General features: G+C 57.2%; 51 protein-coding genes (2 of these 51 only partly in view). 23 read left to right on the top strand and 28 right to left on the bottom strand.

Annotated features, from left to right (window positions below; translation table 11 throughout):
- Positions 1-88: the end of an ATP-dependent DNA helicase DinG gene (dinG, locus tag A3466_RS02715; protein ID WP_063449288.1), read on the top strand. It extends 2,090 nt beyond the left edge of the window; only the last 88 of its 2,178 coding nucleotides appear in the window; its start codon lies beyond the left edge, outside the window; it ends in the stop codon at positions 86-88.
- Here dinG and A3466_RS02710 read toward each other — a convergent pair.
- The 5 genes from A3466_RS02710 to A3466_RS02690 all read right to left on the bottom strand — a co-directional run bounded on the left by A3466_RS02710 (position 75) and on the right by A3466_RS02690 (position 5,444).
- A complete protein-coding gene (locus tag A3466_RS02710) occupies positions 75-578 on the bottom strand; it encodes a fimbrial protein (RefSeq protein WP_047368144.1) in 504 nt (167 codons plus the stop codon). The two genes, dinG and A3466_RS02710, sit on opposite strands and share 14 nt — an antisense overlap.
- A 5-nt stretch (positions 579-583) precedes the next feature.
- Positions 584-1,573, bottom strand: a complete 990-nt coding sequence (locus tag A3466_RS02705) for a fimbrial protein (RefSeq protein ID WP_063449287.1) — start codon at positions 1,571-1,573, stop codon at positions 584-586.
- 22 nt (positions 1,574-1,595) lie between these two features.
- On the bottom strand, positions 1,596-4,139 hold the full coding sequence (locus A3466_RS02700) for a fimbria/pilus outer membrane usher protein (protein WP_165602740.1): 2,544 nt from the start codon (positions 4,137-4,139) through the stop codon (positions 1,596-1,598).
- 24 nt (positions 4,140-4,163) lie between these two features.
- Positions 4,164-4,838 carry a fimbrial biogenesis chaperone gene (locus A3466_RS02695; protein ID WP_063449286.1) on the bottom strand — a complete coding sequence of 225 codons (675 nt, stop codon included), beginning with the start codon at positions 4,836-4,838 and terminating at the stop codon, positions 4,164-4,166.
- A 69-nt stretch (positions 4,839-4,907) separates the two neighbouring features.
- Positions 4,908-5,444, bottom strand: a complete 537-nt coding sequence (locus A3466_RS02690; protein ID WP_063449285.1) for a fimbrial protein — start codon at positions 5,442-5,444, stop codon at positions 4,908-4,910.
- A gap of 255 nt (positions 5,445-5,699) precedes the next feature.
- On the opposite strand from A3466_RS02690, the gene ybiB reads away from it, so the two are divergent.
- Complete coding sequence (gene ybiB, locus A3466_RS02685) at positions 5,700-6,662, top strand: DNA-binding protein YbiB (RefSeq protein WP_063449284.1); 963 nt, start codon at positions 5,700-5,702, stop codon at positions 6,660-6,662.
- 117 nt (positions 6,663-6,779) lie between these two features.
- Here ybiB and ybiJ read toward each other — a convergent pair whose 3' ends face one another.
- From ybiJ to mcbA, 3 genes are all read right to left on the bottom strand, one after another.
- Positions 6,780-7,040 carry a DUF1471 family protein YbiJ gene (gene ybiJ, locus A3466_RS02680; protein ID WP_063449283.1) on the bottom strand — a complete coding sequence of 87 codons (261 nt, stop codon included), beginning with the start codon at positions 7,038-7,040 and terminating at the stop codon, positions 6,780-6,782.
- Between the two features lie 285 nt (positions 7,041-7,325).
- Positions 7,326-7,592, bottom strand: coding sequence for a DksA/TraR family C4-type zinc finger protein (locus A3466_RS02675; protein ID WP_063449282.1), 267 nt, complete (start codon positions 7,590-7,592; stop codon positions 7,326-7,328).
- A gap of 117 nt (positions 7,593-7,709) precedes the next feature.
- Positions 7,710-7,973 carry a DUF1471 family periplasmic protein McbA gene (mcbA, locus tag A3466_RS02670; protein WP_063449281.1) on the bottom strand — a complete coding sequence of 88 codons (264 nt, stop codon included), beginning with the start codon at positions 7,971-7,973 and terminating at the stop codon, positions 7,710-7,712.
- Between the two features lie 241 nt (positions 7,974-8,214).
- On the opposite strand from mcbA, the gene rlmF reads away from it, so the two are divergent.
- On the top strand, positions 8,215-9,126 hold the full coding sequence (rlmF, locus tag A3466_RS02660) for a 23S rRNA (adenine(1618)-N(6))-methyltransferase RlmF (protein ID WP_063449279.1): 912 nt from the start codon (positions 8,215-8,217) through the stop codon (positions 9,124-9,126).
- Positions 9,127-9,171: 45 nt separating this feature from the next.
- Here the strand turns inward: rlmF and ybiO are convergent, their stop codons facing one another.
- From ybiO to rhtA, 6 genes are all read right to left on the bottom strand, one after another.
- A complete protein-coding gene (gene ybiO, locus A3466_RS02655) occupies positions 9,172-11,382 on the bottom strand; it encodes a mechanosensitive channel protein (protein WP_063449463.1) in 2,211 nt (736 codons plus the stop codon).
- A gap of 120 nt (positions 11,383-11,502) precedes the next feature.
- Positions 11,503-12,225 (bottom strand): glutamine ABC transporter ATP-binding protein GlnQ, encoded by a 723-nt coding sequence (gene glnQ, locus A3466_RS02650; RefSeq protein ID WP_022647522.1) that lies wholly within the window; start codon positions 12,223-12,225, stop codon positions 11,503-11,505.
- Positions 12,222-12,881, bottom strand: a complete 660-nt coding sequence (gene glnP, locus A3466_RS02645) for a glutamine ABC transporter permease GlnP (protein WP_003858462.1) — start codon at positions 12,879-12,881, stop codon at positions 12,222-12,224. The genes glnQ and glnP overlap by 4 nt, the downstream gene beginning before the upstream one ends.
- A 93-nt stretch (positions 12,882-12,974) precedes the next feature.
- On the bottom strand, positions 12,975-13,718 hold the full coding sequence (glnH, locus tag A3466_RS02640) for a glutamine ABC transporter substrate-binding protein GlnH (protein WP_003858455.1): 744 nt from the start codon (positions 13,716-13,718) through the stop codon (positions 12,975-12,977).
- A 362-nt stretch (positions 13,719-14,080) separates the two neighbouring features.
- A complete protein-coding gene (gene dps / locus A3466_RS02635; protein WP_000100801.1) occupies positions 14,081-14,584 on the bottom strand; it encodes a DNA starvation/stationary phase protection protein Dps in 504 nt (167 codons plus the stop codon).
- A 298-nt stretch (positions 14,585-14,882) separates the two neighbouring features.
- A complete protein-coding gene (gene rhtA, locus A3466_RS02630) occupies positions 14,883-15,770 on the bottom strand; it encodes a threonine/homoserine exporter RhtA (protein ID WP_063449278.1) in 888 nt (295 codons plus the stop codon).
- A gap of 354 nt (positions 15,771-16,124) precedes the next feature.
- Between rhtA and ompX the strand changes: the two genes are divergently transcribed.
- Positions 16,125-16,643 (top strand): outer membrane protein OmpX, encoded by a 519-nt coding sequence (ompX, locus tag A3466_RS02625; RefSeq protein WP_003858450.1) that lies wholly within the window; start codon positions 16,125-16,127, stop codon positions 16,641-16,643.
- Positions 16,644-16,802: 159 nt separating this feature from the next.
- Here the strand turns inward: ompX and A3466_RS02620 are convergent, their stop codons facing one another.
- Both A3466_RS02620 and mntS read right to left on the bottom strand, forming a co-directional pair.
- The gene (locus A3466_RS02620) at positions 16,803-18,386 is read right to left on the bottom strand and encodes a phosphoethanolamine transferase (RefSeq protein WP_063449277.1); all 1,584 of its coding nucleotides are present in this window, start codon (positions 18,384-18,386) and stop codon (positions 16,803-16,805) included.
- 269 nt (positions 18,387-18,655) lie between these two features.
- Complete coding sequence (gene mntS / locus A3466_RS02615; RefSeq protein WP_063449276.1) at positions 18,656-18,784, bottom strand: manganase accumulation protein MntS; 129 nt, start codon at positions 18,782-18,784, stop codon at positions 18,656-18,658.
- 183 nt (positions 18,785-18,967) lie between these two features.
- Between mntS and mntR the strand changes: the two genes are divergently transcribed.
- The 6 genes from mntR (at position 18,968) to A3466_RS02585 (ending at position 25,977) form a co-directional block, all read left to right on the top strand.
- A complete protein-coding gene (mntR, locus tag A3466_RS02610; protein ID WP_063449275.1) occupies positions 18,968-19,441 on the top strand; it encodes a manganese-binding transcriptional regulator MntR in 474 nt (157 codons plus the stop codon).
- A complete protein-coding gene (locus tag A3466_RS02605) occupies positions 19,438-20,547 on the top strand; it encodes an anion transporter (RefSeq protein WP_063449274.1) in 1,110 nt (369 codons plus the stop codon). Before mntR ends, A3466_RS02605 begins: the two co-directional genes overlap by 4 nt.
- Before the next feature lie 101 nt (positions 20,548-20,648).
- On the top strand, positions 20,649-21,743 hold the full coding sequence (locus A3466_RS02600; protein WP_063449273.1) for an HlyD family secretion protein: 1,095 nt from the start codon (positions 20,649-20,651) through the stop codon (positions 21,741-21,743).
- Complete coding sequence (locus A3466_RS02595) at positions 21,740-23,311, top strand: DHA2 family efflux MFS transporter permease subunit (RefSeq protein ID WP_063449272.1); 1,572 nt, start codon at positions 21,740-21,742, stop codon at positions 23,309-23,311. Before A3466_RS02600 ends, A3466_RS02595 begins: the two co-directional genes overlap by 4 nt.
- Entirely contained in the window at positions 23,311-24,834 is a 1,524-nt protein-coding gene (locus A3466_RS02590; protein WP_063449271.1) for an efflux transporter outer membrane subunit, read from the top strand. The genes A3466_RS02595 and A3466_RS02590 overlap by 1 nt, the downstream gene beginning before the upstream one ends.
- A 102-nt stretch (positions 24,835-24,936) precedes the next feature.
- Positions 24,937-25,977, top strand: a complete 1,041-nt coding sequence (locus tag A3466_RS02585; protein WP_063449270.1) for an aldo/keto reductase — start codon at positions 24,937-24,939, stop codon at positions 25,975-25,977.
- Between the two features lie 99 nt (positions 25,978-26,076).
- Here A3466_RS02585 and A3466_RS02580 read toward each other — a convergent pair whose 3' ends face one another.
- On the bottom strand, positions 26,077-27,180 hold the full coding sequence (locus tag A3466_RS02580; RefSeq protein ID WP_082830906.1) for a succinylglutamate desuccinylase/aspartoacylase family protein: 1,104 nt from the start codon (positions 27,178-27,180) through the stop codon (positions 26,077-26,079).
- Between the two features lie 298 nt (positions 27,181-27,478).
- On the opposite strand from A3466_RS02580, the gene A3466_RS02575 reads away from it, so the two are divergent.
- From A3466_RS02575 to A3466_RS02565, 3 genes are read left to right on the top strand one after another with little or no spacing between them, the layout of a single operon-like run.
- Positions 27,479-28,855 (top strand): glycoside hydrolase family 1 protein, encoded by a 1,377-nt coding sequence (locus A3466_RS02575; protein ID WP_063449269.1) that lies wholly within the window; start codon positions 27,479-27,481, stop codon positions 28,853-28,855.
- 51 nt (positions 28,856-28,906) lie between these two features.
- Positions 28,907-30,229 (top strand): PTS sugar transporter subunit IIC, encoded by a 1,323-nt coding sequence (locus A3466_RS02570; RefSeq protein WP_063449268.1) that lies wholly within the window; start codon positions 28,907-28,909, stop codon positions 30,227-30,229.
- Between the two features lie 15 nt (positions 30,230-30,244).
- The gene (locus tag A3466_RS02565; RefSeq protein WP_063449267.1) at positions 30,245-30,961 is read left to right on the top strand and encodes a GntR family transcriptional regulator; all 717 of its coding nucleotides are present in this window, start codon (positions 30,245-30,247) and stop codon (positions 30,959-30,961) included.
- Positions 30,962-31,003: 42 nt separating this feature from the next.
- Here A3466_RS02565 and ldtB read toward each other — a convergent pair whose 3' ends face one another.
- Positions 31,004-31,924 (bottom strand): L,D-transpeptidase, encoded by a 921-nt coding sequence (gene ldtB, locus A3466_RS02560; protein ID WP_063449266.1) that lies wholly within the window; start codon positions 31,922-31,924, stop codon positions 31,004-31,006.
- Positions 31,925-32,146: 222 nt separating this feature from the next.
- Here ldtB and A3466_RS02555 point away from each other — a divergent pair, with 222 nt between their 5' ends.
- A complete protein-coding gene (locus A3466_RS02555; protein ID WP_041910703.1) occupies positions 32,147-33,742 on the top strand; it encodes an ABC-F family ATPase in 1,596 nt (531 codons plus the stop codon).
- Positions 33,743-33,833: 91 nt separating this feature from the next.
- Here the strand turns inward: A3466_RS02555 and A3466_RS02550 are convergent, their stop codons facing one another.
- Both A3466_RS02550 and A3466_RS02545 read right to left on the bottom strand, forming a co-directional pair.
- The gene (locus A3466_RS02550; RefSeq protein ID WP_063449265.1) at positions 33,834-36,197 is read right to left on the bottom strand and encodes a glycoside hydrolase family 31 protein; all 2,364 of its coding nucleotides are present in this window, start codon (positions 36,195-36,197) and stop codon (positions 33,834-33,836) included.
- A gap of 17 nt (positions 36,198-36,214) precedes the next feature.
- Positions 36,215-37,516: an MFS transporter gene (locus tag A3466_RS02545; RefSeq protein ID WP_063449264.1), complete on the bottom strand. Its 1,302-nt coding sequence runs from the start codon at positions 37,514-37,516 to the stop codon at positions 36,215-36,217.
- 285 nt (positions 37,517-37,801) lie between these two features.
- Between A3466_RS02545 and A3466_RS02540 the strand changes: the two genes are divergently transcribed.
- The gene (locus A3466_RS02540; RefSeq protein ID WP_063449263.1) at positions 37,802-38,875 is read left to right on the top strand and encodes a LacI family DNA-binding transcriptional regulator; all 1,074 of its coding nucleotides are present in this window, start codon (positions 37,802-37,804) and stop codon (positions 38,873-38,875) included.
- On the opposite strand, the gene A3466_RS02535 is transcribed toward A3466_RS02540, so the two are convergent.
- The 4 genes from A3466_RS02535 to A3466_RS02520 form a co-directional block, all read right to left on the bottom strand.
- Positions 38,872-40,128, bottom strand: coding sequence for a DUF1479 domain-containing protein (locus A3466_RS02535; protein ID WP_063449262.1), 1,257 nt, complete (start codon positions 40,126-40,128; stop codon positions 38,872-38,874). The two genes, A3466_RS02540 and A3466_RS02535, sit on opposite strands and share 4 nt — an antisense overlap.
- A gap of 149 nt (positions 40,129-40,277) precedes the next feature.
- Complete coding sequence (locus A3466_RS02530; protein ID WP_063449261.1) at positions 40,278-41,093, bottom strand: Cof-type HAD-IIB family hydrolase; 816 nt, start codon at positions 41,091-41,093, stop codon at positions 40,278-40,280.
- Between the two features lie 166 nt (positions 41,094-41,259).
- Positions 41,260-43,692: a formate C-acetyltransferase/glycerol dehydratase family glycyl radical enzyme gene (locus A3466_RS02525; RefSeq protein ID WP_063449260.1), complete on the bottom strand. Its 2,433-nt coding sequence runs from the start codon at positions 43,690-43,692 to the stop codon at positions 41,260-41,262.
- Positions 43,693-43,696: 4 nt separating this feature from the next.
- Complete coding sequence (locus tag A3466_RS02520) at positions 43,697-44,596, bottom strand: glycyl-radical enzyme activating protein (protein ID WP_063449259.1); 900 nt, start codon at positions 44,594-44,596, stop codon at positions 43,697-43,699.
- Positions 44,597-44,723: 127 nt separating this feature from the next.
- On the opposite strand from A3466_RS02520, the gene fsa reads away from it, so the two are divergent.
- On the top strand, positions 44,724-45,386 hold the full coding sequence (gene fsa, locus A3466_RS02515) for a fructose-6-phosphate aldolase (RefSeq protein ID WP_063449258.1): 663 nt from the start codon (positions 44,724-44,726) through the stop codon (positions 45,384-45,386).
- A 67-nt stretch (positions 45,387-45,453) separates the two neighbouring features.
- On the opposite strand, the gene moeB is transcribed toward fsa, so the two are convergent.
- A complete protein-coding gene (moeB, locus tag A3466_RS02510; protein ID WP_063449257.1) occupies positions 45,454-46,206 on the bottom strand; it encodes a molybdopterin-synthase adenylyltransferase MoeB in 753 nt (250 codons plus the stop codon).
- A gap of 1 nt (position 46,207) precedes the next feature.
- On the bottom strand, positions 46,208-47,440 hold the full coding sequence (gene moeA / locus A3466_RS02505; protein WP_063449256.1) for a molybdopterin molybdotransferase MoeA: 1,233 nt from the start codon (positions 47,438-47,440) through the stop codon (positions 46,208-46,210).
- Between the two features lie 189 nt (positions 47,441-47,629).
- Here moeA and iaaA point away from each other — a divergent pair, with 189 nt between their 5' ends.
- From iaaA to gsiD, 5 genes are read left to right on the top strand one after another with little or no spacing between them, the layout of a single operon-like run.
- A complete protein-coding gene (gene iaaA / locus A3466_RS02500; protein WP_063449255.1) occupies positions 47,630-48,568 on the top strand; it encodes a beta-aspartyl-peptidase in 939 nt (312 codons plus the stop codon).
- A gap of 11 nt (positions 48,569-48,579) precedes the next feature.
- Complete coding sequence (gene gsiA / locus A3466_RS02495; RefSeq protein WP_063449254.1) at positions 48,580-50,451, top strand: glutathione ABC transporter ATP-binding protein GsiA; 1,872 nt, start codon at positions 48,580-48,582, stop codon at positions 50,449-50,451.
- A 23-nt stretch (positions 50,452-50,474) separates the two neighbouring features.
- On the top strand, positions 50,475-52,013 hold the full coding sequence (gene gsiB / locus A3466_RS02490; RefSeq protein ID WP_063449253.1) for a glutathione ABC transporter substrate-binding protein GsiB: 1,539 nt from the start codon (positions 50,475-50,477) through the stop codon (positions 52,011-52,013).
- A 5-nt stretch (positions 52,014-52,018) separates the two neighbouring features.
- Positions 52,019-52,939 (top strand): glutathione ABC transporter permease GsiC, encoded by a 921-nt coding sequence (gene gsiC, locus A3466_RS02485; RefSeq protein WP_063449252.1) that lies wholly within the window; start codon positions 52,019-52,021, stop codon positions 52,937-52,939.
- A 1-nt stretch (position 52,940) separates the two neighbouring features.
- Positions 52,941-53,852 carry a glutathione ABC transporter permease GsiD gene (gene gsiD, locus A3466_RS02480; RefSeq protein ID WP_063449251.1) on the top strand — a complete coding sequence of 304 codons (912 nt, stop codon included), beginning with the start codon at positions 52,941-52,943 and terminating at the stop codon, positions 53,850-53,852.
- Between the two features lie 63 nt (positions 53,853-53,915).
- Here the strand turns inward: gsiD and rimO are convergent, their stop codons facing one another.
- Positions 53,916-55,241: a 30S ribosomal protein S12 methylthiotransferase RimO gene (gene rimO / locus A3466_RS02475; RefSeq protein WP_063449250.1), complete on the bottom strand. Its 1,326-nt coding sequence runs from the start codon at positions 55,239-55,241 to the stop codon at positions 53,916-53,918.
- 217 nt (positions 55,242-55,458) lie between these two features.
- Here rimO and bssR point away from each other — a divergent pair, with 217 nt between their 5' ends.
- A complete protein-coding gene (gene bssR / locus A3466_RS02470) occupies positions 55,459-55,842 on the top strand; it encodes a biofilm formation regulator BssR (protein ID WP_063449249.1) in 384 nt (127 codons plus the stop codon).
- Positions 55,843-55,948: 106 nt separating this feature from the next.
- Positions 55,949-57,067, top strand: coding sequence for a PQQ-dependent sugar dehydrogenase (locus A3466_RS02465; RefSeq protein WP_063449248.1), 1,119 nt, complete (start codon positions 55,949-55,951; stop codon positions 57,065-57,067).
- Here the strand turns inward: A3466_RS02465 and A3466_RS02460 are convergent, their stop codons facing one another.
- Positions 57,068-57,296 carry the final stretch of a glutathione S-transferase family protein gene (locus tag A3466_RS02460; RefSeq protein ID WP_063449247.1) on the bottom strand. It continues 398 nt past the right edge of the window, so the window shows 229 of its 627 coding nt (coding positions 399-627); its start codon lies off the right edge, out of view; its stop codon occupies positions 57,068-57,070.

Here is a 57,296-nt window from a genome sequence, read left to right as displayed (position 1 = left end):
GCCTGAAGTAAAAAAACGCCCGGCAAAACTGGCCGCCGGGCGCAGGAAAAGCATCCGTGCTAAGGGGCGCGGTCCTACTGGTAAGTAAAGGTCACCTGAATCACGCTGCTGAACGTGCCTGCGGAGACGGGCATAGACGTGGCGTAGTAGCGGGCGGAGAGCGGAAACGTGGCCGTGTGGTCAGCCGGGTTAATCGGCACGTTAAACGCCGCCTGCGGGGCGATCAGGATCTTGTCCTGTCGGTCGGCCAGCTCCAGCGCCAGCCCCTTCGCGCTGCCGGTGTTGGCGAATTTGGTCGGGTGCACGCTGTCTGCCTGGCCGTAGAAATAGGCCGTGGCAAGCGCCAGCGTGGCGGGACAGTGCGACACCGAGAGCGAAAAATCTTTCCACTCGCCGGTATCCCCTACATCTTTAAAATTACCTGATACCGCCTGACCTAAATCCACCGTCAGGTTGCGGCTGGCGCTGTCAATGACGCAGGTGTTGGCGTAAATATTCCCCGTCATCTGGATCTGAATATCATCGGCGTGGGCCTGGGCTATCAGGCCCAGCGCCAGCATCAGAGCTGTCTTTTTCATGAGCGTCACTTATAAGCGAGGGTAACGGTGGCGACGGTATTGGCGGGGCCTGGCGTCACGACATCACTGGTTTGTTCGTAGCGAACCTCGAACGGGATCGCCAGCGTCTGGTTGGCGATGGCCTGGCTTTGGGTGTTCACGTAGGTATCAAAGGTGGCAGGATGGTTGTCAAACAGCATTCTGACCCCGACGCCAGTTGCCATGCCGGGCTGCCGGGTGAGTTTGATCACCCCATCTGACCCCGGTTCATAACCATTTGAACTGGTGATCTTCACTTCAGGCTGCACGTTGCTGTTGCAGTTCACCGTCACGTCAAAGTTTTGCGCCGGGCTGGATAGCATCCCCACGCTGACAAAATCGCTGACCGGGAAGTTGCCCAGATTAATGGTCAGGTTTTTTGGGGAGACGGAGCAGGTGACGTTCTGGAAGTTAACGTTTCCTGCGTAGGCGATAACATTGGGTGAACCAATGCCGTCGTAGCCATATACGCCAATACCGAACTCTGTTTGCGCCTGAAGCAGCGTGCCGGACTGTACCACATCACTGGTTTTAACCAGCTCAAGCGTGACGTTAAAATCAAACGACAGGTATCCATCGGTCGAGACATAGCCGATGGGCGTACTGCGGGAATCGCAGGCGACTTTTCCCCCACCTGAAATGCGCTGGCCCTGGTCGTTCTTTAAGGCAATGCCGACTCCAGGCACGCCTGTGTCATAAACGCCGGTCAACCCGGGGAGCTCCGAACCACTTCCGTAATAGCAGGAGATGATTTCCAGCCCGCTCTCGTAAGGAGAGTTGCAGTTACCCGCGACGTGTACAGTCTGCTCCGTCCCGGGAATGGTAGCGCCTACTGCCAGCGTCGTCGGGACCGAAATGGTGGCAACGTTGATCATTTTCGGCATATCGGGCGTAGTGCAGCCAGCCTTCGCATGCGGCATAAATAACGCCGCGGTGCCCAGAATCAGTAAGAAAAAGCACTGTTTTATCATTTGCATAGTCGTTAGCCTGAAGGGTGAATCAATGACACTGCGCGGCAGCGTTAATGATGCTGGTTTTCTCTTTCTCATCCGTTAGCGCATAGTCAGCGATGCAGTGCTCGCTCGCGTCCTGTCCCCAGGAAACGGCGAGATGCCCCTGCTGCGGCAGACCCGAGAGATAGGTCTGGCCGTCATTACCCACAATAAACTCGCTGTCCTTATCCTCGGTGGTGACCGTCGCGCCGAACGGCAGCGGTTTGCCGTTGTGCGTCAGCGTCATCAGCACGCGGTTGCCCACGCGGGTGTTAAAGCTGGCGCGCACCACGGCCCCGCGAGTTGGGGTGACGACCTGCGCGGCGTGGGTGACGTCGGCATTGTCCGGCAGCGTTTCGGTATCCAGCGCAATGGTGTTGTGGCGATACGCGGTCACAAACGGGACGACGGTGTAGCCGCGGAAGTCGGTTTCAACCCCGGTCTGGTTAGTGATGTGCGTCCCGTGCGTGCCCGGGGCCTTCACCAGCGCGATAGTTTCACCGAGCGGCTGGCTCAGGGTTATCCCGTTAGCATGGGCCACCATGCCGCCCTGTAGTCCGATGTTCACGCTCTGCTGATATTTATCCTGACTGACGCCGCCGCTCAGTTCGCCGTAAGTTGCTTTATAATCGGCGTTGAGGCTGGTGGAGTTGCCGCTGCCGGTACTGCTCAGCCCCTCCTGAATATTCCAGTTCAGGTTGTCCTCTTTCAGGGCCGTACCGTTCAGACCGATGTTCTGCGTGGTGCCCTCTTTGGTATTGTTCAGGTTGTAGGTGGCCCAGGTGTTATGCATCCAGCGGTCGAGCGGAACCGAGATGCTTAGCGCGAACTGGTTATCGTTCGCCACCTCATTGCCGTCTTCGTCACTGTCGTTGGTGTTTTTGTTCATGCTGTAGCTGAGGCTGTAGCTCACGCCGTGCCAGCTGTTGTTGTAGCTGACGCTCACGGAGGTCATGTCCTGGCTCTGGGTCCAGTAGGTCTCTTTCACCAGGCTCAGGGTTACGGAACCCCAGCCTTCCGGCAGCGTCTGGTCGACGGTGGCTTCGGTACGGGCGCGGCGCTGCTGCGGTGCAGACCAGTCGTCAGAACGGGTATACGACTCCATGGTATCTTCCAGGGTGTAAAATCCTTTGCTGTTATAGCGGTAGCCGGCCAGTGAGAAGTTAGTGCCTGACTGGGCGATATCTTTGCTGTAGCGCACGCGCCACGACTGGCCTTTGCTGGCCTGCTGTTTTTTCAGCAGGGCTTTGGCGCGGGTGACGTCAATGGAGAAGGCGCCTAAATCGCCCATGTTTTTCCCAATGCCCATCGCCTCAGACTGATAATGGCTGCTCTGCTGAACGCCACCGTAGGCGGTGATGCCGTAGGGTAAACCGTAGATAGCACTCCCCTGGGCAAACGGGGTCTTTTCGACATCGTGGTCATAGGAACGATAACGCCCGGCGGTGACGCTGTAGCGCAGGTTTTTTTCACGCTGCAATACCGGTACGGAGGCAAACGGCACCACGAAATGGCTTTCGCTGCCGTCGGTCTCTTTCACGGTCACCTGGAGATCGCCGCTGCTTCCGGTGGGGTAAAGATCGTTAATTTCGAACGCGCCCGGCGCGACCGTATTTTGATAAATGACGTAGCCGTTCTGGCGAACCACCACCAGCGCGTTGCTGTGGGCGGTGCCGCGAATAATGGGCGCATAGCCTTTCTCGCTGTCCGGCAGCATGTCGTTGTCGGATTTCAGCTCCACGCCGGTGTAGGGGACGCTATCAAATACGTCGGCAGGCGATGAGCTCTGGCCGACGGTGACGTCGCTTTTCATGGCCACAATATCGCGTTGCGCATAGGTATAAACGGAGGTGAATTTCTGCTCCTCCTCATGGCCCGTGATGCTGCGATTCCAGGTGGAATAGTTGCGAATGCGCCATGCGCCAACGTTCAGGCCCGGGCGCAGGTTCACGTACTGGCTGCTGTTATCCTGCTCACCGTGCTGGCGTGCACGGCTGTGGCTGGCATTTGCGCTGTAGTTAAGCAGGCCCGCAGTGATGCCTTCGTCAAACGCTTTCGGGTCAATGTAACCGCGAGGCACCTGGCCCAGCGCCGTCTGGGGAATACTCAGCAATAGCTGTTGGTTACGAACGCGAAAGGTGGCGGATGCGGCAGGAATGACATGTAAATCGGCACACTGGCCTTTGGCCATCAGCTGCGGAAATTTTTTGGTCTTGATGCCGAGGCTTTTTAAATCGTCCAGGCTAAAACAAGGTTGCAGGGTGCCGTTGCCCTGCGGACCTTTCTCGAGCGTAAAGGTCACGTTGCGGGTATCAATTTTATTATTATTGATAAATACGGCGACCTGATATTTACCCGGCGCCTGACCTGGCCCTTTTTCATAGAAGGACAGATCGGTTTTACCCTGCTGGGGATTATCAATATCCAGCAGGGCAGGGTTAAAATAATCATCAGCCATAACCTGCTGGGCAAAGATCGCCATTGCCAGGCCACAAAGAATTACCAGCAATGATGAAATTCGGCAGGTGAACGGCTTTTTATCGCTGTACATGATTATTTTATTACCGGGGAAGTATTAATGAACGGATTTAGAGAACGTATGGCTGATGCTGCCGTAATCAGTAATAATGGAATACGTTACGTTCGCGCCCCCGACATTACCCGGTAAGGCAAAATGCGTTTCCGTTTTCGGAACGGCCCAGGTCGCTTTCGTGACTTTCTGACCGTTCAGCGTGACGGTCTGGAAATTCATATAGAAAGGCGTGGGGTTATTCACCACCAGGTCGTTGCCTTCGCGATGCCATTCAAGTTTATCCGCCACCTCTTCCGGTCGGCCTTTTACCGCAGACGGGCGATACAGCAATTTAATGCGGGTGTTGATTGCAATTTGCAGCGTATTCACGCCTTCAACGTGCTTTGAGGAAGGGATCGCTTTAATGTTCAACCAGTACAGGGATTCCCTGTCTTCCGGTAAATTTCCGCCCGTACGCACCACGCGCAGAACGTTATCTTCTTTTGCATCCAGACGGAAAAGCGGCGGGGTGATCAGGAACGGGGCTTTGGCCTGGTTTTTACCGCCGGAATCGACCCAGGACTGCACCAGATAATCCGTCGCATCTGGATTTGAAAGACCAAGAGAAGATTCCTTCTTATCTCCCTGATAGACCAGCCGGGTGCCATTAATAATGACGCCTGCATGTGCAGTGGCGGCTACCAGTAAAAGCGTGCTCAGTAAATAACCGTGGCGCATAAAGATTTCTCAATTAATAGAGGAGAGAGTCATGCTCGCAAAAGCATTACTCTCTCCGGATTGATAAGATCAGTTATAAATAACGGTGAAGGTCGATACAGAGTTAGCGGGGCCTGCGGTAATTGCCGCGCCGGTTTGAATATAACGCGCGCCGAACTCCAGATCGTTAACCGCCGTACCGGAGGTTAATTGATATTGCTGCGACGGCGTATACAGGCTGACCGGCTGCTCTGACGCATCCACCAGCTGAATCGCCACGCCCGTCGCCGCATCGGTATCTGGCGTTAAGGCAAGCGTTGAATTGTTATTCGCATCCGGCTTACCGCCGAAATTAATCGCAGCGGAGGTGACCGTGTCAGGGCAATTCGTTAACTTAATATCAAACCGCGTTAAGGTGCTGGTAGAGCCTGCACCGGTAAATACCGTTTTAGACACTTTACCCAACTGCACATTTAGTGGATTACTTAATCCATTAACGACCTGACAAGCAGAATCGATAATTTCACCGGTGAAGTTTATTTGCCCTTCACCGTTTGTTGCCGCAAACGTGGATGCAGAACATCCCACCGCTGCGGCGATGATTAAACCTAAAGCAACCTTGTTCATAGCAAATCCTGATATGTTTCTGGCGAGAACGTTGCCTGGACGTTTCACCGTTGACCCTTAATGACTTTCCGTGGGTTATTTAATCAAAAAATGTATGGTTATGAATTAGCCAAAGAAATCACAAATAATTGAAAAAAAGGTTGTGTTTATTTTTTATAATCAAAACAGAAGGTTGCCTTGACTGATAAAAAACTAACGGCCAGCCAGTCATCAGGGCTATATTGTTAACAAGATGATGCAGTCAGGAGAAATGTCGTGGATTACCGCAAAATTATCAAAGAGGTAGGGCGTGGAAAAAACCACGCTCGCGATCTGGACCAGGAAACAGCCCGTGCGTTATACACGCACATGCTGAATGGCGACGTGCCGGAACTGGAAATGGGCGGCATACTGATTGCGCTGCGTATTAAAGGGGAAGGTGAAGCGGAGATGCGCGGCTTTTATGAGGCTATGCAGTCGCAGACAATGCGCTTAACCCCGCCCGTCACTAAGCCGATGCCGATTGTGATCCCGACCTATAACGGCGCGCGTAAACAGGCAAACCTCACGCCGCTGCTGGCTATTCTGTTGCAGAAGCTCGGTTTCCCGGTGGTGGTCCATGGCGTGAGCGAAGATCCGACGCGCGTGCTGACAGAAACCATCCTTGAGCTGTTAGGTATCGAACCGACCTTCCATGCCGGTCAGGCGCAGGCAAAGCTGGAAGGGAACCAGCCGGTCTATATCCCCGTGAGTGCGCTCTGCCCGCCGCTGGAAAAGCAGCTGGACATGCGCTGGCGCATGGGCGTACGTAACAGCGCTCACACGCTGGCAAAGCTGGTGACGCCGTTTGCCGAAGACGCCGCGCTGCGTCTTTCCAGCGTCTCCCATCCGGAGTACGTGACGCGCGTCGGGCAATTCTTTGCCGAAATCGGTGGGCGCGCGCTGCTGATGCATGGAACAGAAGGTGAGGTTTACGCCAATCCCCAGCGTTGTCCGCAGATGATGCTCATTGAGCCTGCCGGGACCCGCGTTGTGCTTGAACGAGGGGAAGATAGCAGCGATGTCATTCTGCCTGAATCGAAGGATCCGCAGGTTACCGCGCACTGGATCGTGCAGTGTCTGGCCGGAAAGGTGCCGGTTCCGCAGTCGATCCGGCTGCAAATGGCCTGCTGCCTGCTGGCTACGGGAGAAGTGGAAACGGTGGAGGCCGGGATGCAGCGGGTGGCGCAGTCGTTTTAAATAAAAAAAAAGCCCGTCCAGTGGCGGACGGGCAAACAAAGGGTAACAACAACAGGGTCAATGAGGGTTGGAGCATCTCACCAGAGGGAGGGTGAGGGTGGAGCAAAATTCGTTCGATTATTTGTAGATAACCGCAGTACCGCTCAGTTTGTTATTACCGTTAGCGGAGGTAATGGTGTATCCACTTGCGCCGGCAGCCGCTGCTTTCTCAGCCAGTTTTGCTTCCAGACCGTCCAGCGTAGTTGCGCCTTCTGCACTCACTACACCGATTTTATTCAGATTCTGTGCCTGAGCAGAAGATACAGGCTCTACAGCGAAAGCGCCGAAAGAGAGGGCGGACAGGGCAACAGCAGCAACAGCATATTTGATCGTTTTCATGGCTAAATTCTCGCAGGTTATTCTGTTAAGGGGACGATGTTCCGTCGATGTGATAAGTATCACGCTTTTTTGCGAGAGATAAAATCGAAGAGAATTGACGTGGTTGCTCAAAAAATTTGAATGACAAATAACTTATTGATTATTAATAAATTCAGACACACGATTTACACTTCTTGCTGAAGCGCTTTACAGAACGGATGACAAGGGCACGTTTTGCTACGCGCTTCGCTAAAAGTCGTGAGCGTAAAGGAAGCGGCAAGTGGGGTTAGCTTCGGTAAAGGAAAGTCAACGTAACTGGCTGTCTTTCGATCCTCTGCGATTATATCCTGAATGTGAAGCGTTTTTTGAATCTTTCTCCTGCTGGCAGGCGATGCAAAGCCGTACGCCGGGAATGGCTTTACGCCGTGCCTCGGGAATGGGTTCCCCGCACTCTTCGCATTCCGTCAAACTTTCGCCGCGCGGAATTTCGCCGCGAGCACGCGCGACCGCATCTTCAATGGTACTGTTGATCTGTTCGTTAACGGCGTCGTCATTCGCCCAACCGGAAGCCATATCGTTCCCCTGAGTGGTTAAAGCCATATTATCAATATGGGGTTAAAAAACGCACAATCAAGGCGCGGAGAAAGAGAACTGCATCCGCAGGGCGGATGCAGTCCGGAAGGAGGTGGGTTATTTATAGATAGTCGCGGTGCCGTACATATGGTTATCGCCACCGGCCGCATTTACCACGAAGCCTTTAGCCCCTTCCTGACGGGCTTTTTCTGCCAGCTTGTCCTGAAGGTCATCAAGGTTGCTTGCCCGGCTGACGGAGACAGTCCCGGCAGCGCGTAGCTGGCCGATGTCGGTGTTGTCGGTCAAAGGCTGAACGGACCAGGCAGAGAACGATGCGCCTGCCAGCGCACCCGCAATAATAAAGGTCAGATACGTTTTCATCTTCACATCCTCAGGGAAACAACAGGTGATTCCTTTTTAGTTTAGAAGCCTGACGAGTGTGATTTAACGCAAAAATTTGATGATGATCTGCGTGTTTTTTGAACGATAAATACTGACAATTTGCTGACAGATCATAGACATACAGGTGGCTGATTTTTGTTGTTTTTTTGTGCGACTCAGAGAGATATTTACCCTCGCGCCGTCACAGGGTATCTTACGCGGCTGTTTAAAGGAGAATGCCATGACTTCCCAAAAGCCGGGATTGCACCCGCGTAACCGCCACCGTAGCCGCTACGACATGAAAGCCCTGTGCCAGAGCTGCCCTGAGTTGCAGGATTTTATCGTTCAGACCCCAGCCGGTGAACCGTCGGTCAACTTCGCCGATCCGCTGGCGGTTAAAACGCTGAACAAAGCGCTGCTGGCCCATTTTTATGGCGTTACGCACTGGGACATCCCTGAAGGCTTTCTCTGCCCGCCGGTGCCGGGGCGTGCGGATTACGTCCACCACCTTGCCGATCTGCTGGCGGAGGACCACGATGGCGTAGTGCCGAAACAGGCTACCGTTCTTGATATCGGTACCGGCGCGAACCTGATTTATCCACTCATAGGCGCGCATGAGTACCAGTGGCGATTTACCGGCAGCGAGATCGGTAACGAAGCGTTCGCCAGCGCGCAGGCCATTATTAACGCTAACCCGGGGTTAAGCCGAGCCGTTCGCCTGCGTCGTCAGAAGGATGCGTCTGCTATTTTCAACGGCATTATTCACAAGAACGAAAATTATGATGCCACCCTGTGCAACCCGCCGTTCCACGACTCCGCCGCCTCTGCACGGGCGGGGAGCGAACGCAAGCGGCGTAACCTGGGTCAGGCTGAAGATGGCGCGCTGAACTTTGGCGGCCAGCAGCAGGAGCTGTGGTGCGAGGGCGGGGAAGTGGCATTCATTCTGCGTATGATTGCCGAGAGTAAAGGCTTCGGTCGCCAGGTGAAATGGTTTACCACGCTGGTCTCCCGTGGCGATAACCTGCCGCCGCTGTACCGTGCGCTCACCGACGTCGGTGCGGTGAAGGTCGTCAAAAAAGAGATGGCGCAGGGCCAGAAGCAGAGCCGCTTTATCGCCTGGACCTTTATGGACGATAACAAACGCCGCAAATAGCACCCCATCGTAGGCCGGGTAAGGCGAAGCCGCCACCCGGCTCGGTTACAGCGTCGGCTCCTGCGGAGGGAGCGGCGAAGCGGGCGGCGGCAATACCTGATACGTCTGCACCGGCGCTCTCACGTTCGCCAGATCGAAGTGTTTTTTCACCATGCTGTCGAGGGCAAAGCGCACCGTCCACTGTTTTAGCGGCTGGGTGGTAAACGACACGCGCAGGGTAAAGGCGGTGTTCGTCAGCCCGACGATGCCCGCGAACGACGGCTCGCCAATCACCAGTCCGCGAATATCTTCCATCTCCATCAGCTCGCTTACCGCATCCCGCAGCGCCTGCTTCGCCTTATCGGCATCTTCGTGACGATCAACGTCGTAATTTGCCACCACCGAACCAATGCCGCGCACAAAGTTGGCAAAAGTGGTGATCGATGACCACGGAATAATGTGGTACGCCCCGGTATCCTGACGCACGCCTACCGAACGAATGGACATCCGCTCCACCGTGCCGGTGAGCGGTCCGATGGTCACCAGATCACCGGTGTTCATCCCGTTCTCAAACTGGATGAAAACGCCGGTGATAATATCTTTAACCAGCGTCTGTGAACCGAAGGAGATCGCCAGCCCCAGCGCACCGGCACCTGCCAGCAGCGGGGCGATATTGACCCCGATTTCTGACAGCACAATCATGATGGTGATGGTACTGATGATCACCGCCAGCGCGTTGCGGCACAGGGTCAGCAGCGTGCGGGCGCGGGCGCTCGGCAGCGGCCTGCCGTGAACATCCGACACCAGCCTGTTCTCAATAAGGCTTGCCAGCAGCGTCCAGCCCACGGCGGAGAAGAACAGGATCAGCGAGATACGAATAAGAATATCGACGGTTTTTTCCCCCGCGCCGTTATGCAGCCAGTTCCAGAAGTCAAACAGGCCCCACGCGTTCAGCAGCAGCATGATGGCCACGCAGACGGTCAGAATGCGCGCCACCTTCAGCGACACCGACGTCCAGCCATTAACCCGTTTTTGCAGCTCCGGGTAATTCCGCTGAACCTGCGGCGACAGGGTGATGGTTTTCGACAGCCAGCGGGAAAGCAGGCCAGAAACAAACGCCGCTATGCCGATAATCGCCAGGCTTTTGAACGTCGCCCCCATCATAAATTTCAGGCTGTTGCCCGGATCGAACAGGGAGAAGAAGCACAGCACGATAAAATAGGCGCTGGCTAGCCAGTGCCACACCAGCGCAAAGGCACGAATAAACAGGCTGAAAAAGGAGAGGGAGCGATCGGCCAGGTTCAGCAGGCTGTCGGTGATGGCCTTTTTATTGTGGAAGATGAGGTACAGCGCCCAGACGGTAATGCAGAGCATGATCAACACGTTCGCCAGCGCGCCGAACTGCACGTTCACCTGGTTGGAGATAATCGGCACGGCGACCAGCAGGCCGTAGCCGATCAATCCGCTCAGCACGCTCAGCCGCACCGCCCAGTATTTGGCGCTCCGATCCTGAATGGCGAAGGGGCGAAGGTCCGGCACGTTCGGGCAGAATATTAGCCGCAGCAGCGCCTTAAAGAACTCGATCAGGGCAAAGGCGTTCAGGAACAGCCCCTGCTGGAAGGCGATGGTTTTATTTCCGGTATTAAGACGGTCGGCCAGCAGCTGACCGACAAACAGCGTCAGCGCCAGCAGCAGCAAATCGATGATAAAGGCCCCGGTAATCATGGCCGGGAGATGCAGCCAGCTGCTTTTATGCTGATTCTTTTTACGCCCCCACTGGCCCATCTTCCGGTAGAGCGGCCAGACGCACAGGCGCAGCAGCCAGTAAAAGATAAATACCGCACCCGCCAGAATAGAAAACTGCGTGGCGGCTGCGGAGAAGGTGTGGGGGTTAAAAGGCTTATGCGAGGTGCCAATTAGGTTGCGATAGAGCTGGGCAAAACGCGACGACAGGGCCTCCCCGTAGCGGCGGCTGATGTCGGTGACGTTTTCCAGCACCGTCTTTTCTTCTTCGGCTTCCGGCGGCGCAATGGTCGGAACCGGATCCTGAGGCGGCGTGGCGGCCACCTTCCTCAACTGATCGATCAGCTCCTGCCGGGACGTGTCGTTCTCAAGCACGTCGGCAAGCGCGCTGTAGGCGGCTTTTTTCTTTTCAGCGTCCGGTTCTGGGGCCGCATTTTGCTGGGTGGCGGTGGCTCCGGTGGTGACGCCGGGAATGGTTACAGCGAGCGATGGCGCGCTAAACAGGCTAAACAGGAGTAACAGGATCCACGGCACGGCGTCCTCCGACAAAAATATCGTGCAAAATGATAAGTATAGAGGGCGAGACGCGGAGGGGAGTTTTTGGGAACAATCCGGCGTAAAAAAGCCGGGCATGCCCGGCTCAGTGTGTGGCTATCAGGAGACGTGTTGCAGGAATTCCTGGAGACGCTGGCTCGGTGGGTTCGCAATCAGCGCCTGCGGATTGCCGTCCTCCGCGATGCGGCCCTTATCAATGAAGATCAGACGAGACGCCACTTTTTCGGCAAAGCCGATTTCGTGGGTCACAATCACCATCGTCATGCCTTCTTCCGCCAGATCCTGCATCACTTTCAGCACCTCGTGACGCAGCTCCGGGTCGAGCGCGGACGTGGGCTCATCAAACAGCATCATCTTTGGCTTCACCGCCAGCGCACGGGCAATGGCCACGCGCTGCTGCTGGCCGCCGGACAGCTCTGACGGGTAGTGGTGGGCACGCTCTGCCAGACCCACTTTCGCCAGCAGATCTTTGGCCAGCGTTTCCGCCGCCGCTTTGCTGGCCCCGCGCACGCGCAGGGGGCCAAACATGACGTTTTCCAGCGCCGTCAGGTGCGGGAACAGGTAAAACTGCTGGAACACCATGCCCGCTTCCTGGCGGATCAGGCGCTCGTCCACTTTCGGATCGTTAACCTTCAGGCCATCGACGATCAGATCGCCGCTGGTGATCTCCTCGAGCTTGTTAATGCAGCGCAGCAGGGTGGATTTACCGGAACCGGACGGCCCGATGATCACCACCACTTCGCCCTGCCTGATGTTCAAATCGATATTGTGCAGCACCTGGGTTGGGCCGAAGTGCTTGGAAACGTTTTTAAATTCAATCACAGGATTTTCATCCTTCTTTCAAGACGACGCAGAACAAAGCTCAGGACAAGCGTGATAATCAGGTAGACAACGGCGACCGCACTCCAGATTTCCAGGGCGCGGAAGTTACCCGCGATGATCTCCTGGCCCTGACGGGTCAGCTCGGCCACGCCGATAACAATAAACAGCGAGGTGTCTTTAATGCTGATGATCCACTGGTTACCCAGCGGCGGCAGCATGCGGCGCAGCGCCAGCGGCAGTATCACGTGACGGATGGTTTCGCGACGGGAAAGGCCTAACGCCAGACCGGCTTCGCTGAAGCCTTTATGAATCGACAGCACCGCGCCGCGGGTGATTTCCGCAATGTAAGCGCCGGAGTTGATCATGATGGTGACAACGGCTGCGCTGAACGGGTCAATGCGCAGGTCGGTGAAGGCCATCGGCAGGGCGAAGTAGATGAACATGACCTGCACCACAATGGGGGTGCCGCGGATCACTTCGATGAAAACCAGTGCGATGTGGTTTGCAATCCAGCCGCCGTAGGTACGAGCGAAACCGGCCACCAGACCGATAATCAACCCGCCAACCAGACCGAGGACCGAAATCCACAGGGTCATTTTAGCGCCTTCAAGCAAGAGAGGAATGGCAGGCCAGATGGCGCTCCAGTCAAACTGCATGATGTATTCCTGTATACCGTGGTGAAAAACGAAAAACGTAGGCCCGGCGCGCGTGAGCGCCACCGGGCGTTACAAACCTGAGTTCAGGTGAAGTTATTTAGGCTCGGTACCGAACCATTTTTTGTAGATTTCGTTATAGGTGCCGTTCTCTTTCAGGGTTTTCAGCGCGCCGTTCACTTTATTACGCAGGTCGTCGCTGCCTTTCGGGAACGCAATACCGTACTGCTGTGCTTCCAGAGAATCGCCTACCGCTTTGAACTTGCCGTTCCCTGCGGTTTTGATGAAGTACAGGATGTTAGGCGTGTCGTGCAGCACCGCGTCAGCGCGGTTGGTGCCCAGTTCCATATACGCGTTGTCGATGTTCGGGAACTGACGCAGGTCTTTGGTTTTGATGTTGGCTTTCGCGTAATCCACGGAACCGGTGCCGCTCTTCACGGCGACCACTTTACCGTCGAGATCTTTCACGCTTTTAACGTCGTTGTTATCCGCTTTTACCATCACCAGCAGGCCGCTTTTGTAGTAGCCGTCAGAGAAGTCGATCGCTTTTTTACGTTCTTCGGTGATGGTGATGCCCGCCAGCGCCAGGTCAACGTTTTTGGTTTGCAGCGCCGGGATGATACCGCTGAAGTCCATTGGCTTCAGGGTGTAATCCAGCTTAAGTTCTTTTGCGACAGCGGCCCACAGATCGACGTCAAAACCAACGTATTTATCACCCTGTTTGAATTCAAACGGTACAAACGCCGTGTCAGTCGCCACAACCAGTTTGTCGGCGGCCTGCGAGGACACCGCAAACGCCAGGGTAAGTGCAGCCAGTGAAACTTTTAATACAGACTTCATAGCATTTCCTTTTATATCCACGGGGCGATCCCCTGCGAGAACCTCTGGCACAATGAAAAAATCATGCCAGTTTTACAAGCTGTTGTTTTGCAAAGGGGATGATGTCACGCATTGCACAAAAAGCGTGGCAATCCTGTCATATTGCACCATCATAGAGCACCGTTTTGGTGCGCTTCGTTAAGGTCGTCTGACAGGGGGATATTTAGCGCAGAATTTGACGAAAAAACAATCTTCTGTTAACGGTTGTGTGAGGTGATTATTACATTTTATTCACTTTTGCGGCCGTTGCGGGCAAAAGTGCGCACCATAAATGTGCAAAACCCCCGCCGGGGGGCGAGGGTTATTCAGACAATTCGCAGGAATTATTCGATGTTGGACTCGATAAACCACAGGAACTGGTCCAGGTCGCGAGAGGCAGCGGTGAAGATATCCGCAGTGTCTTCGTCTTTCGCTTCGCCAATTGCTTTACGCACGTCGTTCGCGACGATCGCGTAACGGTCCGCCAGCTCTTTCAGGTGATCCTGAACGGTATGGATATCCAGCGGATAGCTTTTCAGTGGCGTTTTGCTGTTGATCACCTGTGTGGTACCCAGTGCCACACCGCCCAGCTGTACGGCGCGTTCGGCCATGGTGTCCAGGTGAGTTACCAGTGCTGTGCGGAAGCCATCCAGCATTTCATGAACGGCAATAAAGTTTGCACCGCGCATATTCCAGTGGGCCTGCTTGGTGATCAGCGAAAGATCGATGAACTGGACCACCTGGCGATTCAGCAACTCAATGGTCGCTTTTTTATCGCTATCCGATACATCGTTACGGGTATAAAGCAGATTAGACGCTTTCGTTTTCACCAGTTTAGCGGTACTCATAATCTCATATCCTCTTGATGTTTGTGTCCCAGGTAATTACGGGGTTAAGTATAGCACCGGATTTTTTCCCTGCGGTTTGGCTCTGCCTATTGGTTTAATAGCGAAAGGTTGGTTGAAGTTTTAAATTGCTGAATTTTATGTGTTTTATTTAAATTGATGCAGATCAAACTTAATTCTTTCCCAGACAAGGCGGGCAGCTGAAATATTTTGGCAATATAAGGAAGTTTGTAAGAAATTATTTGAAGCGCGGACGAGACCTCTATTCTGCATGGCCGGTAAGCCATGCAGAATTTAAGGGCTAGTTGAGGTCAATTTTTTCAACTTTTGGTTCCGGGCGCATGGTCAGCGTGGAGCCCATTGACGCCGCGATAATCGAACAGAGCGCCAGCGTCTGTACCAGCGTCAGGGTTTCGCCGAGGAAAATCATGCCAGAGATAGCGGCCAGCGCGGGCTCCATGCTCATGAGCGTACCAAAAATGCGCGTAGGCAGCCGCGTCAGGGCGATCATCTCCAGAGAGTAGGGAAGCGCCGTGGAGAGAATGGCGACCGCCAGCCCAACCGGCAGGATGGACCATTGCCAGATCGAATCCGTGGCCTGCGCCATGCCGATCGGGACAAAGATGATGGCGGCAATCAGCGAGCCCAGGGCGACCGTCGCAGGGCCATGCTCTTCCCCCGCACGCTGGCCAGTGAGAATATACACCGCCCAGCAAGCCCCCGCGCCCAGCGCCAGAGCAGCCCCCGTCAGATCGATCTGTGAAACGCTTTGACCGAGCGGCAGCAGGAACCAGAGCCCCAGCACGGCCAGTATGACCCAGATAAAGTCCACCGGACGACGAGAAGAGAAAAGGGCAACCGCCAGCGGGCCGGTAAATTCAAGCGCAACCGCGATCCCCAGCGGGATAGTCTGAATAGAGAGGTAGAACATGTAGTTCATCCCTCCCAGCGCCAGCCCATAGAAGAGCAGGGGAAGTCGCTGCTCCTTTTTAAAACGTAGCCGCCAGGGCTTAAAGATCACCACGAGGATAAGGGTGCCTAACGCGATACGCAGCGCCGTAACGCCCGGCGCACCAACCAGCGGAAAGAGCGATTTTGCCAGCGACGCGCCGCTTTGAATGGACATCATCGCGATAAGTATAACGACTACCGGCATCCAGACCGACGATTTACGGGGTAAACCAGGCATCCTTTCTCCTGTCAATTTTTGTCAAAAGAGGTAAAAGTGGCAGTGTAATGGAAATAAGCTGCGACGGTTGAGCTACTGTTGAAAAAAATCCAGGGAAAATCCGTAAAATGAGGAAAGGTTGATGCTTTTATCGCCTTAAAGATTAGGAATAATCTGGATGAACTTTCTGGCGATGACGCGCACTATTAGCGTTTGAAGGTGAAAATCTGGAGTTATTTGAACAAGATAGCTGGTGCTGGAAATGTTCTGTTACAGGAAAGGTCGCATTAGACATCGTGAATGACAAAGAGTTTCACAGATTTTTTTGATATATTTAAAACTTACGGACTTACTTGAAGCACATTTGAGGTGGTTATGAAAAAAATTGCATGTCTTTCAGCACTGGCAGCTGTTCTGGCTGTTTCCGCAGGTACCGCTGTAGCGGCAACTTCTACTGTAACTGGTGGTTACGCTCAGAGCGATATGCAGGGCGTGATGAACAAAACCAACGGTTTCAACCTGAAGTACCGTTACGAGCAAGACAACAACCCGCTGGGTGTGATCGGTTCTTTCACTTACACCGAGAAAGATCGTACTGAAAATGGCTCTTACAATAAAGGTCAGTACTACGGCATTACCGCGGGTCCTGCTTACCGTCTGAATGACTGGGCAAGCATCTACGGTGTTGTAGGTGTTGGCTACGGTAAATTCCAGCAGACCGAAAACCAGGGTCTGAACCGTACTGCTAGCAACAGCGACTACGGTTTCTCCTATGGCGCAGGTATGCAGTTCAACCCAATCGAAAACGTTGCTCTGGACTTCTCCTATGAGCAGAGCCGTATCCGCAACGTTGACGTTGGCACCTGGATTGCGGGCGTAGGTTACCGCTTCTAATCACTTCGGTGAGCCAGTAAAAAATCCGCCCTTTGAGGCGGATTTTTTTTATGGAAGATAAAGCAAAACGGCAACCAGAGGTTGCCGTTTTTAGTGTTTGTGCCTCTTCCGGTGGGAGAGGCCAGCGTAAAGGCATCAGTCCGCACGAGACGGCAGAGATCACTTACTCTTAATATCGAAAATATCCGTTCCCAGATGGTTATAGTCAACTTTCTGTAACTTAAAGTTGGTAATGTACACTGGCGGGCCCTTCTTCCCGGAGATAAACGGGTAATCATTTTTTATCTCTTTCGCCTTAATCCCCGTCCACTGGGAGAAGAATTTCAGGAAATCGTTCGCGGAACGACGCGCTTTGATGATGCGATGCGTTTTGTCATCACTCGACAGCACCATAAACGGTACCTGGAAGTTCTGCTGGAATTTGTCATCGTGGGCCAGATACTGCACCTCTTTTCCGCGCTCCTTAAACGCCAGACCGTGGTCAGAGAAATAGACCATCGAGAAGCTGTCGCCGCTGTTGCGCAGCTGTGCATACAGCTTGCTGAGCAGATCGTCGGTTTGCGTCATGGTGTAGAGGTAGCAGGAGGTCTCTTTCGACTGCACGAAATCAGCGTATTTTCCCTTCGTGCGGTCGCAGGCCTGCGGATGGGAACCCATCAGGTGCAGAACAATCAGCTGCGGCTGGGTGCGCTGGGTGGCAAAAACCTGCGCGGTCATTTTCAACAGCGCTTCATCTTGCGTATTTTTGTCCGCTTCAAAGTCACCGCTTTTCAGGAACTGTACCTCGTCGGCACGCTTCGCGATGCTGGCAATGGCGGTATCATATTCGCCAATCTGCCCCTGGTTGGAGAACCACCACGTCTGAAAACCGGCCCGGTTGGCCAGGGTGACAAAATTATCCTGAAACTGCGGTTTTCCATCCACGACGCGGTTGAGCGTCAGACCGAGAGATTTTTGCGTTGAGCCGCTGGCCGCCACGTAGTCGGTAAACAGCGTACCGTTGACGGCGCTCGCAAACGGCGTGTTATCCCAGTGACCGCCAAACGCGCCGAGCGCATCGCGACGCGCGCTTTCACCGATCACCACCACGTAGGTGTGATACTTCGGTTTTACCGCCAGCACGTTCCAGGTGTCTTTCATTGTGGAAAGCTCGGCCATACGCGCCTGCTCGTCGAGCACTTCCTTGTTATTCTCCACCACGTCTTTAACGAAGCGAAACACCGGATAACCGGTATCTTTCAGCTTAAATACGCCGCCCCAGGCCAGGTTTTGTACCGGCGCGACAAAAAACGTCACCACGCTAAAGGCCAGGCACAGGCTTTCAATTTTACCCCACCGCTTTTTCTCAACGGGCTTACGACGAACCGCCATCACGCCCAGGGCAAAAATGAAAAGGCCAACCACGTAGTTGTACCACGGGAAGATCGTCAGGATCTCCGTGGACTCTTCCATATTGGTGGAGTGTAAAGCCAGCAGGGTATTAAAGTTCGGCGCGCCATAGGCCTGGCCAAACGGGAAATAGGCGGCAGCAACCAGAGAACAGATCCCGATAAGCACTTTTTGCACGCGCGGTGCGCTTTGCCACAGCAGGTGAAGGATGCAGGTGAATCCGACGGCATAAAGCAGGCTGAACGGGTAGCCAAGGGCAAAGTTAATCAGCAGCGATTGCAAAAAATAGAATCCCGTCCACGGGCTTAAGGCCCGGCTGCGGGTAACAAGTGTATCAATCAGGGTTACGTTCATAGATCGCTATCACGAAAACGCCATGTGCTCACCCTGGCGCCAAGGGTCAAAGCCTGCCTGACTGTGCGTGAAAAGGGAATGAGGGGTCCGCTTCAGCGAGCCGCAAAGGATGCAGGGCTGCAAGAAGATAGTGCGAGCGTGAAGTAAGGTCAACAGTTGCTAAACAGATGTTTTGCGAAGGGGGCTGCAAATCCGCAAAAATAATCGGGAAAAGGACAGTGTGCCGGGGAAAAGTGACGGGAAAATGAAGCGGCGTACCGCGACGCCGCTTAGTGGGAAGATTTGTCGTCCTGCTGCGGTTTGGTGGTAAACATATCGCACAGCATGTTCACCAGCATCAGGCGCACTTTAAAAGGAGAGTGGGTAAACACGTTCATACACCTCTTGAATTCATTCATAAGACCTCCTGATTCATGATCCCTTCGATCCGTGAAGGGTGACTGCATTACATACAGATATAGCACAGGCTATATTCTATAGCTATGGCTAATTCGTTAATTTTTTGTGCTTGTAGAGCTATGGTTTACAATGTGCGCTCCGTTACAGGGCGCTGGAAGCGTCAACCCCATTGAGGAAGCACAATGAACCGTCGCGCAGGTAAGCCAACAACAAAAAAAACGACGCAACTGGTGAACGTTGAAGAGCATGTGGAAGGCTTCCGTCAGGTGCGTGAGGCGCACCGCCGGGAACTGATTGATGATTATGTTGAGCTGATCTCCGACCTGATCCGTGAAGTGGGCGAAGCGCGTCAGGTCGATATGGCCGCACGGCTGGGGGTATCTCAGCCAACGGTGGCCAAAATGTTAAAACGTCTGGCGTCGGTAGGGCTGATCGAAATGATCCCCTGGCGCGGGGTGTTTCTTACCGCTGAAGGCGAAAAGCTGGCGCAGGAGAGCCGCGAGCGCCATCAGATCGTCGAGAACTTTTTACTGGTGCTGGGCGTCAGCCCGGACATTGCCCGTCGGGACGCCGAAGGGATGGAGCACCACGTCAGCGAAGAGACGCTGGTGAAGTTCCGTGAATTTACGCTCAAATACGGTCCCTCCGCTGAATGAACATTCCCGGTTTGCAGGCCCTGAAACGCGATCGCTTTTTCCATCTTTTACTCATCATTGGCGTTGGGCTCAGCGTCTTTGTGCCCTTCAGGCCGCAGGCCTGGCCCGCGGCAATAGACTGGCGCACCATTATTACCCTGAGCGGTTTGATGATGCTCACCAAAGGCGTTGAGCTGAGCGGCTATTTTGACGTGCTGGGGCGCAAAATGGTGCGCCGCTTTGCCACCGAGCGCAAGCTGGCCCTGTTCATGGTCTTTTCGGCGGCGCTGCTGTCGACCTTTCTCACTAACGACGTGGCGCTGTTCATTGTGGTGCCGCTGACGCTTACGCTGCGTAAGCTGTGCGAAATACCGGTTACCCGCCTGATTATTTTTGAAGCGCTGGCCGTCAATGCGGGTTCGCTGCTTACGCCAATCGGTAACCCGCAGAATATTCTGCTGTGGGGTCGCTCGGGCCTGTCGTTTACCGCGTTTACCGGGCAGATGGCGCCGCTGGCGCTGGCGATCGTGGCGACGCTGCTGGTGGTCTGCTGGTTTGCTTTCCCGAATAAAACGTTGCAGTACCACAGCGGTTCAACCGGCCCCCAGTGGCAGCCGCGTCTCGTCTGGAGCTGCCTGGGGCTGTATATCGTTTTCCTCACCGCGCTGGAGCTAAACCAGGCGCTGGCGGGCGCGCTGCTGGTGGCGTGCGGTTTCCTGTTCCTCGCCCGGCGGGTGCTGGCGAGCGTCGACTGGACGCTGCTGCTGGTGTTTATGGCGATGTTTATTGACGTGCATCTGCTGGTTCAGCTCCCGGCATTGCAGAACGTTCTCCAGAGCGTTAGCGGCCTGTCGCAGCCGGGATTATGGCTGACGGCGATTGGTCTTTCGCAGGTTATCAGTAACGTGCCGTCCACCATTTTACTGCTTAACTATGTTCCCCCTACGGTGCTGCTGGCGTGGGCGGTCAACGTTGGTGGCTTTGGGCTGCTGCCCGGCTCGCTGGCAAACCTTATCGCCCTGCGCATGGCCAACGATCGCCGTCTCTGGTGGCGCTTCCATCTATGGTCAATCCCGATGCTGCTCTGGTCAGCGGCGATCGGTTTCGGACTATTCCTTCTCATATAGTGCGCAATTTGTCAGTTTTTCCTGGCAAATGTATAGCAACGTCCTAGCTTTAGTGAACGGCATAGTGTGATGCCGCTCACTGACAGGACCGTTGCTGAACTATGGCAGAAGAACAAAATCCACCTGCTGACGAGCAGGATAAAAACAATAACGAGCGCAAGCGCCCGGGCAAAAAACCGTTAATTATCCTCGGCATCGTGGTCATCGTGATGGTGATCGTGGCGCTGGTCTGGTGGTTTTTAACCCGCAACGAAGAAACCACCGACGACGCCTTTACCGACGGCGACGTGGTGACCATTGCCCCCAAAACGGCGGGCTACGTTACCGAGCTTCGCGTGCGGGATAACCAGCGCGTGAAGAAAGGGGACGTGCTGGTGGTGATCGATCCTCGCGATACCACCGCCCAGCGCGATCAGGCTCAGGCTCAGCTTGGGCTGGCTATCGCGCAGCTGCATCAGGCTCAGGCGCAGCTGGCGCTCTCAAAAGTGCAGTATCCCGCCCAGCGTGACGAAGCCAAAGCGCAGGTGCTGAAAGCGCAGGCCGATCTGGCGAACGCGCAGGCGGAGTACCGGCGCCAGCGCGGCGTCGACCCGCGCGCGACCACCCAGCAAAGTATTGATTCTGCGAACGCTCAGCTGCGCAGCGCTCAGGCTGGCCTTGCCAGCGCACAGGCGCAGCTGGAAGTGGCGGAGCAGGTACAGCTGCAAATCCGCCAGCAGGAGACCAACGTCGAAGCCCGCGAGCGTCAGGTCGAACAGGCCAAAGCGCAGCTGGAAACCGCGAACCTGAACCTCTCTTACACCGAAGTCCGCGCCCCGTTCGACGGCTTTGTCACCAAACGCAACGTGCAGCCCGGCACGCTGGTTCAGGCGGGCACCGCGCTGTTCTCGCTGGTCTCCCCGCACGTGTGGGTGGTGGCGAACTTTAAAGAGTCCCAGCTTGAGCGCATGAAGCCCGGCGATAAGGTTAGCGTCTCCGTGGATGCCTGGCCGGATATGGAGCTTGAAGGCCATATCGACAGTATCCAGCAGGGCAGCGGCTCGCGCTTCTCCGCCTTCCCGTCGGAAAACGCCACCGGTAACTTCGTGAAGATTGTTCAGCGCGTACCGGTAAAAATCGTCATTGATAAAGGTCTGGATCCGAACAAGCCGCTGCCGCTGGGGCTGTCGGTTGAACCGAAGGTCACCGTGGAATGACGGATCATAGCCACGATAACTGGAAGCCCGCCAGTAACCCGTGGGCGGTGGCGATTGTCGTCACCCTGGCGGTGTTCATGGAAATTCTGGACACCACCATCGTCAACGTCGCGCTGCCGCACGTGGCGGGGTCGCTCTCGGCCAGCTACGACGAATCCACCTGGGTACTGACAAGCTACCTGGTGGCGAACGGCATCGTGCTGCCCATCTCGGCGTTCCTGAGCCGGCTGTTTGGCCGCAAGCAGTTCTTCCTCATTTGCATCGTGATGTTCACCATCTGCTCGTTTCTGTGCGGCATCGCCACCGAGCTGTGGCAAATCATCCTGTTCCGCGTGATGCAGGGCTTCTTTGGCGGCGGGTTACAGCCCACCCAGCAGTCGGTGCTGCTTGATTACTTCAAGCCGGAGGACAGGGGCAAAGCGTTTGGGCTTTCCTCCATTGCGATTATCGTCGCGCCGGTGCTCGGCCCGACGCTGGGGGGCTGGATCACCGACAACTACTCCTGGCGCTGGGTGTTCTTTATCAACATCCCGGTGGGGATTGTGACGGTGCTGGCGATCTACCAGCTGCTGGAAGATCCGCCGTGGGAGAGCAAATCAAAAGAGAAGCTGACCATCGACTGGACGGGGATCGGCCTGATCGCCCTCGGTCTGGGTTGTTTGCAGGTGATGCTCGACCGGGGCGAGGATGACGACTGGTTCTACTCGAACTTTATCCGCACCTTCGCGGTGCTGACGCTGGTCGGCATTATCGGCGCAATCTACTGGCTGATGTATGCCAAAAAGCCGGTGGTGGATCTGCACTGCATGAAGGACCGCAACTTCGCGATCTCCAGCCTGCTGATGGCGGGGATGGCGATGATCCTCTACGGCAGCTCGGTGGTGATCCCGCAGCTTGCGCAGCAGGATTTGGGCTATACCGCCACCTGGTCCGGGCTGGTGCTCTCGCCCGGGGCGGTGCTGATTGTGCTGACTATTCCGCTGGTGCTGAAGCTGATGCCGGTGGTGCAGACGCGCTGGATCATCGCCTTTGGCTTTACCTGCCTGGCGGTGTCGTTCTTCTGGTCCCGCACTCTGACCCCGGACATCGATTTCGAGACGCTGGTTCTGTTCCGCAGCGCCCAGTCGATTGGGCTGGGGTTCCTGTTTGTGCCGCTTACCACCATCGCCTTTATTTCGATCCCAAGGCGGCTCAACGCCGACGCGGCGGCGCTGTTTACCATGTTCCGCAACGTGGCCGGCTCGATTGGTATTTCGCTGTCGACGGCGGCAATCACCGAGCGCTCGCAGGCGCACAGCGCGCACCTGGCCTACCACGCTTCGCCGTTTAACGAGCAGTTCCAGCTGGCAATACGCGAAAGCGCGCAGGCGATCCAGAACTTCACCACTCAGGTGGGTGACCCGACCGGCATTGCCACCGGGCGGATGTACCAGACGATGATCGAGCAGTCGCGCTTCCTGGCCTACATCGACGTCTTCACCATTCTGAGCGCGGTGGCCTTCTTACTGATTCCGTTTTGTTTGTTGCTCTCGCCGGTTAAGAGCGAGGGGAGTGCAGGAGCACACTGATGATACACATACGTTTACACCCCCTGATGATAATGATGCTGCTGGTGGGCTGCGCCGTCGGGCCGGACTACCAGCCGCCCGCGCCGCCCGACACCACGCACTGGAACGATAAGGGCGATAGCGCGGTAAAATCGCAAATCACCTCCACCGCGACCAATCCGCGCTGGTGGAAAACCTTCGGCTCGCCGCAGCTCGACAGCCTGGTTGAGCGCGCCATCGCCGGGAATCTGACGCTACAGCAAACGGTATTGCGCATTGCCGGCGCGCGCGAACAGATTAACCAGGCGGGCGGGGCATTTTTCCCGTCGGTGAATGGCAATGTGCAGGCGACGCGCCAGCAGCTTGGGCTGGAAGGGGAGCTAAAATCCCACGGCGTGTACGACCAGCTGGATAATGTCGATCCGCAGCTGCGAAGCGCGTTAGGCCCGCTGACGCAGCCGATCAATCTTTACCAGGGCAGCTTTGACGCCCAGTGGGAAATCGATCTCTGGGGCAAGGTTCGCCGTCAGGTGGAAGTCGCCGAAGCGCAGCAGAAGGCCGCCATCGAACAGCGTAACGATGCGCTGGTGTCGCTGGAGGCCGAAGTGGCGCGGGCGTGGCTACAGCTGCGCGGGGCGCAGAGCATCATCGCCACGCTCAATACGCAAATTGAGAGCGCGCAGCAGACGCTGGATCTGACCGAAAGCCGCCAGCGCGGCGGGCTGTCGCCGCAGATGGACGTGGAAAACGCCCGGGCGCAGCTGGGTAATCTTGAAGCCCAGCTACCGCAGTATCAGGCCCAGGAACGCCAGGCGATGAACGGGCTGGCGATCCTGCTTGGTAAACCGCCGGGAGCGCTGGACGCCGAGCTCCAATCGGTGCAGCCGATGCCCGCGCTGCCGGATATCGTGCAGACCGGCATTCCATCGACGCTGGCCCGCCGCCGTCCGGACGTGCGCGAAGCGGAGGCGAACCTCCACGCCGCCACGGCGCAGATTGGCGTCTCGGTGGCTGAACTGTTCCCGAGCTTCACCCTCTCCGGACAGTTTGGCCTGCGCAACAGCGAATCCGGCTGGCTAACCGACTGGAGCAGCCACTTCTACAGCTTCGGCCCGCAGGTTTCCATTCCGATTTTCCAGGGGGGGCGGCTGGTCTCCAGCGTCAAGGTGGCGCGCGCGCAGCAGGGCGCTGCGGTACTGGACTATCGCCAGACGGTGCTCACCGCGCTTGGCGATGTCGAAAATGCGCTGGTGAGCTATCGCACCGACCAGCAGCGTGAGGCGGGTCTCGCGAAAACCATCGACGCACTGCAAAACGCCTTTGATCTTGCCAGCGACAGTTACCGGCAGGGGATCGCCAGCTTTATCGACGTGCTGGACGCCCAGCGTCAGCTGGCTCAGGCCGAGCAGCAGCGCGCGCAGGCGCAGGTGCAAAGCGCGCTTGACCTGGTGGCGCTTTACAAAGCCCTCGGCGGCGGCTGGGAGCCGTATCAGCAGGTGCGACTGCCGGATTATGCTGTCTTTGGCGACGCTCCGCGCGGATAAATTCAGAGAAATGGGCAAGAAACGGGCAGGAACGCCACATTCGCGATGGCTGAGGGGCGGGTATAACTATCGGGTACCCAAACGACATGCGAGGAATGACTTATGCGTTATCAAAAACTGGGCAATACCGGGCTGTTTGTTTCTGAACTCTGCCTCGGCACCATGACCTTCGGGGGTGAAGGCGGCATGTGGGGCAAGATTGGTCAGCTACAGCAGAGTGAGGCCGAGCAGCTGGTGGGCCGCGCGCTGGATGCCGGGATTAACTTCATCGACACCGCCGACGTTTACTCGGAAGGGCGTTCGGAGGAGATTACCGGGCAGGCGCTGAAGAACCTGAAAATTCCGCGCGAAAACGTGGTGGTTGCGACTAAGGTATTTGGCGAAACCGGGACGGCAGGAGTGAACTCGCGCGGCAGCTCGCGCTATCACATCATCAGCAGCGTGAAGGAGAGCCTGCGTCGCTTGCAGCTGGATCATATTGATCTTTATCAGCTCCACGGCTTTGACCCGGCAACGCCTGTTGAAGAGACGCTCTACGCACTGGATAACCTGGTGCAGCATGGTCACGTGCGCTACATCGGCGTCTCGAACTGGGCGGCATGGCAGATTGCCAAAGCGCTGGGCATTTCCGAGCGACTCGGGCTGGCGCGTTTCGCATCCCTCCAGGCGTATTACACCATCGCCGGACGCGACCTTGAGCGCGAGCTGGTACCCATGATGCAGAGCGAAGGCGTCGGGCTGATGGTCTGGAGCCCTCTGGCGGGCGGCCTGCTGAGCGGAAAATACGATCGCGACGGGCAGAGCGAAGCCGGTAGCCGCCGTCTGGCGTTCGACTTCCCGCCGGTGAACAAAGATCGCGCCTTTGACTGCGTGGACGTTATGCGCAAGATTGCCGAGAGCAAGGGCGTCTCCGTCGCACAAATCGCCCTGGCGTGGCTGCTGCACCAGAAAGCGGTGACCAGCGTTATTATTGGTGCGAAACGCGTCGATCAGCTTGACGATAACATTGCCGCCACCGGGATCCGCTTAAGCGAAGACGAACTTAAGCAGCTGGATGCCGTCAGCGCGCTGCCGCGTGAATATCCGGGCTGGATGCTGGAGCGGCAGGGGGAGTATCGTCGCAATCAGCTCGCGCAACAATAATCCTCCTCATCCCCGGCGGTGCTTCGCCTGCCGGGGATGATATCGAAGAAAATAACGACAAGCTGCTTTTGCCGATTCAACGGCGGGCTCTGCCGTGAATCAGCAACCGTCTTTGCAGGTTGCCGCTGGGTTTTGCTCAAGGATCCTTACCAGCAGGGCTCGGGGTTCTCTTATTACATCTGTTCCAATTGCCAGTACTTTGCCGTCCCGTTCTGCTGAATACTTCGCGACAACATCACCGAATGCATTTCGCTGGAGGGCAACCTGTTGTCCTGCTTTGACCGTATCGCCGGGTTTAACGAAAACTTCCGCAAACCCCCCCGTGGTTGCGCGTATTGAACTGATAGCATTACCAATATACGTTTTATTGCTGCTGGCGGTTGCGCCGATTTTGCCTTCAATAATCCTGTAATGGATCAGGACATTGAGGGCGCCTTCTAAACCCCGGGCAATCATATCCTGCTGGTAAATCCTCGGCTCTCCCGTCTCGGCTGTTATCGCCGGGATACCATTTTGAATAAAGGTTGTTTCCACTGAGCCTGCTTCGCCGGGATCTTTCTTAATTTGATCTGCCGGAAAAAGTTCCGCAATAGTCCGGGCATCTGCATTTCGATAGTCGGCATAAATGAACAGAGGATAAGCCGTTCCGGTAGACTGGGTGTGATAGTCAATCGCCAGGTCGACATTTCCCTTGTAAACCTTGTTCCACATCATCCATGCCTGACGCTCAGGAGGGTTACCCGTTTCTTTTCCAGGATGCACGCGGTTGTAGTCGATCGTCTCACCCCCATCTGTTGAAACAGACCATGTCCGGGAGACCCTTTCAAGACCAGAACGGTTTGGGCCAATAATGCCAATAACGCTTCCTTTCATTTTCGCGGGGTCCAGTTGTTCCATCACTTTTTGTACGATGCGCACGCCATTTAGTTCATCCCCGTGGACGCCCGCCTGAAGTAGAACCTTCTTCCCGTCCGTTTTCCCTTTTGCCACCATGATGGGTACATACCAGCGCTGTCCCGTTCCTGTCTCAACCCCCTCGAACATGAAGCGATGTTGTCCGGCTGGCAGGTCTGATACATCCAGCGTAGAGATGACCGGCACTCCCTGTACTTTATCACCCGTAAACACTGTTGCCGCGTGAGCCATTGAGCCTGGCAACGCTAAGCTGAGAGCGAATGCGATACGGCGAGTAAATATCTTCATGAGCGTCATTTTCCATTTGATAGGGTTGAGATTTTTATTTTTTGGCCTGGGCCGTGGTTCGTGCGCATTAAGTTAATAATGATTTTACGAGGCGAGCCAGTGGCAAGGGTGGGAAATGTGATTCTGCATAGGCTAATGCTCAGGCCTGAATAACAGGATTTCGCTATTCATTTTTCCTGCACAGCGCTTCTTTCCGACATTCCTCACAAAAAACGATCCTCCCCTTTGATCGAAATTTCATCTTCGCCTATATGACTAGTCATGAGATTTTAAATGACTAGTCATATAGGGAGAGAGCATGAACAATTCACTGCCGGCCAACTTTTTATGGGGCAACTCGGTGTCCAGCATGCAGACGGAAGGGGCCTGGAACGAGGGTGGGAAGGGGATGTCGGTGTACGACATTCGTGAAGCCGGAGAAAACGTCTCCGACTGGAAGGTGGCGACCGACTCCTACCACCGCTACCGGGAAGATTTCGACCTGATGCAGGATCTGGGCATGAACTGCTACCGCTTCCAGATCTCCTGGAGCCGCGTCTGCCCGCAGGGCGACGGCGCGTTCAACGACGAGGGCATCGCCTTTTACGACCGCTTTATTGACGATCTCATCGCCCGCGGCATCGAGCCGATGGTCTGCCTCTACCACTTCGACATGCCGCTGGCGCTGGCGCAGGAGTACAACGGCTTCAACGATCGCCGCGTGGTGGAGGCTTTTATCCGCTACGGCAAAAAGATGATCGACTGCTTCGGCGACCGGGTAAAGTACTGGCTGACCTTTAACGAGCAGAACATCTTCCATATGCCGGAAGCGTTCCGCATTTCCGGCTATATGAAAGGCGAGAAAACCCTGCGCGAGCTGTATGAGCTTCAGCACCATGCGATGGTGGCGCACATGTCGCTGACCGAGTATCTGCACCAGACAAAACCGGGCCAGCTAATGGGCGGCATGCTGGCGCACCAGCTGATCTATCCGGCCACCTGCAAGCCGCGCGATATCTTCTGCGCCCAGCAGTATGACGAATTCCTCAACCAGAACCTGCTGCGCGTCTTCGCAGGCCAGGGCTACAGCCCGGCGGTGATGGCGGTGGTGGAGCAGGAGGGCTTTGGTGATATCTATCGCGCCGACGATCTCGCTCTGTTTGCCCGCACGAAAAACGACTTTATGGCCTTCAGCTACTACGCCAGCAAAACGCTGGACAGCGATGCAATCCCGGAAGGCACGCCGGTCAACGATTACCTGCTGTACGGCGAGAAAAATAACCCGTACCTGAAGGCCACCGAGTGGAACTGGCAGATCGACCCGCTCGGTTTTCGCACCATAATCATGCGTTATGCCAACGACTGGCGCATGCCGGTCTTCCCGATTGAAAACGGTATAGGGGTGATTGAGTCCTGGGACGGGGTCAACCCGATTGAGGACACCTACCGCATCGACTACCACCGGGCGCATATCGAGGCCATGAAAGACGCGATGTTCGAGGATGGCGCAGAGGTCATTGGCTATCTCGGCTGGGGACTGATTGACATTCTCAGCTCGCAGGGCGACATGCGCAAGCGCTACGGCGTGGTCTACGTCAACCGCGAGAATCACGACCTGAAAGACCTGAAGCGCGTGCCGAAGAAGAGTTACGCGTGGTTAAAACAGGTTATCCATACCAACGGACGCGAGATGTAAGCCGTACGCTGCCGGGCCGTTTTTGTGACTGATTGATGGGAACACTCCGCTATGTCTGAAACAAAAATCACACCGCACATGCAGTCCTTTGTCGATAAATTTGTTGAGTTCTCGGCGCGCCTGGCAAACCAGGTGCACCTGCGCTCCCTGCGTGATGCTTTCGCCACAGTGATGCCGATTTTCATCCTCGCCGGTCTGGCGGTGCTGGTGAACAACGTGGTGTTCCCGTGGATTTTTGAGGGCGACACGCTCGCGCATTTTAAGGTGTGGGGGGAGGCGATCGTCAACGGCACGCTGAACATCGCCGCGCTGCTGCTGGCGCCGATGATCGCCTGGTCGCTGGCGCGCAACAAAGATTTCGACAATCCGGTCTCGGCAGTGGTTATCGCCGTCAGCAGCTTTATCATCATGATGCCGATGCGCTTACAGGTTACGCCCGTTGGCAGCGACGCTGCGGTCAGCGTGACGCAGGTACTGACGTTCGCCAATATCGGCTCCACCGGGATTTTCGCCGGGGTGCTGATTGGGCTGCTCTCCACCGAGCTGTTCATCGCCATTTCGCGGCTGAAGGCGCTGCACATTTCGCTGGGGGAAAACGTGCCCCCGGCGGTTAGCAAATCCTTTACCGCGCTGATCCCGACCATTCTCACGCTCTCCCTGTTCGCGGTGCTGGCGGCGCTGCTGGCGAACGTGCTGCATACGGATCTGATCCATCTCATCACGACCTTTATCCAGCAGCCGCTGCGGCTGATCAACACCAGCCTGCCGGGGACGATTTTCATCTACAGCTTCGGCAACTTCCTGTTCACGCTCGGCATTCATCAGTCGGTGGTCAACAGCGTGGTGCTGGAGCCGTTTCTGCTGATTAACACCAACGAGAACATGCTGGCCTTCGCCAACGGACAGCCCATCCCGCACATCATCAACAATATTTTCGTGCCGACGTTTGGCATGGTGGGCGGCACGGGCAGCACGATCTCGCTGCTGATCGCCATCTTTATCTTCTCGCGGCAACAATCGGCGAAGCAGGTGGCGCGTCTGTCGCTGGCACCTGGCTTATTCAACATCAACGAGCCGGTGATTTTCGGCCTGCCGATCGTCTTTAACCTGCCACTGATGATCCCGTTTGTGCTGCTGCCCGCCATCGGCATTTACTTCGCCTGGCTCTGCACCACGCTGGGGTTTATGTCCCGCTGCGTGGTGATGATCCCGTGGACCACGCCGCCGATCCTCAGCGCCTGGCTGGCGACGGCGGGGGACTGGCGCGCCGTGGTGGTCCAGTTGGCAATCATCGTATTTGGTGTATTCTTCTACCTGCCTTTCCTCAAAATTGCCGAGCGAGTGGCCTTGAAAAACAGCGGGATAGAAAACTAACAGAAAGGAAGGACGATGGCGGCGAAGTACATCACCATAGCGCGGGAAATTAAGAAACGCATTATCAGCCAGCAGTACGCCGCCAACGAACCCCTGCCGGACCAGTTTGCACTGGCGGCGGAGTTCAGTACCAGCAGGATGACCATTCAGCAGGCGATGCGCCAGCTGATCGTCGAAGGGCTGGTCTATACGCGTCAGGGGCAGGGCACCTTCATTCGCAAAAACTTTCTCCAGCTATCGCAGTGGGATCTCTCCGGCAGCGACTACTTTGGCGCGACTAAAACTTGGGAGCATTTAGGCACGGTGACGAGCCAGGTGGTGCATTTCGAACTGCGCTTCCCGAACGAAAAAGAGCAGGCGTCGCTGATGCTAAATCCGGATGCGCCGATCTACGACTTCATCCGCCTGCGCTTGCTGAACGGTGAGCCCATGTCTCTGGACGCCACGGTGATGCCGCTCAATCTGGTGCCCGGCCTGAACAAAGCCCATCTTGAAAGTTCGGTGTTCCAGTACGTTCAGGAGACGCTGGGGCTGAAGATCATGGGGTCGTATCGGGTGGTGCGGGCGCTGAAGCCCAGTGCGCTGGATATGCAGCATCTGATCTGCGAGCAAACCGATCCGGTGCTGGAGGTGGAGCAGGTAATCTATCTCGAGGACGGCACGCCGTTGGAGTACGCCCACTGCCATTATCGCTACGATCATGGCGGCATCGTTATCGTAAATAACGGATAAAAAAAAGCGGGCTCCGTGGCCCGCTTTTTTGACGTTTCGCAATCAGTTCAGACGTACCGGCATACCGGAACGGTTCTGAATCGCCTGGTCAACGACGGTCGTTTCAACATCCGCCTGAGAGGTCACGGCCTGCACCGCGCTGGTCAGCTTAATTGGCACGATTTCATTGTTATTGATCTGATCTTCGCTGGTGGACAGCGGGTTGTGCACTTCAATGTAACGGCTACCGTCCGGCTCGGAGGTCGCTTTTACCGGTTCGTTGATGAACTGCACGCGCGTGCCGACCGGCACGTTTTCAAACAGGAACTTGATGTCGTCGTTACGCAGACGCACGCAGCCGTGGCTTACGCGCAGGCCGATACCGAAGTTAGCGTTGGTGCCGTGGATGGCATACAGACGGCCAATGTACAGCGCGTACAGACCCATCGGGTTATCCGGGCCGGCAGGTACAACGGCGGGCAGCGGCTCGCCCGCGGCGATGTATTCCGCGTGCATTTTGGCGGTCGGCGTCCAGGTTGGGCCCGCTTTCTTACGCTCAACTTTGGTGGTCCAGTTCAGCGGGGTATCTTTGCCCAGCTGGCCGATGCCGATAGGCAGCACGATCACCGTGTTGGTGCCTTTCGGGTAGTAATACAGACGCATTTCGGCGCTGTTGATCACGATACCTTCGTGAACGGTATCTGGCAGGATCAGCTGCTGCGGAATGTTAAGCACCGTGCCCGCTTTTGGCAGGTACGGGTCAACGCCCGGGTTAGCTTCCAGCATGTTAGACAGGCCGAGCTGGTACTGCGCCGCAAAGTATTCCAGCGGCTGGGTGTTACCTTCCGGAACCGTCACCACCTGGTTTTCACCCACCAGACGGCTTCCGTCTGTCGGCAGGGGATACGTCACCGCAGACGCGGTCTTACAAAAACCTACTACGGCTAACGCCGCCGCAAAAAGCGTTGTTAATTTCATGTTCATGTTATGCGAGGTATCTAAGCCATTCTGGCGATGAGTTGATAAGACTGAATCTGTAATGGGAGCGCATTATATGTGCATTCCCGTTAACTGGGAATTCAGATGTGTACGAAATCACATTTTTTTCGATTTTGTTAAAGTTTAGTGGATTACCGCAACACGGGATCTCAATTCGGAATTGTGGCATAATGCCGTGTTTATCACACTTTTCGCAGGAATCTCTCCGTGTTAGTTACCAGCAACGTCACTATGCAGTTTGGCAGTAAGCCGCTGTTCGAAAATATTTCCGTCAAATTTGGCGGCGGCAACCGTTACGGCCTGATTGGTGCCAACGGTAGCGGAAAATCCACCTTTATGAAGATCCTCGGCGGCGATTTAGAGCCGACGCTGGGCAACGTGTCGCTCGATCCGAACGAGCGTATCGGTAAGCTGCGTCAGGATCAGTTCGCCTTCGAAGAGTTCACCGTGCTCGACACCGTGATCATGGGGCACGCGGAGCTGTGGGAAGTGAAGCAGGAGCGCGATCGTATCTACGGTCTCGCCGAAATGAGCGAAGAAGACGGTTATAAAGTGGCCGACCTGGAAACGCAGTACGGCGAAATGGACGGCTACTCTGCGGAAGCGCGTGCGGGCGAGCTGCTGCTGGGCGTCGGTATTCCGGTAGAACAGCATTACGGCCCGATGAGCGAAGTCGCGCCAGGCTGGAAGCTGCGCGTGCTGCTGGCACAGGCGCTGTTCTCTAACCCGGACATCCTGCTTCTCGACGAACCGACGAACAACCTGGACATCGACACCATCCGCTGGCTGGAGCAGACGCTGAACGATCGCGACAGCACCATGATCATCATCTCGCACGACCGTCACTTCCTGAACATGGTTTGTACGCACATGGCGGATCTGGACTACGGCGAGCTGCGCGTTTATCCGGGCAACTACGATGAGTACATGACGGCGGCAACTCAGGCGCGTGAACGTCTGCTTGCCGACAACGCCAAGAAGAAAGCGCAGATTGCGGACCTGCAATCCTTCGTGAGCCGCTTCAGCGCTAACGCCTCTAAATCCCGTCAGGCAACATCGCGTGCCCGTCAGATCGATAAAATCAAGCTGGAAGAAGTGAAAGCCTCCAGCCGTCAGAACCCGTTCATTCGCTTCGAGCAGGACAAGAAACTGTTCCGTAACGCGCTGGAAGTTGAGGCGCTGACCAAAGGCTTTGATGAAGGCCCGTTGTTTAAAAACTTCAACCTGCTGCTGGAAGTGGGCGAAAAGATTGCCATTCTGGGCGCCAACGGCGTGGGTAAATCCACCCTGTTGAAAACCCTGGTAGGCGAACTGCAACCGGACAACGGTACCGTGAAATGGTCTGAAAACGCGCAGATCGGTTACTACGCGCAGGACCATGAATATGAGTTCGAAAACGACCTGACAGTCTTCGACTGGATGAGCCAGTGGAAGCAGGAAGGGGACGACGAACAGGCGGTACGCAGCATTCTGGGGCGTCTGTTGTTCAGCCAGGACGACATCAAAAAGCCCGCCAAAGTGCTCTCCGGTGGTGAAAAGGGCCGTATGCTGTTCGGCAAGCTGATGATGGAAAAACCGAATATCCTGGTGATGGACGAACCAACCAACCACCTGGATATGGAATCTATCGAATCTCTGAACATGGCGCTGGAGATGTATCAGGGCACCCTGATCTTCGTTTCTCACGACCGTGAGTTCGTCAGCTCCCTGGCGACCCGCGTGATCGAAATTACGCCAGAGCGCGTAGTGGACTTCACCGGTAACTACGAAGATTACCTGCGCAGTAAAGGTATCGACGGCTAAAAAAAAGCCGGGTGGCGGCTTCGCCTTACCCGGCCTACGTTCTATCCCCTCTCCCTGTGGGAGAGGGCTAGGGTGAGGGCATCAGGCCGTACTACACCACCCACTCGCTCCCTTCAGCCCCGTTCACCCGCAGCGTACGTTTTTCCCCCGCCGGTAACGACACCTTCAGCGCCTTCCACGCCGGACGATAATCCCCGCGCGCGTTGACCTTCAGGTTGATGGTTGCGCCATCACACTCCATTTCCCATTCCACCCACAGCGCGTTGCCGTTCCGGTAGCCCCAGCTTTCGCCGTCGTCCTCAAACAGCAGACCGGCGGTGGTGCCGACGCCTTTCACCGGGAACAGCTTCAGCTCACGGGTATCGTCTTTATCGGTACTCACGTGACGGATGCGCTCGCTGAGCGGCAAACCGGCCCCGGCGCGCACCAGCAGCGGCAGTTTTTCCAGCGGCGCGTCGCAGGTGATCCACTGTCCGCCGGAGAACCACGCGTGGGTGTAAAAATCGTACCAGCCGGTGTCGTTGTCCGGTAGCCAGACGCGGCGCTCGCGCTGCCCGGCTTCGACGACGCTTGCCACCAGCAGGTCGCGGCCCAGCAGGAAGTCATCGCACTCTTCAAACGTCTGCGCGTCGTGCTCGTGATCGAGGAAGGTCGGGCGCAGCATCGGCTCGTCGTCTGCGTGCGCCTGCCAAAGCAGGGTGTAGAGATACGGCAGCAGGCGATAGCGCAGTTCAATGGCGCTGCGGATCGCAGGGGTCACGCCCGGGTACATCCACGGCTCGTTCACGGTGCGATCGTCATTCCAGGAATGGATGGTGAAGCGCGGATGCATCACGCCGTTCTGCACCCAGCGCACGAACAGCTCGGCGTCCGGCTTATCACCAGAGAAACCGCCCACGTCGTGACCAACGTTGAACAGCCCGGACAGGCTCATGCCCAGCCCCATGCGGATGTTATAGCGCAGCGTGTCCCAGTTGGTGCGGTTGTCGCCGCTCCAGGTCTGAACGTAGCGCTGCATCCCGGCGCAGCCGGAGCGGGAGATCAGATACGGACGCTTCTCCGGCGCAAAACGCTGCTGCGCTTCCAGCGAGGCGCGCATCATCAGCAGCGGCATCACCGGGCGAATGTGCTTGATGGGGATCTCCTTGCCGAAACCATAGCAGCGCGCCTCCCCGTCCCACACTTCGTACTCGTTGTTGTCGTTCCAGGTGGAGTCGATGCCCATCTCCAGCAGCTGCGTGGTCACGCCGTTCTGCCACCACTGCACCGTCTGCGGGTTGGTGAAGTCGAGGTGCGAGCCTTCGTCATCCCAGAAGCTTGAACGTTCAGGCGCATCGGTTTCTGAATCACGAATGAACAGGCCGCGTTCCGCCACTTCGCCGTAGCGGGGATGATCCTGCAACAGGCACGGCTTGATGTTGGCCGCAAGCTTCAGCCCCGCATCGTGAAATGCCCGGCTCATCACCTTCGGCTGCGGCACCTTATCGTCGTTCCAGTTGAAGACGTAGCGCTTGCCGTTAATCGAGGTATAGCCGGAGGAGAGCTGGAACGAGTCGCACGGAATGGCATGCTCGTCGCACAGGCGGATGAAGTTCATCAGCTGGTTCTGGGCGTCCGGCGCGTCGGTGTAGTGCATGGTCGAGCCGCTGTAGCCCAGGCTCCATTTCGGCCCGAACAGCGTTTTCCCGGTCAGGCGCACGAAGGCTTTGGTGACGTCCAGCGCGCGCTTGCCGGTAAAGATGTAGTAGTCGATGTCGCCCGCTTCCGCCTGCCAGCGGCGATAGGCGGTATGATAGTTGTCGATCTCATTACCCAGATCCAGCCAGCAGCTGCTCAGGTTGTCGTAGAACAGGCCGTAGCTCACGTCATCGCGGCGGGTGAGGGTGAACGGGATGTGCTTGTACAGCGGATCGGTGCTGGCGGCGTTGTAGCCCATCGCGTCCAGGTTACGCATCTCATAGCGTTTGCCGTTGCGCTGTAAATCGCCCGCTTTCTCGCCCAGCCCGTAGAAACGCTCGTCCTTGCGGCGGCTGAGATAGTGCGCCACGCCGTCGCCGTGGGCGTTCAGCAGGTAGGCGCTGGTCGGGCGATCCTGGACCAGCGGCTGCCATTCGCCCGCGTCATTACGGTAGTGCCACTCCAGCCACAGGGGTTGGTGGACGGTTACGCGCAGCTGCTCGGTTGCCACCGTCACTGCGTTATCCTGCTGCGTCAGTGTCCAGGCCGGGCAGGAGAAACCGCTTATGTCATCACGACGGCGGCCTTCCCACGGCACGTCTTGTTCCGGGGCGATACTCCAGGTGCGGTCCAGCGCCAGCTCGCCTTTGCGTTTGATCAGCACGCGGAACAGGTTCTGTTCCAGCACGTACAGGCACAGGCGGTGCTGGTTATCTACCAGCAGTTCCAGATGATTCGCAGACTGCTTATCGACGATCCAGTTTTTCAGGGTTTTCATATGCAATACATCCACTATCAGGCGCGCTTGGCGCGACGTTCAGCAATAAATGCCACCAGGAAGAGAGCGCCAATCAGGTCAAAGAACCCCATGGCGATAAAGAGCGGGTTGAAGCCGATTTTGTCGGCGGTCACCCCGATTAATAGCGAGAACAGGAAGCTGGCGATCCACGCCGCCGAGCCGCGCATGCCGTTGACGGTCGCCATCTGGCCTTTGTCGAAGGACTCCACCACCAGCGCGCTCAGCATGCAGGAGATAATCTGGTGCCCGAAGCCGCCGATGGAGATCAGCACGATGGTGATATACGGGTCGCGGGTTACGGCGACGACCGCCAGTGAAATCATCAGAAACGCGCCTGTGACGGAGCTGGCCACCACCGAGTTCACGCGGGTGCAGCCGAACCAGCGGGTGTAGAGCCGAGTGAGGTAGCCGCTCGCCACGCTGCCGAGGTCGGCGGCGAGGAACGGCAGCCAGGCGAACATCGCGATCTGCTTTAAATCCATGCCGTGCTCTTTAGCGAGGTACAGCGGCACCCAGAAGCTCAGCACTGCCCAGGCCGGTTCCGCCATAAAGGCCGGAATTGCTATCCCGTAAAAACGTTTGTTCTTCGAGACGGTTTTCAGCGCGGTCAGAAAGGGCATTTTGACCGGTGCGGGTTCGTTATCCTGTTTGATAAACGCCAGCTCGTCGCGGCTCAGGTTCGGGTGCTGTTCCGGGTTGTGGTAGAACGCCCACCAGAGGATCACCCACAGCAGCGCCAGCACGCCGGTAAACATAAACGCGCCCTGCCAGCCAAACGAGGCGTGGGCAAAGTAGATGATAGGCGGGGCCAGCATGGCGCCAATGGAGAAGCCCACGCCCGCCCAGCCGGCGGCAACGGGACGCTCTGATTTCGGGAACCATTCACCGATGGTTTTGGCGTTCGCTGGCGTGGCGGCAGCCTCAGAAGCACCCATAAAGAAGCGCAGGATCGCGAGATGCAGCCAGCTTCCGGCGCCCGCGTGGAAAATGCACATCAGCGCCCAGATCCCGGCGCAGACCATAAAGCCAATCTTCAGGCCGATAACGTCGATCAGCCAGCCGCACAGGGGCTGGAAAATGGTGTAGGCAATCTGGAATGCGCCGACGATCCAGGAGTATTGCTCGGTGGTGATACCAAGGCTCTCCTTCAGCTCAGGGGCGAGAATACCTAACGAGTTACGGGTTATGTAGTTAACGGTCACGCCAAGAAGAAACAGCACCAGTACGTACCAGCGCAGGTTCTTAATGACGCGACGGGTTTTGCTTGTCGCAACGGTGTTATTGATGTCCTGACTCATTTTCTTCTCCACAAGACGGACGGTAGGGGACGTGGGTTCAGGTGTCACACAGCGTTATGCGTTTGAAAGTTATCTGTTTTAAAGTGTTAAGCTGCTATACAACTAGTATGGAAGTTGTGTGACAGGTTCACCTTAAGAGAGAAAATGAGCAGGGAATAGTGGATTTTGTGCAAACTTTCTCATAACTGAGGTTAGTTTTTCGGCATTATGGCGTTCAGCTAAGTTATTACCTGATAAAGATGCTGTGAAAATTTTTTCATTTCACATCTGGAGCCAGATCACAAAATGGATAAAAGGCTTAAAATCACCGAAATTGCCGCCCGTACCCAGCTCTCCATCAGCACCGTTTCTCGCGTGCTGGCGGGGAAGGCAAACACCAGCGAAAAGGCGCGGGCGAAGGTGCTGGCATGCGCGCGGGAACTGGGGGTAATGGACGGTATGGCCGCGGGGCGTCTGCTGTTAAATAGCCTGGTGGTTTTTGCCCCTCAGCGGGCGTTTGACGAGCGGTCCGACATCTTTTACTACCGCGTCATCCAGAGCGTCGGTAAAGGCCTGGCTTCGCACGAGGTTCGCCTGCGCTACTGCGCGCTGGAGGAGAACGACAGCGACGCGCAGCTGTTTCTGGCCCGGATGAACGAGCCGGATACCCAGGCGGCCATTCTGCTTGGTATCGACGATCCGCATATCCACGATCTGGCGGTTGACGTGGGTAAGCCCTGCATGCTGATTAACTGCCGGGACCGCCACATGCGCCTGCCTGCCGTTGCGCCGGATCATCGCGCCATTGGCGAGCGGGCGGCGGAGTACCTGTTCGAGAGGGGGCATCGCGAGGTGATGAACGTGCTCTGCCTGCGCCGGTACACCATGGAGCTGCGCCTGTCGGGGATCCGCGACGCGTGGCACGCCCATAACCTCAGGTTTAACGACAGGCGCGACCTGCTGGTGGTGCCGAGCTTTAGCGCCAGAGAGACCGAACAGCTGGTGAGCGAGTGGCTTCACCAGCAGACAGGGAAAGATCTGCCGACCGCGTTTCTGGTGGGCGGCGATTTTATGGCGGCAGGCACCATCAGCGCGCTGCAAAATCATGGTCTGCGCGTGCCGCAGGACGTCTCGGTGATGAGCATTGACGGTTTTAATCTGGCGGCGATTCAGGATGTGCCCTTAACGGCGGTGCATGTCCCGCGCGATGAGCTGGGAACCGAAGCGGTGCATATGCTCCAGCAGCGGCTGATGCGCCCGGACGCGCCGGTCGGAACATTATTGTTGAACGGCACGCTGGCCGTGCGGGAATCGGTACGGCGGATACGTCAGGGAAAACGACGAACCGCCGTTGAGCGGGAAGGGCTGTACGACAGTTAAGCCATGCCCAGCGCGCGCTTGCCGTGGACGTTCAGATCGTTCACGGTGAAACGGTCCTGCCAGCTTTTCTCATAATCCTCGCGCGGGAAATCGCCCGGTGACGCGCCGGTTTCCAGCGCTTCCTTGACCTTTTTCGCGTAGGCAAGGTTTTTCTCGCACATCGGCGCGGCAGGAATATACATCACGTTGCCCCAGCCCTGCTGATTGTCCACCGGCGCGACGGAGTGGATCACGTCGCAGTGCCACCAGACAGAATCACCGGCCTCCAGCGCCGGAATGCTGGACAATGCTTCGATCAGCAGCGGGTGCCACTTCTCAGAAATCGGCAGCACGCGCCCCGGCGCCACGCCGCAAAGCTCGTCTTCCGGCACGTCATCCAGCAGCGGACGCAGCAGAATGTACGCCATCGCTTCCGGGATCGGCACTACGTGCAGCAGCCCCTGTCCCGGGATCATGTCCGACAGCGCCGTCCAGCCCTGGAAGGTGCGGAACACCGAGCATTTGGTGGTGTTATCCACGGTGTACTCTTCCACTTCGGTACGGTGTGCGGCGTTCCACGGATCGTATTTCTCGACGTTGCCTTCAAACACGCGGGCAAAGACCTGCTGATAAGCGGGCAGCAGCCAGCGCTCCAGCGCGCCGGAATCGGTATGCGCACCCAGCCCTTTGGAGGTGGTTCCCGGCGGACGGCGGCGAATACGGTCCGGGTAAATCACGCTGACGTCAGGGTTAAACCACTGCTTGCCGTTGCTCTCGAATGTCCATAAACGGTTCAGGAACGACTGCACCTGCGCCATCTCTTCACTCTGGCGCGCCTGCATTTGCGCCTGGGACCAGTAGATCGGGTAAATCTCTGGACGGGAGGCGGTTAAGGTGCCGAAGAAGTTGTCGCCCGGTCCTTTGTACACCTCGTCAAATTTGTTCAGATCGAGGTAGTCGAGCATCGACTGATCCCATGCCAGCGCCTGCTCCCGCGGGAAGTGGCCTTTGATCACCGCGCAGCCGCGGCGTTTAACGGCTTCGCGCTGGGCGTCGGTAATCGTGCCGTTTTTCACATCTGCAAAGGGAATTACTGGCCAGACGGTTTCGCCTTTATTTTTCAGGGCGTTGATCTCCGCCACGCGGGTGGCGATTTTATCGCTGAGCTTGTCGAACACCGCCTGCACGTCGCCGATCTGCGCGCGTAACTCACGTTTTAACTGACGGATTGCCGCTTTGTGGTCCGCCGGCAAGGTTTCACTGGAAAAGGTCATAACTGCCTCGCGTCTTTCATTCGAAAGTAAAAGTGTCTACAAGTGATACTTTAAGTTAAAAATAAGTTAATGCAAGTTTAAAAACTTGACGCAAGCCACAGGACGGGAAAAGAGTGAGGAGCCGGAGCGAGGCTCCGGCGAGGAAAGGATCAGACGTCGAAAGGAGAGTGGTTGTCGAGCACGGCCTGAATCACGTTCAGCGCCCCCTGATGGTTGTTATCATCGGTACTGTAGCGGCTAATGTCTTTAATGCTCTGTGCCGCGTTGCCCATCGCAAAAGCGTATTTCACCAGCTTCAGCATTTCCGCATCGTTGCCGCTGTCGCCAATAGCCACGCACTCCTGCGGGGATATTTTCCAGCGTTTCAGCAGGCGGCTGATGCCGTTAGCTTTGTGCAGGCCGGGGATAATCAAATCGACAAAACCGAAGCCGCTGGTGACGGGCTTCATGATGCCGTCCAGCGAGACATGCAGTTTATCGACCAGGTTCGGGATATCGCTGTCCGGCAGGTTCAGGGAGAACTTAAATAGCACGTCGTCGATTTCGCGGTAATCGCTGATGCGCTTTAAGCGGTGATAATGCTTTGACATCAGCGCCACGAAGGCGTCCGGGGCTTTGTCGCTGACGTAGGCGCTCTCCAGCCCGCAGGCTACAAAGTTCAGCCCTTTATCCTTCAACAGTTCGCCAATAACGATCTGCGACTCATGGCGCGTCAGTTCGCCGTGGAAAATTTGCTCACCGTGATCGAAGACCAGCGCGCCGTTTTCCGCCACGAAGGAGATCTGCTCTTTCAGCTCCGGAAAGAAGGAGATGAGCTGGTAATACTGGTTGCCGCTGGCGACAACAAATTCAATATTGCGGGCGTTAAGCTGCTCAAACTGTGCCTGGAAGCGGTCACGATCGTACTGCTTGGCATCATCAAGGAAAGTTCCGTCCATATCGGTGACGATAACTTTAACGGTCATACTGTGCTCCTGGGTCACTGCGTTTTGAAACATTCTAATAACAAGGTGACGGGGAGCACAAATTTAATTTCGAATGAAAGTCAGAAAGCCGGGTGGCGGCTTCGCCTTACCCGGCCTACGGGGAGACTCTGTAGGCCCGGTAAGCGCAGCGCCACCGGGCGTTTTCTTACAGCGTATGCTCAGTACGGGCAATAATATCGTCCTGCGCATCCGGGGACAGGGCGGTGAAGAACGCCGAATATCCCGCTACGCGCACTACCAGGTCGCGGTACTGGTCAGGGTGTTTCTTCGCTTCCAGCAGCGTTTCGCGCGAGACGATGTTGTACTGAATATGCCAGCCTTTGTGTACCTCGAAGAAGGTGCGCAGCAGTACCATCAGCTTCTGACGGTCGCTGTCGTTTTCCAGCGTTGAGGGGTTCAGCTTCTGGTTAAGCAGCACCCCGCCGAGGATCGCTTCCGTAGGCAGTTTACCCACGGAGCCGATAACCGCCGTCGGGCCGAGGTGGTCCGTACCGGAGGCCGGGCTTGCCCCTTCCGCTAGCGGGGTGTGCGCTTTGCGTCCGTCCGGCGTCGCCATCGTCGCCGCGCCAAACGGCACGTTCGCGGAGATAGACGACGTGCCCGCGTAGTAGTTGCCGCCAATCGGGCCGCGGCCGTAGCGCGGGTTGTGGTACCGCTTCAGCTCTTCAATGTAGGTTTCGTAAGCACGGGTCAGCAGCATGTCCACGCTGTCGTCGTCGTTGCCGTACTTCGGCGCGCCGTTGATCAGGCGCTGGCGCAGCTGTTCATGGGTCAGCCCGTCGAAATCATCCGCCAGCGCCGCCGCCAGCTGCTGCTGCCCGATTACGCCCTGGTCAAACACCAGCTTCTTCACCGCCGCAAGGCTGTTGCCAAGGTTGGCGATCCCCACCTGTAGGCCGGAAACCCAGTCATACTTCGCGCCGCCCTGCTTGATGCTTTTCGCGCGTTCGATGCAGTCATCCACCAGCGCCGAGCAGAGAATATCGTGGACGTTCTCTTCCAGCATGGTGTCCACCACGTACTCAATCTCAATGGATTTACGGGTGTAGTAGCGGATCTGGTTATCCCACGCCGCCATCACCTCATCGAAATTGTCAAAGTTCCCGGCAGAGAGGGCTTTCTCCTGCGGCAGGAATACCTTGCCGCTGGTGGCGTCGCGACCGCCTTCCAGCGCCGCCAGCATCACGCGGGCAAAGTTGATAAAGCTCATGCCGGTGCAGCGGTAGCCCCATTTTCCGCCCACCGCGGTTTCGATGCAGCCAATTGCGGCGTAGTCATACGCATCGTCGCGCTCCACGCCAAGCTTGATAAATTCCGGGATCACGATTTCATCGTTGTTAAACGCCGGCATACCGAAGCCGCAGCGGATCACCTGCACGCAGGCGTCGAGGAAGTCGTTGCTCATGCCGGCGTGGTAGCGCACGCTCAGGTTTGGCTGGGTGGAGCGCAGACGGCCGCAGGATTCCAGAATGGCGTAAGAGAGCGGGTTTACCGCGTCCATCGGCTCGCCGTTAACCAGCTTCTGGCCGCCAATAGTGACGTTCTGATACAGCGGGCTGCCCGCCGAGGCTTTGGAGTGCGAGCCGGAGCGGATCTTGTTCACTTCCAGCAGCTTCAGCCAGCAGCTGTGCAGCAGCTCAATGGCGTGCTCGCGATCCAGGCTCTGGTCCAGCTCCACGTCGCGGCGATAGTACGGGTAAAGGTACTGGTCCATACGGGCGAAGGAAACGGAGTGACCGTTGGACTCAATTTGCAGGATCAACTGAATGAAGTAGCACAGCTGAAGCGCCTGCCAGAAGGTTTTTGGCGGTTCGTGGGCGATGACGTCGCAGTTTTCCGCTATCGCCAGCAGCTCGTCGCGGCGGCTGGCGCGGGTTTCCGTGGCAGCCATTTCACGCGCCAGATCGGCGAAGCGCGTGATGTGCAGGCTTACGGCTTCCAGCACGATATCAATCGCCTTCAGGAACTGGTCGCCGTGCAGATCGTCCAGCACCGTCAGGTTGATGCGCGAGCGGCGCTCGGCCACTTTCGCACGCAGCCCGTCGAGCCCTTTCTCCAGCACCAGCGGGAAATTCACCGCCAGGTGCGCGTCACCGGAGGTCATGTTGCCTTCCGCTTTGATGATGCCGGTTTCCAGCAGGCCTTTCTGCTCGTCGGTGAACATGCCGTAGCAGCGATCCTGCACCGTCTGGCCGCGCCACCACGGGCAGATCTCATGCAGAACACGTTTATTCTCTTCGCTCACCGCAAAACCAGCACCCGGACGGTCCGCCAGATCGTCAATCTCTTTCTCGATCCAGGAGACGGTATATTCCGGGAAGATCGGCGCGGCGCGGACTTCGCTGGCCTGGTTCCCGATAATCAGCTCGTCGTGCTTGATCCAGATGGTGCGTTTTGCCAGATGGTGGGCCAGGGCCAACGCACGACGTACCGGGATCGGCTTGTCCATGTGCTGCTGATACATTTCGGTGTAATGCTGCGCGCGCTCGGTACAGACCGGCGGCTTAACGATATGCACCAGCGCCGTTTTGTGCGCCTTGATGCGCTCGCTGAGGGTGTTGAGATTCAGGGTGGTCATAAGTTTATCCTCGTAAGGTCGCGGTTAACCCTTTCTGGCAGGCATACTGCTGTGCGAAGTCCAGTAGCGCAGGGTTATCCAGCGGTTTGTCAGGGGCAGAGTAGGGTTGGCCGAGCAGGGTGTATTTGTTCATGCCCAGCGTGTGATACGGCAGAAAATGAATATCCTCGACGCCGAGTTCGTCGGCGGCGAAATTGGTGATGGCGGTAACAGACGCTTCATCGGCGTTGAAGCCCTGAATCAGCGGCACGCGAATGGTGATGTTTTTCCCGGCGGCGGCCAGGCGCTTCAGGTTGTCCAGGATCCGTTTGGCCGAACCGTTGGTCCATTGTTTAAACACCTCGCTATCAACATGCTTGAGGTCGGCGAGGAACAGATCGACGAAGGGCAATGACGGTTCGAGGTAATGCCACGGTACGTGAAGGCAGGTTTCAACGGCGGTGTGGATCCCCTGCTCATGGCTGGCCTTAAGCAGGGCGTGCGCCAGGTCAGGATTCATAAACGGCTCGCCGCCGGAAAGGGTGATCCCGCCGCCGCTGCGGTCGTAGAAGGGCTTGTCGCGCAGCACGGTGGCCATGATCTCTTCCACCTGCTTGTCTTCCCCGCAGACGGTGAGCGCCTGGGGCGGACAGCAGTCGGTGAGGGCAGTGAGCGTCTCTTCGCTTAATTTTTCACGATGGATGACCAGTCCGTTCTGCGCACGTTCAATACACCCTGGCGCGGCCTGCTGGCACAGGTCACAACCGTCCAGGCACAGCCGTGCGTCAAACAGTACGTCCCGCGTGCGGGAGCGGCTTTCCGGGTTCTGGCACCAGCGACAGCCCAGCGAGCAGCCTTTCAGGAATACCACGGTTCGAATACCGGGGCCGTCGTGGGTGGAGTAACGCTGTACATTGAAGATCATTTTTTTGCCCTCTAATTACATATGAAGATTAAATTACTTTCGAATGAAAGTTATCTTGATGTGGGTCAATTCCTGAGCAGGTTTTCTCGTGATAGGGTAAGTGCAGGCTAATTTTGAGGGTGACATCATGGAACTTTATCTCGACACATCTGACGTTGCGGCAGTCAAAAAGCTGGCGCGCATCTTTCCGCTGGCAGGCGTGACCACCAATCCAAGCATTGTGGCGGCAGGGAAAACGCCCCTGGAAGAGCTGTTGCCCGCGCTGCACGACGCGCTGGGCGGCAAGGGCCGTCTGTTTGCTCAGGTAATGGCGACCACCGCCGAAGGGATGGTGGAAGACGCACGTAAGCTGCGCGCGATTGTTAACGACCTGGTGGTAAAAGTGCCCGTTACCGCTGAAGGTCTGGCGGCAATCAAAATGCTGAAAGTAGAAGGGATCCCGACGCTGGGTACCGCGGTATACGGCGCAGCGCAGGGGATGCTCTCCGCGCTGGCGGGAGCTGAGTATGTGGCTCCTTACGTGAACCGCGTGGACGCGCAGGGCGGGGACGGGATCCAGACGGTGGTCGAACTGCAACAGCTGCTGGCCCTGCACGCGCCGCAGTCAAAAGTGCTCGCCGCGAGCTTCAAAACGCCACGTCAGGCGCTGGACTGCCTGCTGGCGGGGTGCGAATCCATCACGCTACCGCTGGACGTGGCGCAGCAGTTTATTACCTCTCCGGCGGTGGACGCGGCGGTTGTGAAGTTTGAGCAGGACTGGCAGGGGGCGTTTGGACGGACGTCTATTTGATGCTGTTGCCGGGTGGCGCCGTTCGAGCCGTTGTAGGTCGGGTAAGGCGAAGCCGCCACCCGACTTTTTACTGACTACACACCTCACATCCCGGATTGCGCATCAGCTTCATCTCACGGAACTGGCAGGTCATCGCGTCGTACATAACGATTTTACCCGCTGCCGGGGTGCCGTAATGCGTCAGCACCTTAATCGCCTCCATCGCCTGCAACGAACCAATCACGCCGACGAGCGGCGCCATCACGCCCGCCTCGACGCAGGTCAGCGCATTCTCGCCAAACAGACGGCTCAGGCAGCGGTAGCAGGGCGCTCCCTCAGCGTAGGTGAAAACGCTAATCTGCCCCTCCATGCGGATGGCCGCGCCGGAAATCAGCGGCGTTTTATGGGCAAAGCAGCCCGCATTGAGCTGGTTGCGAATGGCGACGTTATCGGTGCAGTCCAGCACCAGGTCATGCTGTGCAATCTGCGCAAACAGCGCGTCTTCATCCAGCAGGGCGTCAATCAGGGTGAACTGAACGTTGGGATTGATGCGCGCCAGCGCCGTGCGTGCAGATTCCACTTTTGGCTGACCAACCGTCGCGTCGCAATGCAGCGTCTGGCGTTGCAGGTTGGACACCGACACGGTATCGAAGTCCAGCAGCGTCATGCGGCCGACACCCGTAGCAGCCAGGTATTGCGCCGCCGCGCAGCCAAGCCCCCCAAGGCCCACAACCAGCACGCTGGCCGCCTTGAGCGCCTCCTGCCCCTCGAAATCAAACCCGCGCAGCACAATCTGGCGGTTGTAGCGCATCATCTCCGTGTCGCTCAGCTCCACCGTCATGTCAGCCTCCGAACAGGTGGTTAAAGCGTTCCACTTCAACCCATTCGCCCGCCTCGACGTGGCCGCGCTCGCGCTCCAGCACGATAAAGCAGTTTCCCTGGCTGAAGGAGCTAAAGATATGCGAACCCTGATGCCCGGTGGTGCTCACTTCCAGATCACCGTCGGCGTTGCGCGCCAGAATACCGCGCTGGAAATCGAGACGACCCGGTGATTTTTTCAGGCGCGTTGCCGCCCGCACGCGCAGACGTTCCGGCAGCGGGCTGGCATTGTTGCCCGACAGCTTCGCCAGCAGAGGGATCACCAGCTGGTAGAAGGTCAGCGCGGCGGAGACCGGGTTACCCGGCAGGCCGCAGAACCAACTGTGCGGAAGCTTGCCAAACGCGAACGGTTTGCCCGGTTTAATCGCCAGCTTCCAGAAGGCGATTTCGCCCAGCTCTTCAAGCAGGGTTTTGGTGTAATCCGCTTCGCCAACCGATACGCCGCCGGAGCTGATGACCACGTCGGCGGATTTGTCCGCCTCGATAAACGCCGCGCGCAGTTTTTCCGGGTCGTCGGGAATGATGCCGAGGTTAATCACCTCGCAGCCCAGTTGCTCCAGCATCAGGTGTACCGCCAGACGGTTAGTGTCGTAAATCTGCCCCTCGTGCAGCGGCTGGCCCGGAAGCTGAAGCTCGTCTCCCGTGGAGAACACCGCCACGCGCACTTTGCGGACAACGTCAATTTCCGCGATGCCAAGCGATGCCAGCACCGGCAGCTCAGCGACCGTCAGTTTTTTCCCGGCGGCAAAGACCGTCGCGCCGAGGGTAATGTCTTCCCCGGTACGGCGTATATGCTGTCCGGCTTTGACGCTGGCGGTAAAACGCACGCCGTCTTCCGTTTGTTCGGTCTCTTCCTGCATCACCACCGCTTCACAGCCCTTTGGCACCGGCGCGCCGGTCATGATGCGCACGCAGGTGCCTGCTGGCCATTCGCCGTTGAACGGCTGCCCGGCAAACGCTTTACCCGCCACCGGCAGCGGCTGACCCGTTTGCAGATCCGCCAGACGTACGGCATAGCCGTCCATCGCCGCGTTATCGAACCCCGGCACGTTCATCGGCGAGACGATATCGCGCGCGGCAATACGGCCAAAACAGCGCACAAGCGGCAGCGTCTCAACGTCGTGCAGTGGGGTAATGCGGTCAAGCATCTGCGAGAGTGCCGTCTCAAGCGGCATCAGTCCGGCGGTCAAATCCATGGTGGGCTCCTGCGGAGTAACAACGAAAGCGCTCATTATGGCAGAAAAGTGCGGCTAACTGTATGACCCGATGGGTGTACGCTTTACATCACAGTTGCGTCTTTCTATATTCAAAAATCATCTGAAGATTCGTCGACGATAATGATATTTATAGAAAAAGCAGCCAGCCAGGCTGATGGGTGATGCGAAATGAGTAAAGCGGTTATCGCAATTCATGGCGGTGCCGGGGCAATCACCCGTGCACAGCTCAGTCCCGAGCAGGAGAAGCGTTACATTGATGCGCTGAACGCCATCGTGGAAACAGGCCAGCGCATGCTGGAAGCGGGCGACAGCGCGCTGGATGTGGTCACCGAGGCCGTGCGCCTGCTGGAAGAGTGTCCGCTCTTTAATGCCGGAATAGGTTCGGTCTTTACCCGGAATGAAACCCACGAGCTGGATGCCTGCGTGATGGACGGCGTCACCCTGAAAGCGGGGGCGGTGGCGGGCGTGAGTCGCCTGCGCAATCCCGTGCTGGCGGCGCGTCTGGTGATGGATCACAGCCCGCACGTTCTGCTGGCGGGCGCTGGGGCGGAAAAATTTGCCGTTGAGCACGGAATGGAACCGGTCTCGCCCGATCTTTTTTCCACCGAGGAGCGTTACCGACAGCTGCTGGAGGCCCGCACTGCGGGGATGACGCAGCTGGACCATGCCGCGCCGCTCGATGAGCGCAGCAAAATGGGCACGGTTGGCGCGGTGGCCCTGGATAAAGCCGGCAACCTCGCTGCCGCGACGTCAACGGGCGGCATGACCAACAAACTTCCCGGACGCGTGGGCGACAGCCCGCTGCCGGGGGCAGGGTGCTACGCCAATAACGCTACCGCGGCGGTGTCGTGCACCGGCACCGGCGAAGTGTTTATCCGCGCGCTGGCGGCCTACGACATTACCGCGCTGATGGATTACGGTGGCTTAAGCCTGAGCGAGGCCTGCGAGCGGGTGGTGATGGAAAAGCTACCGGCGCTGGGCGGGGAAGGTGGCTTAATTGCCGTGGATCGGGAGGGTAACGTGGCGCTGCCATTCAACAGTGAAGGGATGTACCGGGCGTGGGGATATGCCGGCGATGCGCCCAGCACAGGCATCTATCGTGAATAAGGGGGCATTGCGTGCCGCACAGTGAAGAGCTGGACAGCCGGGAAGTGTTGGCTGTTCATCAGCTGAATATTGCCTTTCAGGAAGAGCGGCAGATTATCCCGGCAGTCCAGAATTTATCGTTTTCGCTCAATCGCGGCGAAACGCTGGCGATTGTCGGCGAGTCCGGTTCCGGTAAATCCGTCACCGCACTGGCGCTGATGCGTCTGCTTGAGCAGACGGGCGGGCAAATCACCAGCAAGCAGATGCTGTTGCGCCGCCGCAACCGTCAGGTTATCGATCTTAACGAGCTGAGCGCGTCCCAGATGCAGGGCGTGCGCGGGGCGGATATCGCGATGATCTTCCAGGAGCCGATGACCTCGCTGAACCCGGTCTTCCCGGTGGGCGAGCAGATTGCCGAGTCGATTCGTCTGCATCAGGGGCTGAACGGCGATGAGGCGCTCGGCGAAGCAAAACGGATGCTGGAGCTGGTACGGATCCCCGAGGCGCATACGATGTTGTCCCGTTATCCGCATCAGCTCTCGGGCGGCATGCGCCAGCGGGTAATGATTGCGATGGCGCTGTCGTGTCGTCCGGCGGTGCTTATTGCGGACGAACCGACCACGGCGCTGGATGTCACCATTCAGGCCCAGATCCTGCAACTGATCAAGGTGTTGCAGCAGGAGATGGAGATGGGGGTGATATTCATCACTCACGATATGGGGGTGGTAGCGGATATTGCCGATCGGGTGCTGGTGATGCATCAGGGCAATGCCGTAGAAACCGGCACGGTGGAGCAGGTCTTTCATGCGCCGGTGCATCCCTATACCAAAGCGCTGCTGGCGGCGGTCCCGCGTCTGGGCGCGATGAATGGCAGTGATTATCCGCGCCGTTTTCCGCTGATGTCACAGACCGAGCCGGGCCAGCAGGAAGACGAAACCGAGCAGAATACGGTGGTTCCCGGCAGGCCGATCCTTGAAGTGCGTGACCTGGTGACCCGTTTCCCGCTGCGCAGCGGCATCCTTAATCGCGTGAAGCGAGAAGTGCATGCGGTTGAAAACGTCAGTTTTGACCTCTGGCCGGGCGAAACGCTGGCGCTGGTGGGGGAGTCCGGCTGCGGTAAATCCACCACCGGGCGGGCGCTGCTCAGGCTGGTTGAGTCGCAGGAGGGGAGCATCACCTTCAACGGTGAGCGTATCGATACTCTCCCCAACGGTAAATTGCAGGCAGTGCGGCGGGATATTCAGTTTATTTTCCAGGATCCGTATGCGTCGCTCGATCCGCGCCATACGGTGGGGTACTCGATTATGGAGCCGCTGCGGGTGCACAACCTGCTCGACGGTGAAGCCGCGCAGCGCCGCGTCGCGTGGCTGCTGGAGCGCGTGGGCCTGAAGCCGGAGCATGCCTGGCGTTATCCCCACGAATTTTCCGGCGGTCAGCGACAGCGTATCTGCATCGCGCGGGCGCTGGCGCTGAATCCAAAAGTGGTGATTGCGGATGAGTCCGTTTCGGCGCTGGATGTCTCTATCCGCGCGCAAATCATCAATCTCCTGCTCGATTTACAGCGGGATTTAGGCATTGCGTTTCTGTTTATTTCCCACGATATGGCGGTGGTTGAGCGGATCAGCCATCGCGTGGCGGTGATGTACATGGGACAAATTGTTGAAATCGGCCCCCGTCGGGCGGTGTTTGAAAACCCGCAGCACCCGTACACCCGCAAGCTGATGGCCGCCGTACCGGTTGCCGATCCTGAGCATCGTCACGCCCAGCGCGTGCTGTTGCAGGACGACATGCCGAGCAATATTCGTAAACGGGGCGAAACCCTGGAGCGCGTGGCGCTGCGTGAGGTGGGTCCCGGTCATTTTGTCGCACCACCGCGTCAGGGCAATGCATTCTCGCGGTTATAACTTACAACAGGCAGGAGAACACAATGGTTCCTTTTGTTGCTCGTAAATGGCTGCTGGCCGCGAGCGTGACGGCTGCGCTGGCCGCCGCTCCCGCGTTCGCGGCGAAAGACGTGGTGGTGGCGGTGGGGTCTAACTTCACGACGCTGGATCCGTATGACGCTAACGACACCCTTTCCCAGGCGGTGGCAAAATCCTTCTATCAGGGACTGTTCGGCCTGGACCGGGAGATGAAGCTGAAAAACGTGCTGGCGGAAGAGTATACCGTGTCGGACGATGGGCTGGTCTATACCGTTAAGCTCCGCACCGGCGTGAAGTTCCAGGACGGCACCGACTTCAACGCCGAGGCGGTTAAGATCAACCTGGACCGTGCCAGCAATCCGGAGAACGGTCTTAAGCGCTACAACCTGTATAAAAATATCGCCAGCACCGAGGCGGTTGACCCGACGACGGTGAAGATCACCCTGAAAGAGCCGTTCTCGGCGTTTATCAATATCCTTGCTCATCCCGCGACGGCGATGATTTCGCCCGCCGCCCTGAAAAAATACGGCAAAGAGATTGGCTTCCACCCGGTGGGAACCGGGCCGTACGAACTGCTCACCTGGAACCAGACCGATTTTGTGAAGGTGAAAAAATTCGCCGGATACTGGCAGCAGGGGCTGCCGAAGCTGGATACCATCACCTGGCGTCCGGTCGTGGACAACAATACCCGTGCCGCGATGCTGCAAACCGGCGAAGCGCAGTTTGCCTTCCCGATCCCTTACGAACAGGCGGCGCTGCTGGCGAAAAACAGCAAGCTGGAGCTGGTGGCCAGCCCGTCGATAATGCAGCGCTACATCAGCATGAACGTCACGCAGAAACCGTTCGATAACCCGAAGGTGCGCGAAGCCATCAACTACGCCATTAACCGTCAGGCTCTGGTGAAGGTGGCCTTTGCCGGTTACGCCACTCCCGCGACGGGCGTGATGCCGCCAGCCATCGAGTATGCGCAGAGCTACCAGCCGTGGCCGTACGATCCGGCGAAAGCGCGGGAGCTGCTGAAAGAGGCGGGCTATCCGAACGGCTTTAGCACCACGCTGTGGTCGTCGCATAACCACAGTACCGCGCAGAAGGTGCTGCAATTTACCCAGCAGCAGCTGGCGCAGGTGGGCATTAAAGCCAGGGTCACGGCGATGGATGCCGGACAGCGAGCGGCGGAAGTAGAAGGCAAAGGGCAGAAAGAGAGCGGCGTGCGGATGTTCTACACCGGCTGGACGGCTTCAACCGGCGAAGCGGACTGGTCCCTGTCGCCGCTGTTCGCTTCTCAGAACTGGCCGCCAACGCTGTTCAACACCGCGTTCTACAGTAATCCGCAGGTGGATAAGGATCTGGCCGATGCCCTGAAAACCACCAAACCGGAAGAGAAAGCGCGCCTGTACAAAGAGGCACAGGACATTATCTGGAAAGAGTCGCCGTGGGTGCCGCTGGTGGTGGAAAAACTGGTCTCAGCCCACAATAAAGCGCTGACCGGTTTTTACATCATGCCGGATACGGGCTTTAGCTTTGACGACGCGGATCTAAAATAAAACTCATGCTGAATTATGTTTGTAAACGCCTGCTGGGGCTTATCCCGACGCTGCTGATTGTGGCCGTGCTGGTGTTTTTGTTTGTCCACATGCTGCCCGGCGATCCGGCGCGGTTGATTGCCGGACCGGAAGCGGATGCCACGGTTATCGAACTGGTACGTAAACAGCTCGGTCTTGACCAGCCGCTGTACAGGCAATTTCTGCGCTACATGGGCAACGTCCTGCAAGGCGACTTTGGCATCTCAATGGTGTCGCGTCGTCCGGTGTCCGAAGAGATAGCCAGCCGCTTTATGCCGACGTTCTGGCTCACCCTCGCCAGCATGGGGTGGGCGGTGATATTTGGCCTGGGCGCCGGGATTATCGCCGCCGTCTGGCGTAACCGCTGGCCGGATAAGCTCGGGATGGCGCTGGCGGTCACCGGCATCTCTTTCCCGGCGTTTGCGTTGGGCATGCTGCTGATGCAGATTTTCTCCGTTGAGCTGGGCTGGCTGCCGACCGTTGGGGCCGACACCTGGAAGCACTACATTTTACCCTCCATGACGCTTGGCGCAGCCGTTGCGGCGGTCATGGCCCGGTTTACCCGCGCCTCGTTTGTGGACGTGCTGAGCGAAGATTACATTCGCACTGCGCGGGCAAAAGGGGTCAGCGAGAAATGGGTTATTCTGAAGCACGGTTTTCGTAACGCGATGATCCCGGTGGTGACGATGATGGGGCTACAGTTCGGCTTTCTGCTGGGCGGCTCTATCGTGGTTGAGAAGGTCTTCAACTGGCCGGGGCTGGGGCGCCTGCTGGTCGACTCGGTCGATATGCGCGACTATCCGGTGATTCAGGCTGAAGTCCTGCTTTTCTCGCTGGAGTTTATTCTTATCAACTTAGTGGTGGATGTGCTCTACGCCGCCATTAACCCGGCCATCAGGTATAAGTAAGATGCGATTACTGAACTGGCGTCGCCAGGCCATTTTTAACGCTATGCCGGGGATCAGACCGGATCATATTCGTACGCCGTGGGGGGAGTTCTGCCGGCGATTCCGTCGTCAGCCCGTTGCGATGGTTGCCGGGTTGTTTGTGTTACTGCTGATCCTGGTGGCGATCGTCGCCCCCTGGATAGCCCCGTTTGATGCGGAAAACTACTTCGACTACGACCGTCTGAACGATGGTCCGTCGATGATGCACTGGTTTGGCGTGGACTCGCTCGGGCGCGATATTTTCAGCCGCGTGCTGGTTGGGGCGCAGATCTCGCTGGCGGCCGGGGTCTTCGCGGTGCTGATGGGCGCCGTGATTGGCACCGTGCTGGGGCTGGTGGCCGGGTACTACGAAGGCTGGTGGGACCGCATCATCATGCGCATCTGCGACGTGCTGTTTGCCTTTCCCGGTATTTTGCTGGCGATTGCCGTGGTGGCGGTCATGGGCAGCGGCATGGCGAACGTTATCATTGCCGTGGCGGTATTCTCGATTCCCGCTTTCGCTCGCCTGGTGCGTGGCAACACGCTGGTGCTTAAGCAGCAGACTTTTATCGAGTCGGCGCGCAGCATGGGGGCCAGCGATGCTACTATCCTCTTCAGCCATATACTGCCGGGCACGGTATCGTCCATCGTGGTCTATTTCACCATGCGCATCGGCGTGTCGATTATCTCGGCGGCCAGCCTGTCGTTTCTGGGGTTAGGTGCGCAGCCGCCGACGCCGGAGTGGGGCGCGATGCTGAACGAGGCGCGGGCCGATATGGTGATTGCGCCGCACGTGGCGATCTTCCCGAGCCTGGCCATTTTCCTGACCGTGCTGGCGTTTAACCTGCTGGGCGATGGGCTGCGCGACGCGCTGGATCCGAGGATTAAGGGGTAGTGCTGTGGAATGTGCCGGGTGGCGGCTACGCCTTACCCGGCCTGCAAAAGAGGTGTGGGGAAATTAAACCCGGCTGCCCCACAAATCATACTCGTCGGCGTTTTCGACCTTCACGCGAATAATATCGCCCGGCTTGACGTTGGTTTCCCCGTTCAGGTACACCGCGCCGTCGATTTCAGGCGCATCCGCCATGCTACGGCCAATCGCGCCTTCTTCGTCCACTTCGTCGATAATGACCAGAATTTCGCGGCCCACTTTCTCCTGCAAGCGTTCAGCAGAAATCTGCTGTTGCAGCTGCATAAAACGGTTCCAGCGCTCCTCTTTGACCTCTTCCGGTACCTGGTCTGCCAGCTCGTTGGCCGTTGCGCCTTCAACCGGGCTGTACTTGAAGCAGCCCACGCGGTCCAGACGCGCTTCTTTCAGGAAGTCGAGCAGCATCTGGAAATCGTCTTCGGTTTCACCCGGGAAGCCGACAATAAAGGTAGAACGCAGGGTCAGATCCGGGCAGATCTCACGCCACTGCTTGATGCGCGCCAGCTGGCGGTCAACGGAGCCAGGACGCTTCATCAGCTTCAGAATGCGCGGGCTGGCGTGCTGTAGCGGGATATCCAGATACGGCAGGATTTTGCCTTCCGCCATCAGCGGGATCACATCGTCAACGTGTGGGTAAGGGTAGACGTAGTGCAGGCGCGTCCAGATCCCGAGCTTAGCCAGCTGCTCGCACAGGCCGACCATGCTGGTTTTCACTGGCTCGCCGTTGTGGAAACCGGAGCGGTGTTTGACGTCCACGCCGTAGGCGGAGGTATCCTGGGAGATGACCAGCAGCTCCTTCACGCCCGCGTCGGCCAGGCGTTTGGCTTCGGCCAGCACCTCGCCAATCGGACGGCTGACCAGATCGCCACGCATCGACGGGATGATGCAGAAGGTGCAGCGGTGGTTGCAGCCTTCGGAAATTTTCAGGTAGGCGTAGTGGCGCGGCGTCAGCTTCACGCCCTGTTCTGGCACCAGGCTCAGGAACGGGTTGTGCTTTGGCTTTGGCACGTAGTGATGAACATGTTCCAGCACCTGCTCGTAGCTGTGCGGGCCGGTGATCTCCAGCACTTTCGGGTGCACTTCGCGGATCTGATCCACTTTCGCGCCCAGACAGCCGGTCACGATGACTTTGCCGTTTTCCGTCAGGGCTTCGCCAATGGCTTCCAGTGACTCCTGGACCGCGCTGTCGATAAACCCGCAGGTGTTCACGATCACCATGTCGGCGTTGTCGTAGCTTGGCACCACGTCATAGCCTTCGGTGCGCAGTTCAGTCAGGATGCGTTCGGAATCCACCAGGTTCTTCGGGCAGCCCAGGGAGACAAAGCCGATTTTCGGCGGGTGCGTAACATTGCTCATAGGTTAAAAATTCATCAATTATGGAGTTATCAGGGCGGGATTTTACAGCGTATCGCGGGGGATTTATACACTCTTGATGGCGCAGTTGAGTCGGGCAATCGTTGTAACATTGTAAAGAATGTTAACTAGTTATCGTTTATTGATCTCAGGCATTACACTGTACAAAAAATAACCTTACCCTTAACAGGGTAACAAGGCTGACAGAGGAGGTAATAGCATGTCCGTTGACAGACTGAAACGCGATCTGCTTAACAAGCTGATCAACGCCCGAATCGACCTGGCCGCCTACCTGCAACTCCGCAAGACGAAAGGGTATATGTCAGTCAGCGAAAGCGAAAATCTGCGTGATAACGTCTTTGAACTTTGCAATTTCATGCGTGAAAAAGCACCTGTCCTGAAAGCGCATTACGCTGAAAGCGAGCTGGCGGTAATGCGCCGCGCCGCCGAGGTGCTCTCCATCGCCGGGGTCTGTTTGATGAACGGACGTCACGACTGCCCGAATTTTATTGCCGTTAACGCGGAAAAGCTTGAAAACTGCCTGACCACGCTCTCTCTTTGCATCATGTGTCTGAACAAGCCTGAAACGCTTGCCCGCTACTGAACCCGGGGGAGGCAACTCCCCCTATTGATTAAGCTTTTGTAAAAGTGCTAACGCGCCCGGACGAAGTGGCTAATCTTTAAGCCATAAGCCGACAAAGGAGCGTGTTATGCCTCGATCTTCGCTGATTTTCCTGCCTGCATTGTTCTTTCCCGTTTCGCTGCTTGCCGCCACCGAGCCGGTAAAAGTGGAGGTTTTACAGACAAAACTGGATCACCCCTGGTCGCTGGCGTTTCTGCCCGACAATAAGGGGCTGCTGGTCACGCTAAAAGACGGGCAGCTTAAGCACTGGCAGGCAGGGAAAGGGCTCTCCGATCCGATTGTTGGCGTGCCGAAGGTCTGGGCGAGCGGCCAGGGCGGATTGCTGGACGTGGTGCTGGCCCCGGATTTTGAACAGTCACGGCGGATCTGGCTAAGCTTCGCCGAGGCAGGTAATGATGGAAAAGCGGGCACCGCGGTGGGCTACGGGCGGCTGAGCGATGACCTGTCGCGCATCGAAGGCTTCCAGGTGGTGTTCCGCCAGATGCCGAAGCTCTCTACTGGCAACCACTTTGGCGGACGGCTGGTGTTTGACGGTAAAGGTCATCTGTTTATTGGTCTGGGTGAAAACAACCAGCGCCCGACGGCGCAGGATCTGGATAAGCTTCAGGGCAAGGTGGTGCGCCTGACCGAAGACGGGAAAGTGCCGTCGGATAATCCGTTTGTGAATACCGCCGGTGCGCGCCCTGAAATCTGGTCCTATGGCATTCGTAACCCGCAGGGGATGGCGATGAACCCGTGGAGCGATGCGCTGTGGCTCAACGAACACGGACCTCGCGGCGGGGATGAAATCAATATCCCTGAGAAAGGCAAAAACTACGGCTGGCCTTTGGCGACGCACGGGATCAACTATAGCGGCCTGAAAATCCCGGAAGCGAAAGGCGAGCATGTTGAAGGCACCGAAAAGCCGCTGTTTGTCTGGAAAGTGTCGCCCGCCGTCAGCGGCATGGCGTTCTACAATAGCGACGTCTTCCCGCAGTGGAAAAACAAGCTGTTTATCGGCGCGCTGAAGGAGAAAGACGTCATCGTCCTGAACGTGGAGGGCAACACCGTGACGGAGGACGGGCGCATTCTTGGCGATAAAAATCAGCGTATCCGCGACGTGCGCGTCGGGCCGGATGGCTATCTGTATGTGCTGACCGACGAGTCGGACGGGCAGCTGTTGAAGGTCAGCCCGTCCGGTACGTAATCAGGTCACCGGGATCATCACCACGTTGCGATACGCCGGGCGCTCGCTTAGCTGCTGGGTCCAGCGCTCAAGGTGCGGGCGCGGGGTCCAGTTAAGCCCCATATTGGTCAGGTTCCAGACGAAGGGGGCGACAGCAATATCACCCACGCCAAACGCGTCGCCGGAGAACCAGGTATGCTTCGCCAGCTCGTCGTCCATCATTGCAAACAGCGACTCGCAGGCGTCCTGG

The organism is Enterobacter genomosp. S (assembly GCF_001631805.1).
GTDB classification, from domain to species: domain Bacteria; phylum Pseudomonadota; class Gammaproteobacteria; order Enterobacterales; family Enterobacteriaceae; genus Enterobacter; species Enterobacter quasihormaechei.
This window is presented reverse-complemented; position numbering and strand designations above follow the sequence as displayed.

What these genes read in the sequence shown, in the direction of transcription:
- gsiC (WP_063449252.1), top strand. Translation starts at nt 52,019, where the DNA reads ATGCTGAATTATGTTTGTAAACGCCTGCTGGGGCTTATCCCGACGCTG.
- ompX (WP_003858450.1), top strand. Translation starts at nt 16,125, where the DNA reads ATGAAAAAAATTGCATGTCTTTCAGCACTGGCAGCTGTTCTGGCTGTT.
- ldtB (WP_063449266.1), bottom strand. Translation starts at nt 31,924, where the DNA reads ATGAACATGAAATTAACAACGCTTTTTGCGGCGGCGTTAGCCGTAGTA.
- A3466_RS02590 (WP_063449271.1), top strand. Translation starts at nt 23,311, where the DNA reads ATGATACACATACGTTTACACCCCCTGATGATAATGATGCTGCTGGTG.
- dps (WP_000100801.1), bottom strand. Translation starts at nt 14,584, where the DNA reads ATGAGTACCGCTAAACTGGTGAAAACGAAAGCGTCTAATCTGCTTTAT.
- A3466_RS02570 (WP_063449268.1), top strand. Translation starts at nt 28,907, where the DNA reads ATGTCTGAAACAAAAATCACACCGCACATGCAGTCCTTTGTCGATAAA.
- A3466_RS02575 (WP_063449269.1), top strand. Translation starts at nt 27,479, where the DNA reads ATGAACAATTCACTGCCGGCCAACTTTTTATGGGGCAACTCGGTGTCC.
- A3466_RS02540 (WP_063449263.1), top strand. Translation starts at nt 37,802, where the DNA reads ATGGATAAAAGGCTTAAAATCACCGAAATTGCCGCCCGTACCCAGCTC.
- A3466_RS02700 (WP_165602740.1), bottom strand. Translation starts at nt 4,139, where the DNA reads ATGTACAGCGATAAAAAGCCGTTCACCTGCCGAATTTCATCATTGCTG.
- rimO (WP_063449250.1), bottom strand. Translation starts at nt 55,241, where the DNA reads ATGAGCAATGTTACGCACCCGCCGAAAATCGGCTTTGTCTCCCTGGGC.
- mntS (WP_063449276.1), bottom strand. Translation starts at nt 18,784, where the DNA reads ATGAATGAATTCAAGAGGTGTATGAACGTGTTTACCCACTCTCCTTTT.
- A3466_RS02550 (WP_063449265.1), bottom strand. Translation starts at nt 36,197, where the DNA reads ATGAAAACCCTGAAAAACTGGATCGTCGATAAGCAGTCTGCGAATCAT.
- A3466_RS02710 (WP_047368144.1), bottom strand. Translation starts at nt 578, where the DNA reads ATGAAAAAGACAGCTCTGATGCTGGCGCTGGGCCTGATAGCCCAGGCC.
- A3466_RS02530 (WP_063449261.1), bottom strand. Translation starts at nt 41,093, where the DNA reads ATGACCGTTAAAGTTATCGTCACCGATATGGACGGAACTTTCCTTGAT.
- rlmF (WP_063449279.1), top strand. Translation starts at nt 8,215, where the DNA reads ATGACTTCCCAAAAGCCGGGATTGCACCCGCGTAACCGCCACCGTAGC.
- A3466_RS02595 (WP_063449272.1), top strand. Translation starts at nt 21,740, where the DNA reads ATGACGGATCATAGCCACGATAACTGGAAGCCCGCCAGTAACCCGTGG.
- rhtA (WP_063449278.1), bottom strand. Translation starts at nt 15,770, where the DNA reads ATGCCTGGTTTACCCCGTAAATCGTCGGTCTGGATGCCGGTAGTCGTT.
- A3466_RS02520 (WP_063449259.1), bottom strand. Translation starts at nt 44,596, where the DNA reads ATGATCTTCAATGTACAGCGTTACTCCACCCACGACGGCCCCGGTATT.
- A3466_RS02695 (WP_063449286.1), bottom strand. Translation starts at nt 4,838, where the DNA reads ATGCGCCACGGTTATTTACTGAGCACGCTTTTACTGGTAGCCGCCACT.
- A3466_RS02465 (WP_063449248.1), top strand. Translation starts at nt 55,949, where the DNA reads ATGCCTCGATCTTCGCTGATTTTCCTGCCTGCATTGTTCTTTCCCGTT.
- gsiB (WP_063449253.1), top strand. Translation starts at nt 50,475, where the DNA reads ATGGTTCCTTTTGTTGCTCGTAAATGGCTGCTGGCCGCGAGCGTGACG.
- moeB (WP_063449257.1), bottom strand. Translation starts at nt 46,206, where the DNA reads ATGACGGTGGAGCTGAGCGACACGGAGATGATGCGCTACAACCGCCAG.
- glnP (WP_003858462.1), bottom strand. Translation starts at nt 12,881, where the DNA reads ATGCAGTTTGACTGGAGCGCCATCTGGCCTGCCATTCCTCTCTTGCTT.
- A3466_RS02675 (WP_063449282.1), bottom strand. Translation starts at nt 7,592, where the DNA reads ATGGCTTCCGGTTGGGCGAATGACGACGCCGTTAACGAACAGATCAAC.
- A3466_RS02690 (WP_063449285.1), bottom strand. Translation starts at nt 5,444, where the DNA reads ATGAACAAGGTTGCTTTAGGTTTAATCATCGCCGCAGCGGTGGGATGT.
- moeA (WP_063449256.1), bottom strand. Translation starts at nt 47,440, where the DNA reads ATGGATTTGACCGCCGGACTGATGCCGCTTGAGACGGCACTCTCGCAG.
- fsa (WP_063449258.1), top strand. Translation starts at nt 44,724, where the DNA reads ATGGAACTTTATCTCGACACATCTGACGTTGCGGCAGTCAAAAAGCTG.
- A3466_RS02620 (WP_063449277.1), bottom strand. Translation starts at nt 18,386, where the DNA reads ATGAACGTAACCCTGATTGATACACTTGTTACCCGCAGCCGGGCCTTA.
- A3466_RS02545 (WP_063449264.1), bottom strand. Translation starts at nt 37,516, where the DNA reads ATGAGTCAGGACATCAATAACACCGTTGCGACAAGCAAAACCCGTCGC.
- mntR (WP_063449275.1), top strand. Translation starts at nt 18,968, where the DNA reads ATGAACCGTCGCGCAGGTAAGCCAACAACAAAAAAAACGACGCAACTG.
- glnH (WP_003858455.1), bottom strand. Translation starts at nt 13,718, where the DNA reads ATGAAGTCTGTATTAAAAGTTTCACTGGCTGCACTTACCCTGGCGTTT.
- ybiJ (WP_063449283.1), bottom strand. Translation starts at nt 7,040, where the DNA reads ATGAAAACGATCAAATATGCTGTTGCTGCTGTTGCCCTGTCCGCCCTC.
- gsiD (WP_063449251.1), top strand. Translation starts at nt 52,941, where the DNA reads ATGCGATTACTGAACTGGCGTCGCCAGGCCATTTTTAACGCTATGCCG.
- mcbA (WP_063449281.1), bottom strand. Translation starts at nt 7,973, where the DNA reads ATGAAAACGTATCTGACCTTTATTATTGCGGGTGCGCTGGCAGGCGCA.
- iaaA (WP_063449255.1), top strand. Translation starts at nt 47,630, where the DNA reads ATGAGTAAAGCGGTTATCGCAATTCATGGCGGTGCCGGGGCAATCACC.
- A3466_RS02535 (WP_063449262.1), bottom strand. Translation starts at nt 40,128, where the DNA reads ATGACCTTTTCCAGTGAAACCTTGCCGGCGGACCACAAAGCGGCAATC.
- A3466_RS02580 (WP_082830906.1), bottom strand. Translation starts at nt 27,180, where the DNA reads ATGAAGATATTTACTCGCCGTATCGCATTCGCTCTCAGCTTAGCGTTG.
- A3466_RS02525 (WP_063449260.1), bottom strand. Translation starts at nt 43,692, where the DNA reads ATGACCACCCTGAATCTCAACACCCTCAGCGAGCGCATCAAGGCGCAC.
- bssR (WP_063449249.1), top strand. Translation starts at nt 55,459, where the DNA reads ATGTCCGTTGACAGACTGAAACGCGATCTGCTTAACAAGCTGATCAAC.
- A3466_RS02705 (WP_063449287.1), bottom strand. Translation starts at nt 1,573, where the DNA reads ATGCAAATGATAAAACAGTGCTTTTTCTTACTGATTCTGGGCACCGCG.
- A3466_RS02600 (WP_063449273.1), top strand. Translation starts at nt 20,649, where the DNA reads ATGGCAGAAGAACAAAATCCACCTGCTGACGAGCAGGATAAAAACAAT.
- A3466_RS02605 (WP_063449274.1), top strand. Translation starts at nt 19,438, where the DNA reads ATGAACATTCCCGGTTTGCAGGCCCTGAAACGCGATCGCTTTTTCCAT.
- A3466_RS02585 (WP_063449270.1), top strand. Translation starts at nt 24,937, where the DNA reads ATGCGTTATCAAAAACTGGGCAATACCGGGCTGTTTGTTTCTGAACTC.
- A3466_RS02565 (WP_063449267.1), top strand. Translation starts at nt 30,245, where the DNA reads ATGGCGGCGAAGTACATCACCATAGCGCGGGAAATTAAGAAACGCATT.